Here is a 57671-nt window from a genome sequence, read left to right as displayed (position 1 = left end):
ACTTTTTGAAATGCGAAGGTATTCATGTAAAGATGAATGTGAATCATTTGTACTAAAGCGGAAATTCTTCGTTCCACCTTCTGCATTAAATCCTAAAGTGATAGCAATTGCTTCGAGTAATGTTGATTTACCCGTTCCATTTTCTCCAATAATGAATGTTACATTTGGGTGGAAAGCTAGTGAGTGTAATGTTCGGATAGCCGGTAAACAGTAAGGATATGCGGAAAAACTAGGGATACTTTCTTTTTTTAATGTGACATTTTTTAAAAAAGGTACGTCAATCAATATATAAACCTCAATTCATAACGGATTTTGATTCTAAAAAAGTAGCAAATACCATTGTTAATGGCACATGAGTCCTTCTTATTTTCTGAATATTTTATGTGGATTATATCATTTAAACTATCATATTCCAATGTGAAAATAAATATTGCATGTAGATTATTCATGTCGTTATGATAGTATGTAATCTATTGTAATTATAAAAAGGAGTTAAAACATGCCGTTTACATTTGCGCATCCAGCAGCAGTCCTTCCTTTTGTGAAAAAACAGTCCAAATATATTTCAGTAACGGCTCTTACATTAGGGAGTATGGCGCCTGATTTTGAATATTTTTTACACTTTAGACCGTATGGTGTTATTGGGCATACATGGCTTGGGTTCTTGTATTTAAATTTATCACTTGTATTTCTGCTCGCATATATGTATCATTACATTTTAAAAAAGCCACTTATAACACATTTACCTAAACCGTTTGCTGGTTACTACATATATGCAGTAAATGAGAGGTGGAGGCTTCATACATGGAAGGGTTTCTTTGTATTTTGCTACTCTGCTTTATTTGGTATGTTCACGCATGTCGTTTGGGATGCGTTTACTCACAATACGGGCTACTTCGTTAAGAAAATACCATTTTTACAAAGAGAATTACATAGTATTCCAGTGTATAAATATATGCAACACGGGAGTACATGTATTGGTTTATTATTATTATTATTGTACGTACTATGGAAGTATAAAGATGAAACAGGGAAAGATATTATGATAGCTTCAGAAAAAAGGAAGTATTGGATTTCGGCAATCATTGTGGCAGTTCTTATATTTGTCGTTCACGCGTTCGCAGATCCCTATTTTCATATTTTCCAAATAGGAGGTATAATAGTATCTGGACTGACAAGTTCATTTTGTGGACTTCTCATTGTTTCTATAGTTTACAAAGTAAGGGACTAATTTAAATTAATGAATGATAGTGTTAGGAGAAATTATATGATGAAAGCATGGAAAAGTATTTTTGTTTTATGTAGTTTTCTTCTTATGTTAAGTGGTTGCTTCCATCAAGAAGAAAAGAAAGTTGAACCAAAGAAGAAAGAGTCTATTCCTGAAACAAAAGAATATGGCGGGCGTGAGCTGAAAAAAGTAGGACAAAAAGTGAAAGAAACAGGTTGGGGTACTTTTAAGTTAGAACAGATTCATTCTGTGAATCAAACATTTGAAGTAGCACCAATGAAAATTCACGTACAAGATGTGAAAGTAATCTCTTTATCACAGATGAGTAAAGATGCAAAAGATACATTAAAAGTATATACGGCATTAACTCCTGAAGAAGTAAAGCGTAGATTAGGAGATAAAGTAAGTCAAGAAGATGCAGAGTTATATGCATCGCTAAGTGGAACAGAGATTAGTGATACGATTCGTTACGTTGAAATTACATATAAAGTGGAAAATAGCGGGAATAAAAATATCCAATTTTTCTCTATGAATGATGTTGCGATTAATGATAAGCAACATTTTAAAGTAGCAACTCAAAACTTTTTATATGATGAAGATACGCTCGTTGGTACAAAGAATGTATCTAGAGAAGACTATAAGCCAGGTGAAACAAGAGATGGTATTATCGGGTTAATACTTGATGATGGAAAAGAAAAGGTAAAGAATATTAAGTTTACAACAGATAATGTAGTCGCAGCAGATACAGAAACGCAAGATGTTGTAACAGAGCCACAAACTTTTAACATCTCACTTTCTGAGTAATTTGTTTTTAAATATATGTAAGAAAAAACAGTCAGCACTGAAAATATTATGCTGACTGTTTTTTCTGTTCTTTTATGTATGAATCTACACTTTGAAAAGGCACCTTAATTTTAAACGCATCTTTTTGTTCATTAAATTGCTTTTCATTATAGGGACCAAAACGTTTATTATGCTTTACGTCAATAATCCAATAATGCTCACTTTTTTTATTTGTAATTGCTGCGTCAGGATTATTCGGATCTGACTTTTCCTCAGTTTGTTTTGCAATAATGTATTTATCATCCCAGGCTATGTCTGTAATTTTTGCAGGAATGTATTGTGTGGCATATACAGCATCTTGCGTGGGGAAAAGTTCAAATGCATTTCCAGAAGTACGTATGAGTTCGTATTCATCGTTAATCGTATATGTTATATGATTTGTATTTCCAGCACAACCGGCTAATAGGAATGCGACGAATAGGATTATCCATTTTTTCAATATGGGAACCTCCTTTACAATGCTGTTGTAACACATTGTACAAGAAAAGTAAGAGAAACGCTAGTTTACAATGTTTTTTAGAAGTGGTACGATGAGACGGGTAAAGAAGGATATGAAGGAGTCGACATAAAAATGAAGTTAAAGATGCATCGTCCAGCGCTTGTAATGAATCGCATAGGTGCTTCCCTAATTGACATGTTTTTAATTTCGGTTATGTATGGTGCAGTAGTAGCTATTATGACTGGAAATTATAGTGCTATTTTTAATCGCTTTAATATTAGTTTTGGCGATTATAGATATGATCTTGCAGTAGTTTTTATATTAATGGCAATATATTTTATTTTGGTACCCTTTATTTGGAACGGTATAACACTTGGTAAGAAGGTAACAAGAATAAAATTAATTTCATTGAAGAGTGAAAAGTTAACATTACAAACATTAACGATACGGTTTTTTGTATTGTTATTACCGAACATATTACTACTTGGAATTCCAATATTATGTAACGTATATATGATGTTATTCCGCAAAGATAATTGTGGTTTTCAGGATTTAATTACAAAAACGAAAGTGATAAGTCTCGTATAATAAAGAAAGACCTTTTTTATATAAAAAGGTCTTTCTTTATTATACAAATATATTTTAATGGATATATAATAAGGAACAAGTTAATCTATGTCATTTTTGGTTTCAATAGATTGAAAATTAAGAAAATGTTATAATAATTAAAATCATATATTTATATAATAAGGGGGAAATTGAAATGACTGGAGGTAGCGTAATCTTTTGGGGGATTTTAATTTTCATCGGTTTAGTGTTCGATCAGCGTAATAGTAAGAAAAAAGAAGGAGTAAAAAAGTAATCGCTTACAAATAAATAAGCAACTTTTCTTGCTTGCAGACTAATCTCATAAAAGAGTATACTGAATGACGGTAAGACTTATAGAAGGGGTAATGAAAATGAAGCTTGCAGGAAAAGTTGCCATCGTAACTGGCGGTGGCATCGGTATTGGACGTAATACAGCTCTTTTGTTGGCTAAACAAGGCGCAAAAGTAATTGTGACGGACATCGATCAAGAAAGTGGACAAGCAACAGTGGAGGAAATTACGAATCTAGGCGGAGAAGCACTTTTTGTATCCTATGATATGGAAAAACAAGGAGATTGGCAACGCGTTATCAGTGTTACTTTGAATGCATTCAGTCGCGTTGATATGCTTTTTCAAAATGCTGGTTTATATAAAATAGATTCTATTTTTTCACGCCAACAAGAGAACGATTCCAATGTACTTTGTATTAATGACGTATGGATAGAGATAAAACAATTAACGTCATCTTTTATGAAACAGCAAGAAGAAGTGGTGCTGAGTGACTTACCGATTTTCGGTATTATTGGCACGAAAGGACAATCATTTCATACAGTAGAAGCCCTCGTATAATAATGAAAACCGCCCTCAATATATGTGGACGGTTTTTTTGTATGTTATATTGTTGAAAATTATTTTTTAACGAATACGTTGTTCGGTTTGGCTATCAAAGAAATGTGCTTTATTCATATCAAATGCTAGTTTAATTTGGTCACCAGGTGAAAATGTATGTCTTGCATCAACACGTGCTGCAAAATCTTGATCTCCCAGTTTCATATATAAAATAGATTCAGCACCTAACAATTCAGCGACTTCGATTTTTGTTGTAAAGGTAGTAGATTGTGAAGCTTCTAAAAATAATAGTTCATCATGAATGTCTTCAGGACGAATACCTAAAACAATGTCTTTATTTACATAGCCTTGTTCACGTAACATCTTCATTTTGCCTTCAGTTACTTTAATTTTTATTGCATTATCTATAACGAAATCGGTTTCAGTTAATTTACCACGGAAGAAATTCATCGCTGGAGAGCCGATAAATCCACCAACAAAAATGTTTTCAGGTGTTTCATATACTTCTTTTGGAGTACCGATTTGTTGAATTTTTCCGTCTTTCATAACAACAAGACGAGAAGCCATTGTCATCGCTTCAGTTTGATCATGCGTTACATAAATTGTTGTCGTTCCAAGGCGGTGGTGTAACTTAGAAATTTCTGAGCGCATTGCAACACGTAATTTAGCGTCTAAGTTAGATAAAGGCTCATCCATTAAGAACACTTTCGCGTCTCGGACGATTGCTCTCCCTAACGCAACACGTTGACGTTGTCCACCGGATAATGCTTTCGGTTTTCTATCTAAATATTGTTCCAGTCCTAAAATTTTTGCTGCATCCTTCACACGACGATCGATTTCATCTTTTGGTATTTTTCTAAGTTTTAATCCAAATGCCATATTATCATACACACTCATATGTGGATATAAAGCGTAGTTTTGGAAGACCATTGCGATATCGCGATCTTTTGGAGGGACATCATTCATTAGCTTACCATCAATTGAAAACTCTCCTTTTGAAATATCTTCAAGTCCAGCAACCATTCGTAATGTTGTAGATTTTCCGCATCCAGAAGGACCGACAAATACGATGAACTCTTTATCTTGAATGTGCAAATTGAAGTCGGTTACAGCTGTTACGTTATTATCATATATTTTATAAATGTTTTCTAATTTCAGTTCTGCCATGGTATTTCCCCCTAGAAAAAATTATGCAAACGTTTTCTTTGAGTTCATTATAAACGAATAGATTCAAAAAATAAACAAAAAAATAAAACGTTTTCATATGTGAGAGGAATATTAGTAATTTTCGTATATTTGCCTAGAAAAATAATAATAAAAGTTGTAAGCGCTATTTTAAATTAAGATAGAATCTGTTATCATTCATTAATGAAAACGTTTGCGCCTTAAAAAGAGAAAATTGAATTATGAATGAAATGGGGTAGCATAATGGAAAAACAGTGGTGGAAAGAAAGTGTAGTATATCAAATTTATCCTCGTAGCTTTATGGATAGTAACGGTGATGGGATTGGGGATCTTCGTGGTATTATTTCAAAGTTAGATTACTTAAAAGAATTAGGGATTGATGTAATTTGGTTATCACCAGTCTATGAATCTCCAAATGACGATAATGGTTATGATATAAGTGATTATTGTAAAATTATGAATGAGTTCGGAACAATGGAAGATTGGGATGAACTATTACATGAAATGCATGAACGGAATATGAAACTTATGATGGACTTAGTTGTTAATCATACTTCTGATGAACATAATTGGTTTATTGAATCACGTAAATCAAAAGATAATAAATATAGAGATTACTATATATGGCGCCCTGGAAAAGAAGGAAAAGAGCCGAATAACTGGGGAGCAGCGTTTAGCGGATCTGCATGGCAGTATGATGAAATGACAGATGAATATTATTTACATCTGTTTTCTAAAAAACAGCCAGATTTAAATTGGGATAATGAAAAGGTAAGACAAGATGTTTATGAAATGATGAAGTTTTGGTTAGAAAAAGGAATTGATGGCTTCCGTATGGATGTTATTAATTTTATTTCTAAAGAAGAGGGATTACCGACTGTTGAAACAGAGGAAGAGGGATATGTTTCAGGTCATAAGCATTTTATGAACGGCCCAAACATTCATAAATATTTACATGAAATGAATGAAGAAGTATTGTCTCATTATGATATTATGACGGTTGGTGAAATGCCTGGTGTAACAACGGAAGAAGCAAAATTGTATACTGGGGAAGAACGTAAAGAACTGCAGATGGTATTCCAATTTGAACATATGGATTTAGATTCAGGAGAAGGCGGAAAATGGGATGTAAAACCATGTTCACTCCTTACTTTAAAAGAGAATTTAACGAAATGGCAAAAAGCATTAGAGCATACGGGATGGAATAGTCTGTATTGGAATAACCATGATCAACCTCGCGTTGTATCTCGTTTTGGTAATGATGAAATGTATCGCATTGAATCTGCGAAAATGTTAGCGACGGTGCTTCATATGATGAAAGGAACACCCTATATTTATCAAGGAGAAGAAATCGGAATGACGAACGTTCGATTTGAATCGATTGATGAATATCGAGATATTGAAACATTAAATATGTATAAGGAAAAAGTTATAGAGCGCGGTGAAGATATAGAGAAAGTGATGCAGTCTATTTATATAAAAGGACGAGATAATGCTAGAACACCGATGCAGTGGGACGATCAGAATCATGCAGGATTCACAACAGGTAAGCCTTGGATTACGGTAAACCCTAATTACAAAGAAATTAATGTGAAACAAGCGATCCAAAATAAAGATTCAATTTTTTATTACTATAAAAAATTAATTGAGTTACGTAAAAATAATGAGATTATTGTGTATGGATCATATGATTTAATATTGGAGAATAATCCATCTATTTTTGCATACGTAAGAACATATGGAGAAGAAAAACTTGTTGTTATTGCAAACTTTACTGCGGAAGAATGTGTGTTGGAATTACCTGAGGACATTAGTTATAGTGAGGCAGAGTTATTCATACACAATTACGACGACGTAGTGAGTGGATCGATAGAAAACATGACGTTACGTCCGTATGAAGCGATGGTATTCAAATTGAAATAAGAAAAATCCTTATACCACTTCGGTATAAGGATTTTTTGATTACCATTTTAATATGGAGAATCCATATGGAGGAAGTGTAACTTGTAATACACTTGCTTCCGCTGAAAATTCTTCATTTGTATAAATGTTAATGATTTTCTTTCCAGTAATATGGAGAGGGAGTGAAGCTGTAATGTCACTGTTAGTCGGATTTAAAACGAAAAAGATCGTTTCATCTTCATACGTTTTCGTATAAGAAATATAATTATATTCATCATTTGCTTCAATGAATTGGAAAGTACCATGTCCTCCAAATGCTTTATATTGCTTTCGTAATGAAATTAATGTTTGTACATGTGTAAATAATAGATGATCTTGTTCTTTCGTATCCCAAACCATACATTTGCGACAATCTGGATCCATACCGCCATCCATACCAATTTCGTCTCCGTAATAAATGCAAGGAGAGCCGATGAAAGAAAGGTGGAATACATAAAGTAACTTTAACTTATTTTTATCTCCGTTACAGGTTGTCAATATTCTTGGTGTATCATGGCTATCTAATAAATGAAACGCTGCTTCATTTACATTCATAGAGTAGGAATGTAGAGATTCTGTGATTTGTTTCATAAATTCATTTGCTTTAATGGAATCGTTAGCAAAGTAAGACAGTAGCGCATTTGTAACGGGATAGCTCATTACAGCATCAAATTGATCTCCTTGTAGCCATGGAAGTGCATCATGCCAAATTTCACCTAAAATATATACTTCAGAATTTAATGCTTTTATCTCACTTCGGAATTCTCTCCAAAAGCTATGGTCGACTTCATTTGCTACATCAAGGCGCCAACCGTCTATGTTGAATTCTCTTACCCAATAACGCCCTACTTCAAGTAAGTATTCTTTTACATCTGGGTGTGCTGTATTTAATTTAGGCATATACGGTGTAAACGCGAAAGTATCATAATTTGGAACTGGATCAGTTTTAATTGGGAACTCATGAATATGGAACCACTCTTTATATGCTGATTGCTCACCCTTTTCTAGTACGTCTTGAAATTTATCGAAAAAGTATCCGCTGTGATTAAATACGGCATCGAGCATTACTTTTATACCGTGTGTATGACATGCCTGAACGAGTTCTTTAAAAGTTTCTTTTGTGCCAAATTGTGGATCGATTTCCATATAGTCAATTGTGTCATACTTATGGTTTGAATGTGCTTTGAAAATAGGTGTGAAATATATTCCCGAAATTCCAAGCTTAACAAGATAATCAAGGTTTTGAATAATACCAGCAAAATCTCCCCCGAAGAAATTATTTGGAGTAGGCTCAGCGCTGCCCCAAGGAAGGGTGTTTTCTGGATTTAGTGCACGATCTCCATTCGCGAACCGTTCTGGGAAAATTTGATACCAGACAGTATCTTTAATCCAGGAAGGCGCTTTGAATACATCATGTGCGTGAATAAATGGGAAACAGAAAAAGTTACCAACGTCATCATTTGGAATGCTAGAAAAAAATCCTCGCTCTGTATAAATAAGCGTTTCTGTCTCCGTGTTTAATTCGAAACCATAACGTAAGCGCTTAAATTTTGGTTCAATGGAAATGGACCAGAAATCAAACAATGCAGTAGAACCAGTTTTTTTCATCGGTGTACGTGATGTAATCCATTTCCCGTCTTTCCAATCATAAGGATCACCATAAACAAGAGTGGCGCTTTGAATATCGTCTCTTTTCATACGTATTCGGATATGAATTGTTTTTTCATCGTAAGCGTATGCGTAATTATCTTTTGGCCTATGATAAATGGCTTCTTTAAGCATATAGAAAATCCCCCCTTTAATATCTCCATGCATATTGTTCCCTTACGTATAATAATAAAGCATATGTTGCAAACGATTGCTTTTTGCATAGATTTAATATTGCTTATAAGAGTAGTATTCATTTCATATAAAGTCAATGTATAAAGAGTGTAGTAATAATATTTTAAAATTAATATTTGCAAAATGAATAAAAGAATGTATAATGATAGACAAATAGCGCAAACGTTTTCATAGATTGAGATATTGTTTGCGCTTCTATTAAACTATTAAATGCAAACGTTTTCAATTAGTAAGGTACATATACAATTCAGGGAGGTTTTTGGGATGAAGAAAGCATTATCATTATTAACGGTTTCAGCATTATCAATTGGTATGTTATCTGCATGTGGACCGAAAGATTCAGGGAAAAAAGAAGAAAGTAAGGCAAAGAAAGATTACGATCTTCTTGTTTGGGAAGATGATAAAAAAGGTGTTGGTTTAGAACCAGCAGTGAAAAGCTTTGAGGAAAAATATAAAGTAAAAGTAAAAGTTGTTGAAATGCAAATGACCGATCAAGTGAAGAAATTACGCCTTGATGGACCAGCGGGGACGGGACCAGATGTTGTAACATTGCCACATGATCAAATCGGAAACGCAGTAACAGAAGGTTTACTTTCTGAAGTGAAAGCTGATGATGCTGTAAAGAGTAAATTTACTGATTCATCAATAGAAGCACAGACATATAACGGAAAATTATATGGTTTACCAAAAGCAATTGAGACACCAGTCTTTATTTATAATAAAAAATTGATGCCAAAAGCACCAGAAACAATGGACGAGCTGTTTAATTTCTCAAAAGAATTTACGAAAGATGGCAAGTACGGATTTTTAGCATTAGGAGATAACTTCTACTTTGCTAATGCATTCATGGCAGGTATGGGTGGTTATGTGTTTGGCGAAAAAGATGGAAAGCCAAATGCAAGTGATGTTGGATTAAATAATAGCGGAGCAGTACAAGGTGCTGAATATCTTCAAAAATGGTATAAAGAAAAGCTATTCCCGAAAGGTATTATCGGTGAATCTGGTGGACCTGCTGCTGATGGACTGTTTAACGAAGGAAAAGCAGCGTCTATCATGAATGGCCCATGGGCGTTCCAAGCAATGGAAAAGAACGGAATTGATTATGGCGTTGCTCCAATGCCAAAATTACCGAATGGTCAACCAATGAAAACATTTGTTGGAGTTAAAGGATGGCATGTAACAAGTTTCTCTAAACAGAATGATTTAGCTACAAAGTTCACTGAATGGGTAACGAATGAAGAGAACGCAAAAATTCGATTTGAGAAAACAAAAGAAATTCCTCCAGTAAAAGCAGTAATGGAAGATCCAATTATTAAAGATAACGAAGCTGCAAAAGCAGTTGCAACACAATCTGAAAATGGAATTCCAATGCCGAACATTCCAGAAATGCAAGAAGTATGGAAACCTGCTGGAGATGCGCTTCAATTAGTCGTTACGGATAAAGAGGCACCAAAAGCAGCACTTGATAATGCAGTGAAGCAAATTAAAGGTAATATTGAGGCAAATCACAGTAAGAAAAAATAAGGTGAAATTCGTGCCTCTCATATGAGGGGTACGAATTCTCTCCCAGAAAAAAGGGGGAAGGAACATGCAAACATCTATGGAACCAGCAAACGCTTTAAACGGTTCAAAGCATAGGAAAATGGCAACCATGTTATCTATCATTCCAGGCGTGGGCCAAATGTATAATAAGCAATTTGTAAAAGGTCTTATTTTTCTTGTATTAACAGGTTCATTTATTGTAGCATTTGCTGATTTATTAAATATGGGATTATGGGGAATTGTAACGCTTGGTACAGAAGTTCCACGTGATCATTCTGTCTTTCTATTAGTAGAAGGAATTTTGGCACTCATCGTCATCGTGTTTGGGCTCGGAATATATGCATTTAATTTATATGATGCATACCAAAACGGAAAGAAACGTGATATAGGAATACCATTAAACTCTGTAAAAGAGCAATACCGTAATTTACTAGATCAAGGTTTTCCATATTTAATGGTTTCACCAGGTTTTCTATTACTTATCTTTGTAGTTGTATTTCCAATCATCTTCGTAATTTTAATTGGATTTACGAACTATGATTTATATCATTCTCCTCCAGCTAAATTAGTAGATTGGGTAGGATTTAAAAACTTTATTGATATCTTTACATTACCGATGTGGAGAGAGACTTTTTTAAGTGTATTTTCTTGGACTGTCATTTGGACATTTGTTGCAACGACATTACAAGTTGCGCTTGGTATTTTCTTAGCGATTATCGTAAATCAGCCTGGTATTAAAGGGAAGGCAATTATTCGAACAATCTTCATTTTACCATGGGCAGTTCCAGCATTCGTATCTATTCTTGTTTTCTCTGGTATGTTTAATGAAACATTTGGGGCAATTAACAATCAAGTATTGGCTGTATTTGGAATCGAAAAGATTGCTTGGATGACAGATCCATTTTGGGCGAAGATTGCTTTAATTATGATTCAAACGTGGCTTGGATTCCCGTTCGTCTTTGCGATGACGACCGGTATACTGCAATCGATTCCAGGAGAATTATATGAAGCAGCTACAGTAGATGGAGCTACAGCTTGGCAACAGTTTCGTAAAATTACATTGCCACTTGTTCTATATGCAACAGCACCAATATTAATTACGCAATATACGTTTAACTTTAATAACTTTAGTATCATCTATCTATTTAACGGCGGAGGTCCTGCTGTAGCTGGACAAGACGCAGGGGGAACAGATATTTTAATTTCATGGATTTATAAGTTAACGATGACTTCGGCACAGTACGGAAAAGCAGCAGCTCTTACAATGATCTTATCGTTAATCGTTATTACAGTTGCGTTATGGCAATTTAAGAGAACAAAATCATTCCAAGAAGAGGATATGATGTAAATGAATATTAAAAGACAAAAGATGTTACGTCTCTCATTAAGTTATTTCGTTATTTTCGTAATGTGTGCCATCATTTTCTATCCATTATTATGGATTATTGGCTCATCGTTTAATCCGGGTGATAGTTTATCCGGGTCAAGTATTATTCCGCAAAATGCAACATTAGATCATTATCGTAAGTTATTAGATTTAGAGAATAGTAATTATTTACTATGGTATAAAAACACATTAAAAGTAAGTGTTTTAACGATGATTTTCTCAGTGTTAGCAATTAGTTTTACTGCTTATGCATTTTCGAGATATCGTTTTGTTGGAAGAAAAAATGGTTTATTAACATTTTTAATTTTGCAAATGATTCCAAACTTTGCAGCGTTAATCGCTCTGTACGTATTAGCACAGTTAACAGGATTAATTGATACGCACCTTGCATTAATTTTAATTTATGTGGGCGGGGCAATTCCAATGAATACATGGCTTATGAAAGGGTATTTTGATACGATTCCGAAAGAATTGGATGAGTCAGCTCGTATGGATGGAGCAGGACATTTCCGTATTTTTTGGCAAATCATTATGCCACTTGCAAAGCCGATCGTAGCAGTTGTAGCGTTATTTACTTTCATCGGTCCATTTACAGATTTCATTTTAGCGAGTATTATTTTGCGCACGCCAGAAAATTATACGTTAGCAGTTGGATTATATGAAATGGTAGCGAAGAAATTTGGTAATGAATTTACAACGTTTGCAGCGGGATCAGTATTGATTGCAATCCCAATTTCAATTTTATTCCTATCATTACAAAAATACTTTATCTCTGGTTTAACTGCTGGAGGTACGAAAGGATGAAAAATGGGACATTACGTCCCATTTTTCTTTTCATTTCCCTATAAAAAATTATAGGGAGATGAAAAGAGATTTGACATCATATATGAAAAGAAGTGAAATAAATAGTATATTATAGTATAGGAAAAAAGAGCTATATCCCTTACAATACATGGAGAGGGAGAATATGATAGTTTTTGCAAGATAGAATCAATGAAAGTTTATGACTTCTCCTATTACTTGCAACGGGTGCAAGATTAAAAATATATATAAAATGGCAGAGAAGTGAAAGGAGGGGGATTTTTATGACAGTTACAATTAAAGATGTGGCGAAGAAGGCGAATGTAGCACCATCTACCGTTTCTCGTGTAATTGCTGATAATCCAAGTATAAGTGAAAAAACAAAGCGTCGTGTGCGGAAAGTAATGAGTGAACTAGGGTATCATCCCAATTTAAACGCAAGAAACCTAGCTAATCAAACAACAAAAACACTTGGCCTTGTTATGCCAAGTTCTGCAAGTAAAGCTTTTCAAAATCCGTTTTTCCCAGAAGTTATAAGAGGGATTAGTTCATTTGCACATGTGGAAGGGTATGCGCTTTATATGTCGACAGGTGAAACGGAAGATGAAATTTTTAATGGTGTTGTAAAGATGGTGCAGGGACGCCAAATTGGTGGCATTATTCTTTTATACTCAAGAGAGAATGATCGGATTATTCAATATTTGCATAAACAAAATTTCCCGTTTGTTTTAATTGGGAAACCATATGATCGAAAAGATGAAATTACATATGTAGATAATGACAATTATACAGCTGCAAGAGAAGTAGCAGAATATTTGATTTCATTAGGTCATAAACAAATCGCGTTCATTGGCGGTGGATCAGATTTACTTGTAACGAGGGATCGTTTGGCTGGTATGAGTGATGCTTTAAAATTAGCAGACATTGTATTACCAAAAGAGTATATTTTACATTTTGATTTTTCAAGAGAAAGTGGTCAACAAGCCGTGGAGGAATTAATGGGGCTGAAGCAACCACCAACAGCAATTATGGCAACGGATGATTTGATTGGACTTGGTGTGCTAAGTGCACTTTCTAAAAAAGGATTTGTTGTACCGAAGGATGTTTCAATTGTAAGCTTTAATAATGCTTTATTATCAGAAATTTCGAGTCCGCCACTTTCAACAGTGGATGTGAATATATATCAGCTAGGATATGAAGCTGCAAAAGCTTTAGTTGATAAAGTAGAGAACGCAGAGTCTACTGCAAAGTGTATCATTATTCCGCATAAATTACTGAAGCGTCAAACTTGTGATCATTATGCAACAAAAAGCTAAGAGTTTAACTCTTAGCTTTTTGTTGTAGAAAGGCTTCTAAACGGTCACAGCCTTCTTTTAAAGTTTCGATACTATACGCATAGGATAAGCGAAGGTAGCCTTCACCATATTCAGAGAATGCTGTTCCAGGAACGACGGCAAGTCCAGCTTCTTTGACAAGATCAAGTGCAAAATCAAAGGATGAAGTTGTTAAATGGCCAACATAGGGGAATAAGTAAAATGCACCTGTTGGCTTTTCGACTGTTAAGCCCATTTGAATGAGTCTATTATATACGTAATCGCGGCGTTTTTTGTATTGATGACGCATCATTTTTGGTGCATCTTTAGCAGCTGTTAATGCTTCAATTGCAGCGTACTGAGCGATTGAAGTAGCGCATGTTACGTTGTATTGATGGACTTTTAATATATGTCCTGCTAAATAGCTTGGTGCGAATAATAGACCGATACGCCAGCCAGTCATAGAATGAGATTTTGATAAACCGTTAATGACGATAGTCTTTTCACGCATTTCTGGGAAATGAGCGATAGATGTATGCTTTTGTTCATATACAAGTTCACTATAAATTTCATCAGAAAGGACAAAAATGTTTTTATCTTTTAAAACATCTACAATATCTTGTAGTTCTTCTTTTGATAAAGTTACACCAGTTGGATTAGAAGGATACGGCAGTACAACGCATCTTGTTTTTTCTGTAATGGCATTTTCTAGTGCTTCAGCGGTTAAACGGAAGCCGGTTTCACGAACATCGATAAAAATAGGTGTTGCGCCGCATAATCGAATAATCGGCTCGTATCCTGGATAAATAGGGGCAGGTAAAATGACTTCTGTTCCTGGCTCTAAAATCGTTCGAAATGCAACATCAATTGCTTCGCTGGCACCGATTGTAACGATGGTTTCGTTTTCAGGTGAATAATGTAAATCATAGTTATCTTTTACAAAGTTACAAGCTGCCTTGCGTAATTCTAGTAAACCAGCGTTATGTGTATAGCTTGTATAATTTTCTGTAATAGCCCGTTTTGCCGCTTCTTTCACGAGAGAAGGTGTAGGAAAATCAGGTTGTCCAATTGTTAAAGAGATAAGATTATCATAGTTTTGAATCATGTTAGAGAATTGACGGATTCCAGAAATTTGGATGTCCTTCACTCTAGGGTTAATGAATTGTTCCATTGTATCTCCCTTTCTTCCGTTTGAAAATTAAGTTCATTTTAACATATTTTCTATAATTTCGCTTGCGTATATGTTGTGTGGAAAGGGAGGGATAATAGAAAAAAAGCCGCTGTCAGCGACTTTTAATATCCGTACTCCCAATCTATTTCATCTTCATTCCAAAGTACAGAGGATACTTTGCCAAGGTGAACAACTGATTCATTCACAGCACATGTGCAATTTTCATCTCCTGTTTTATGCTGCAACTCTTCATATACTGATTTTTCAACATTCTCTAGAACGACCAAATTTTCTTCTTTTAAAACAAGCGTAGTACCCGCCATATTTATCTTCCTCCTACTAAAATAATGATCACTTATTTGTAAACATAGATAGTATGGATTATATGCTGTATTTTGCTATAGTTGTCCGTCTCATGAAGTATTTTTTATTTTCTTTGTAATCCGTATTCATTGTATACTGCCCGGCAGAAATTTGGTACAGGGTTTACATTCATTTCGAAAATCTGTAACAATTATTATGCGTTGTTAACAAAGAATTAACAAATATGTTAAGAAAAATCAAAATATTACAACAAATACGTCTGTAAAATGATATAATCATATCAAAATACATATAGGGGATGAGAGGCTATGGAGCTTATCCGTGATTTAATGATCCAAATTGCCATCATAATTTTGCCACTATTTTTATATGAAGCGATACGTTTAAATCGTTACCAAGAAATGCCTCCGAAGCCGAACCGCTACTTTATTATGTTTTTATCTAGCATTACACTCGTTCTCTCCATGACATACTCTATTTGTTTTGGCGATGTTTGTGGGTATAACTTTCACCCAATCCCGATTGTTAGTGGTTTTCTATATGGTGGGATTGTTGGTTTAATCCCGGCCGTTATTTTTGTTGCATATGAATGGACGCTAAAGGGAATAAACTTTCTTCCAGTCATAGAAGTAATATTTTTATTGATAGTTCCATTATTTTTATCAAAGAAATGGTCGTTGTTTTCAAGGGAAAAGAAGCTAATTTTGGCATTTATGATTTCATCATTGTACGTACTTGTTTCTTTGGTGATCGGTATGATTAACGTTCTGTTAGAAACAGGGTTCACACCGTATGTTTCCCACCTATATAGCGGATATATATTTGCTTCGCTTATTATGGTTATGACAATGGTATTTCAGGTGTACTTAACAGAATATTTAAATGAAAATGCAATATTGCGTACGGAGATGCAAAAGTCAGAAAAGCTTAATATTGTAAGTGAGTTAGCAGCAAGTGTTGCACATGAGGTTCGAAACCCGCTCACCGTTGTTCGTGGTTTTATTCAATTGCTAGAAAGTACAGAAGATGTGAAGAATAAGGATTATATGCGTCTCGTATTAGCTGAATTGGACCGGGCAGAACAAATTATTTCAGATTATTTGAATTTAGCAAGGCCACAAATTGAGAAGAAAGAACATATTTGCTTATCAGCTCAATTAATAGAAATGACAACTCTTATGTCATCATTTGCAGCGATGCAAGGTGTATATTTACAAGTTGAGATTTCTGAAAGTCTTTATACGATTGGCGATAAGACAAAATTGAAGCAAGCTATTATGAATGTTGTTAAAAATGGTATTGAAGCAATACAAGGAAATAAAGGGTATTTAAAAGTAACAGCTATGCAAAAAGATGAAACGATTGTAATAAGAGTTAAAGATAGTGGCGTTGGAATGACGAAAGAACAATTAGCAAGGCTAGGACAACCGTATTATTCTTTAAAAGAAAAAGGGACAGGATTAGGGCTTATGGTAACATTTAGTATTTTACAAGCACATAATGGTACACTGGAATATAAAAGCGAAAGTGGAAAAGGGACTGAAGCGATTATTATATTGCCAGCTGTAAGAAATAAGGAATAAAAGTTACCGATGAAAGGTAACTTTTTATTTTATATAGGAAAAATATATTATATTATTCATTTGTTTTTTCTTGTTTTGTTCGGCTAAATAAACTTCTAAAAGATTGGAAAAAGCCTTGTTCTTTTGAAGCTGCGACTAATCTTTTTGTTTCTTGAATTTCGCGAATTACTTGCATAAGTTGTGCATCACGATTGCTGTCTTTATTATAAATTTGATTTACGAGTTTATTCATTTTTTCTTCTTGCTTAGATTCTCGTTTATACATATGATTCATTAATAAGTCCATCTTTTCTTTTTGCAAGGCATCTGTTTGAGCGGCATGATCTACTAACTCTTGTAGCATTTTTTCTTGAGAGCCTTCTTTTACATAAACTTGTTGCATCAATTCATCTAGCTTTTCATCTTTTAAACGATTTTGGGTAATAAGGGTAGAATTTTGATGAATAATTGCTTCATTTAATTGAGCCAGCATTTCAAGTTTTAACATGAACTCCTCGAAGTTACGCCCATCTTCTTTTTCTTTCGGTTGTATTTCTTGCTGGTCTTGTATAACTGGTACAGGTGGGGCCTCTTTTTCTTTTAAAATAATGGGTATCGTTTCCGAAATATCTTCTTGCAATGTAGCAGCTCTGTCATGTATAGATTTCAATAGTTTTAAATCATCCAGTTTATAAATACGAGCATCAGCTGTTTTGGAAATCATATAACCATGTTCCTCTAACAGTTGACTATATTTGCGAACTATATGTTTTGGGATGCCTGTTTTATTCGTGACATCTTTCGTTTTATAGGTAGCTTCCATAATATTTCCTCCCCAAAAAGTATCGTATATATCATTTCAATCTTTTATGAGGACTTCCTTTGAAAAAGAATGTCGGAAGGTTATTAGTTTTCTACAGCATTAGCGAAAAGATGAAGAAAAATGAGAGTTTTTGGCGGAATGGCGAAGAAGAGCCAAAATAATGTCTGAAAACATATACAGGAGAAGTTTGTTATAATAACTGAGGAAAAGAAACTGGTAGAATTATGGAGGTATACATGAAGCAATTAAAAGGTATTATCATTTCAATTATTGCAATTCTTTCTATTGTAGTAGCGGTGTATGAAGTACTTGTTCCAGAGGAAACAAGTATCAAAAAAACAAATGCGTATGATCAAGTTCTAGAATTTCCGAAAGAGCGATATCCAGAGACAGGAAAACATATTACGGATGCGATAAAAGAAGGGCATTCAGAAGTTTGTACAATTGACCGTGGTGGCGCTGCGGATAGAAGAAAATTATCATTAGCTCCATATCCATCAAAAAAAGGATATGATCGTGATGAATGGCCAATGGCGATGTGTAAAGAGGGCGGAAAAGGAGCACATATTGAATATATAAGTCCAGCAGATAACCGCGGAGCAGGCTCTTGGGTAGGAAATAAGTTAGATAAATACCCAGATGGTACGCGTGTGAAATTTGACGTGAAGTAGTAGTTGCATATTTCATAATGAAGGAGAAGGGAACTATGGAGTTAACAATTTCGTATTCGCAATTAATGTTGATGAACTATGACGGGGATCAGCCTTACGTTGACTGGACGAATGAAGATTTTGAAAGAGGTTATGCGAAGGCGGATGGAACTGTTATTTTTGAAGCACTTTCTGATTATACTTGTGAAGTAAAAGTGACCTGCGGGAAACATATTGAGAAAGAAGAAGTGATTAGAACCGTTACAGTTCCGTTTACAGTTGAAAATGAATGTATCGTTGTAACAAGTATTCTTTCAAATAAATTTCAAATCCCTATTCCAAATGGTGAGTATACGGTTGTATTACAAGCAACGCCACTTGAAGAACCAACGGATGATGAATTATATAAAATACAATATGAATTCTTTTTTGAAAGTAAAGAATAAAAAATGGGTTATCCTCAACAAGGATAACCCATTTTTGTTATGCGTTTGTTTTTAGAAGGGAACGAGCATCTTTCGCTGCTTGCACCATGTGTTCTAAAGCCGGAATAACTTCTTCTGTTCTTCGTGTTTTTAACCCACAATCAGGATTAATCCAGAAATATTTAGGATCGCATACTTGTAGAGATTGTTCTACGATCTTATACATTTCATCTTTACTCGGTACACGCGGGCTATGAATATCATATACACCTAGACCGATGCCTTTTTCATATGTTGTATGTTTTAATGTATCAATAAATTCACCGTGACTTCTTGATGTTTCGATAGAAATCACATCTGCATCTAATGCGCGAATCGCATCAACAATATCTTCGAAGTTACTGTAACACATATGAGTATGAATTTGTGTTTCATTTGCTACAGAAGAAGTTGCTAAAAGGAATGATTGTACTGCCCATGTAATATAAGCATCCCAATCTTTTTCTTTTAACGGCATTCCTTCGCGAAGTGCTGGTTCATCGACTTGGATCACTCGAATCCCCGAAGATTCAAGTAGTTCAATTTCGTGACGAAGAGCTAATGCAATTTGATACGAAACTTCTTTTCTTGGAATATCGTTTCGAACGAAGGACCAATTTAAAATCGTAACAGGTCCAGTTAACATTCCTTTTACAACTTTCTCTGTTAAGCTTTGGGCATAAACAGTTTCCTTAATAGTCATTCCGTTAATAAAGGCTACATCACCATAAATAACAGGTGGTTTTACGCAGCGGGAACCGTATGATTGTACCCAACCGTTTTTAGTGAATGAGAACCCAGCAAGGCGCTCACCAAAATATTCGACCATGTCAGTTCTTTCAAATTCACCATGCACAAGGACATCAAGACCAATTTCTTCTTGATAACGAATCCATTTTTCTGTCTCTTTTTCAATAAATTGTTCATATTGTTCATTTGAAATAACACCGTTACGCCATTCTTTTCGCGTTTGACGAACTTCAGTTGTTTGCGGGAAGCTACCGATAGTTGTTGTTGGTAACAATGGTAACTTTAGGGCAACTTGTTGCAATTCGTATCGTTTTTCAAATGGAAGAGGACGTGAAAAATCTTCTTCTTTTAGTGCTGTTCGTGCTGCTTTAACATCTTCTCGGTTACGTGCAGCAGATGACCGAATTGTGTGATGTACATTTCGGTATGTTTCTAGCTCCTTACTAATGCTTTCTGTACCTTGAGTCAGAGCGGAATGAATAAGAACTAACTCTTCTAATTTTTGATTTGCAAATGCTAACGCGTCAAATAGCTCAGTCGATAAGTGAGTTTCTTCTGTTTTATCGATTGGTGTATGCAATAAGCTACAAGAAGGCTGAACGATGAAATCTTTCGTTTGGACTTGTTTTTGTAACGTTGTAAATAACGTAAGAACTTCATCAAGGTCAGCTCTCCAAATGTTACGGCCATCTATACAACCGACAGCTAAAGTTTTATCAGCTGGGAATCCATATTTTGAAATAGCGTGTAGGTTACCTTCTTTACCATGAACGAAATCTAATCCAATACCAGATACAGGGAATGTAATGATTTCTTCATAGTTTTGTTCTACACTATCAAAATATGTTTGTAAAAGAAGAGTCGCATTTGGAACTTCTTTACGAATAGCTTCATAAATTTCTTTTGCTTGTTGGATTTCTTCTTTCGTTAAAGAAGCGAAAATCGGTTCATCAACTTGAATGACTTGTGCACCAGCTGCATGTAGTTCTGAAAGCAGTTGTACGTATGGTGCAACTAATTGTTTTAAAATAGTCGCGAATTGTTCTTGTGTGTAACCTTTAGCTAATTTCAAGAAAGTATATGGTCCTAAAATAACAGGCTTTCCATCTACTCCTAATTCTTGTTTTGCCTCTTCATATAAGCGAAGTGGACGATTATCTTTTAAAGAGATTTGTAATCCCTCTTCATATTCAGGAACGATATAGTGATAGTTTGTGTTAAACCATTTTGTCATTTCGGAAGCTACGTGATCTTTAGAGCCACGGGCCATTGCGAAATATACATCAAGGTAAGAGGTAAACTCAGAAAAACGTGATGGGATAAATCCTAGCATATAAGCAGTATCCAAAACGTGATCATAATATGTAAAGTCGCCAATTGGAATGAGTTCAATCCCTTTTTCTTGTTGTACTTTGACGTGTTGAAGGCGAATCTCTTTCATCTTTGTTAAAAATTGTTCTTCATCAATTTTATTAGACCAAAAAGCTTCCAATGTTTTTTTCCACTCTCGTTGTAGTCCAATGCGTGGATAACCTAAATTACTTGTTTGAATTGCCATTTTAAATTCCTCCCTAATTGAAAGTAAGCATTTCCGTTTACTAGGAAATACCTATAACAAAAAGCACAAAGGCATAGAAAATAAGCCTTCCTTTTTGTTTTAACACCTCATCATCATCCGTGAATCTATCAGTGTTGTTAAAACAGGCAGGTCTCCTGACTTATGCTTCATATAATTTCTTTTACCTTCCCGTTTTCACAGTGGCATAGAAAAGAAATCTCAGCATTTACAGTGGCGGGACCGTGTTGGAGTTTCACCAAGCTTCCCTTTTAAACACGAAACGAAATGTTCGTGTACCTATTTTCCTTTTGAAAGGAAGTTAACAAGCGATATGATATTGAAACAAATTCTAACACAATTTTTGGAATTTTGTCTACTGTTTTAAAATAAGAAAATTCTAAAGTTTTTTATTTTTACTATTCAGATTATTATTGTTTTTTAGAGTGAAGAAAAGTAAGGGGAATTGAAAGGAAGTGCGATTAAACTTACAAAGAAGTAGATACTTGTACAAAGATAAGATGCTAGTTATGCAATTTAATAATAAATTCAATTTATATCGAAAATAAAACAAGCATAGCTCCGTCCTAAATTAGAACGGGGCTATGCTTGTTTTAAAATTTAACATGAAATAACTTTATCGTTTTTTACAACCTCTTCTTTATAATTTTACCCTTCATCTATATCAATTTCTGAAAGTCGCCCTGCAACTGCATCTGTAAGGAGGGTGTTTAACCATTGTAATTCAACTGTAATATGTTCAATAACGCTTTGTAAAATGTATAGTTGTGCACGTGGAATTTGTCCTTTGCTACAATCATAAATAGTTTGCATTTTATGTAAATATTGAATGGTATCATTTTTCTTTTTTTCTAAAATGGGAATTAACTCTTGATCATCACCAAAATGAGCGAAAGAGAGTGCCGAATAAATTGGTTTATATATTTGATTTTTTGCCTCGAATTGTTTTAATAGTAACGTGTGAAATAACCGTTTACCTTCGTCTGTTATATGAAAAATTGTTTTATCTGGTCTATTTGTATCTCGAACAATAGTTGTAACACGAATTGCCCCTTGTTTTTCTAATTGCTCAAAGGCATAGTAAAGTGATCCTTTTGCATATTTAATGTAACAGTCCATTTGTCGCTCTTTCATTATGTGCTGCACTTCATATGGATGTTTATCTCCTTCGAGTAGCAAGCCGAGAATGACTAATTTCATGCTCATGCTGTCTCAACTCCTATATATAAAAACTTTATACATATTATAAACGGCATATCCGTTTTCATAAAGGGATATGCCGTTTCTTTTCTATATATTAGCTCACTTGCTTTTGTTTTTGGTGCGTTTTGGGTCCTGTAAAAAGACGCTCATTTCCCATAAGTAAAATACAAATAATACTTAGTACAGCCGGGATTAGTGCCCAGAAGAATGTGCTAGCAATAGATGTAGCAAGAGCCTCTTTAATGCCAGTCAATATTTCAGCTGGTATTTTATCGGTAGCACCTGGTGATAATAAGAAACTTGTGTCTCCACCCTTTGGAGCTAGTTTTGCTAGTTCAGGAGGGAAGAGAGTGTTTAGTTTATCTGTAAAAATGTGATTTTGAATGGTACCGAAAATTGTTACACCAAGTGTCATACCGAGTGAACGGAAGAATGAATTTGTTGATGTAGCAGAACCACGGTCTCTCATTTCTAATTTATGAATCGAAGACATACTTAAAACTGAGAACGAGAAACCAACACCAAGTCCAGCGAGAACCATAAATAGTGTTACGAGTAGGCGAGGTGTGTCCATTGTTAAAGTGCTTAGTAAATAAATACCAAGAACGAAGAAAACTCCAGATACCATCATAATGTTACGATAACTTGTTCGAGAAGCTAACTGTCCACCTGTTTGACTTCCAATTACGGAGCCAACCATCATAGGTGTTAAAATTAATCCAGCATTTGAGGCTGAACCACCGAGAACACCTTGAACGAAGATTGGGATATAAACTGTACAGATAATAAAAGCGGCACCATAGAAAAAGGCAACACCTTGGCTAGCTGCGAATAAAGGTTTTTTAAATAGATGGAAAGAAATGATAGGCTCGGTTGCTTTTCGTTCTACGAAGAAGAAAATAATAAGCATAATAACAACTGTTGTAAATAAACCAATAATTACAGTGGAATTCCATGCGTATTCTTTACCACCAAGTTCTAAGGCGAACATTAAGCAAACGATACTAATAACAAGTGTAATAGCGCCAGCCCAATCAATTTTTTGTTTTCTAAATTCTAGAGACTCACTGTAGTATTTCGTAATGAAGAAGAAGGAGATAAGTCCTAATGGAATATTAATATAGAAGACCCAGTGCCAACTTATATAGTCTGTAATATAAGCACCTAATAAAGGACCGAATACACTAGATGTACCGAAAACAGCACCGAATAGCCCTGTCATTTTCCCACGTTTTTCTGGTGGAAATATATCGTACATAATTGTGAAGGCAATAGGCATAAGAGCACCGCCGCCAATCCCTTGAATTGCTCTATAAATACTTAGTTGCTCAATACTAGATGCTGTTCCGCAAAGTGCAGAACCGAACAAGAAAAGAATAAGGCCACCAATATAAAAGCGTTTCCGTCCGTACATATCAGAAAGTTTTCCGAATATAGGCATCCCTGCCATTGTTGCTACCATATATGCAGACGTGACCCAAACGAACTTGTCAAATCCTCCTAAGTCTCCAACGATAGTTGCCATTGCTGTTGCAACAATTGTATTATCCATTGCCGCCATTAAAATACCAAGTAGTAAACCAGCAACAACAAATTTTGTCTTGTTGGAGTCTTTTTTTGATAATTGAGATTCCAAATATAACCCTCCTTTAAAAATAAGTAAACTATATTAAGTTTTGAGTGCAGCGCATAAAAATATAAAGTATAGTTCTTTCAAATCAATTTACACAAGTGCACAAGCCATAAAGAATATTATAGTCAAATTTGACTAAAAGGCAAACTTTTTCTTCCGTCAAAATATTCTGTTGTATGTGCAGCGAAAGAGTGAGTAATACTTAATATTGGTATAAAGTCAAGGAAGGAAATTGTAAAAAAATATTTCAGCAAGAATACCTTCAGTTAACAGAGGAAAAATGGTTTTTTCTTTATATTGTCGAATAGGATAAAAGGAAGAGTAATAACTATATTTCGTTTGTAACAAGTTGTGTAGAGAGGCAGAATAAAGTCGTATGAATGAGGCATCTGAAATGGGGTGAATATTATTATGAAAATATGGAAACGAATTTCGGATCAAGGAAGGCGTTCAATACCACTACAACCTGTATTATGGATTGATGGATCCAAAAAAGAAAACGAATGTCCGAATGTAGCAGTTACATTACAAATCCGTAGTATGTATAAAGAAAAATTTTCATATGAACTGACCTATGATGTAAACGACATACTTATTATACGAATTGAAGTTGAAAATAAAGGACTGGAAATGATTTCACGAGTTGTAGTAAGTCATATGATTCGAGATTATTTTGCATATATCCCAAATTCACTGAAGGCTGATAAGGGAATGAGTGAATTTTTGTTCCAGCTTGTAAGGTGGCGAATCGATAATTTATTACCAAATGAGAAGGTAGAATTAATTTGTAAAATAAAAGCAAATAAAGATAAAGCACTCAAAAACGCATTGTTTCAGGCTACATATACATTTCAATCTAATGGAATATCATATGGTCCACTGCAAACAAATGAAGTTGTTGTGCGACAATGAAAAAAAGGAACCTATATGAAAGGTTCCTTTTTTTAGTGAAGGTTGTGCTTTTTGAGTACTTTTTTTTGCTCGATTCCTTTTTTACCTACATAATTATTTGTATAACCAAAATATAGAATGAACAGAAAGGAAGCAACATTTACAATAGCGTCTATTTGATCGTTGGTAATAAAGTTCACTCCGAAAGAATTAAACAGTAATTTTAACGATAACAGAAAACCGGCTAGTAAACGTATAATATCTAATAGATTTTCTTTTTGTAGCATATAGATCACCACCTTTCTAAAACGATATATAGTATATATATGAAATGGAATAGAAATGGTAGACAAGCTTAAGCGTAAATGTACACTCAATATGTACATTTTTTATTTTGTAGAAAAACATAATTGTTATAGAAACATATATTGGTATAGAAGGGAGGAGAAGTATGAAACATAAAGGGAAAATTAGTGGACTATTACTTGGGAATACAGTGGCAGTTACAGAATGGATTGCGCTTCAGGATGTAATTACAAAACTGGATTCGCGATCATTTTATACCGTCTTTATTATTTATATATTGCAAATGATACTCAGCTATTATTTTGGACATTGGTATGATAAAAGAGCGAGCGGGCGTACGGATACGGATACGGAAATGGGGGGAATGGCAAGTAATGATTTTGTAGTTGATTTCTTTGAGAAAGTAGCTGCTCTATCAGAACGGGATTCTCATAATATTACAGTGTACATTCTTTCTGTGAAAGAATGGAAAGGACTAAAAGAAACAGTGCAAGAAAAAAAAATGGAGGTGTTAGTACAAAAATTGGAGAATACAATTGTAAAGACAATTCGTAAAGGGGATGTCGTTACTAAGTGGGATGAAAATAAGTATGTAATTGTGGCAATTGATAACGGACATGAAAAGTCGACAATAACAAACCGATTAATGAAAAATATTGAAAGTGAAATAGAAAATGGCTTGTTTAGTATGAATCTAGTATTTGGAGCTGCTAGTTATCCAATAGAAGGAAAAACTTTTGAAGAATTGTTAAGAAAAGCACAGAATCAGTTGTACCAGTATAGGGATTTGTAAGGAAATGAATGAAACTTCGATTTGAAGAAATGTGATATAAAGAAGTTTTGAATGTAACATTTTTTTGACTTTTATTACAAAAAGAACTTTTATTGTAATAAAAGTCTTTAAAAATATATGGAATAAGCATATAATTATGTTGGATGTGTCAATGCATTTTGCACAATGTGTTTCATTTTTAAAGTGTAGAGGAAAGCATACTCTACACTTTTCCTTTTTAGGGAATGAAAAGAATAATTGTAAGTTGTTGCAAGATGACATTTATACTGTGTAAAATGAACAAAGAGATTATTTGATAGAAAGCGGAAAGGGAATGATAGAATGATAGACGTGACAGAACAACGACCATCTTTTATGAGGTGAATTATTACTGTTGTTCTCCAAATTATTATGGCTGTGATGAATTCCGTTGTACTTTTATGTAATACATAGTATAAACAGGTTTTAAAAAGTTTCAATTAAAAGGTAGAAATGAAGCTGCTATTTAGTTTGAAAATGTAATTTTGAGTAATACAATTTGTACAATCATTATAAATAATATGAATGATTTTCGTAAAAAAGGTGCGAGTGTGGAGTTAATAAAAGGATAAATAATTTCATAGCTTTTTACACGATGATCGTATATAAGTAGGAGGAAAAAGATGTTGAAGTATAGTAAATTAGCAATTGTAACTGCATTATCAATGACTTTACTAGCGGGGTGTTTCGGGCCAAAACCAGAAGAGGAATTATATGTTGCATTTGAAAATGCTGCAAAGCAAGAAAAAACAATGTTTGAAGATGCAAAGAAACTTGAAACTTTAGAAAAAGAGGGACAAGAATTATATAACCAGATTGTTCAAGAAGGAAAAGATAATAATCAAACTGTTAAGGAAAAACTGAACCAAGTAGTGAAAAATACAGATGAAAGAGAAAAAGTGCTTAAAAAAGAAAAAGAATCTTTAAATAAGGCACAAGAAGAAGTGAAGTCAGCAGATAAATATGTGAAAAAAATTGAAGATAAGAAATTAAAAGATCAAGCGGATAAAGTGAAAAGCACATATGAGAAACGACATGATTCATTTAACAAGATGTATGATAGCTATAGTAAATCGTTAAAACAAGAAAAAGAATTATATACAATGTTACAAGATAAAGGTACAAAATTAAAAGATATTAGTGAAAAAGTAAAAGTAGTAAATCAGTCGTATAAAGATATTGAATCAGAAAAAGATAAGTTTAATGAATTTACCAAAAACTACAACACAGAAAAAATAGCTTTTTATAAACAAGCAAATATTAAAATTAAAGAAGAGAAAAAATAAAACAGTTTGGCCAATAATGGCCAAACTGTTTTATTTTTTTGTATAAGTACGACTATACCATGGGACAGGTTCACTTAATTTTTTTTCTTGTTTCAGTGCTTCAGGACCAATATAATCTTGAAGCGTCTTTTTTGCTACTGTTAAAGATAAGGTTGTTTTCGGATTTCGATAGGAGGATTCAAGATGACCAAGGTGTGGTAGGATTCGAAAATCTTCTTTGGTAGGAGGAATATGGAAAAAATAATCACCTAAACGTATAAGAACATCAGATTGTTGTTGGCTAAAACGTGGATTTCTAGAAAAATGTAATCCTTCTTTAATAGCTTTTTTCTCGGCAATTAAACGTTCTAGAGCCGTCTTTTTTAACCAGTATAAATACTTCGGATTAGTTGCAGCTTTAGCATGACGATTCACAACGAAAATAGATTGAGCTAGTCGATTAATAGAATGTTGGTTTTGTAATTGAGATTGTGGTTGTGAAGGTTTCATATTGAATCTCCTTTCAATTTTTCATTATTATACCATAAATAAAAGCGATTTTTATTATATGCAAAAAGTGATTGTATATATTTTCAATATTAAAGCAATATTGTTACAAAAAACAACTATTTTGTATAATAGTAATAGAATGTGTTTTAGAAATTTGATAATGAAAGAGTGAGAAGTTTGAAAGAAATATTAAAACAGCAATATGCCATTATAGATATTGGATCTAATACAATGCGTTTAGTTATTTATGAAAAGCAAAACGGAGGTTTTTATAAGGAAATTGAAAATACGAAAGTGGTTGCTCGGTTAAGGAACTACTTAGTCGATGGTATGTTGATTGAAGAAGGAATAGAGGTATTGTTACAGACATTATTTCAATTTCAAGAAAGTACACGATTCCACAAGTTGCATCATGTACTTTGTGTTGCAACAGCAACAATTAGGCAGGCTGAGAATCAAGAGGAAATTCAAAAACTTGTTGAAGGACAAACAGACTTTACTCTTAGAGTGTTATCAGAATATGAAGAAGCACGTTATGGCTATTTAGCAGTTATGAATTCAACTTCGTTCTCTGAAGGAATTACAGTAGATATTGGAGGAGGAAGTACGGAAGTTACATACTTTCGAAATAGAGAGATTTTAGAGTATCATAGCTTTCCTTTTGGAGCACTTTCTTTAAAGCAACAATTTATTAAAGAGAATATACCTACTGAAGAAGAGTTGGAAAAGATTCAAACGTACTTAGAATATCAATTTCGAACATTACCATGGTTAATTGACAAAAAATTGCCTCTTATTGCAATTGGTGGTAGTGCGAGGAACTTAGTGAAAATTCATCAAAATTTAATTTGTTATCCTATAGCAGGGGTACATCTATACAAGATGAAAGAAGAAGATATTAAAAATGTGAAAGAAGAATTGGAAGCATTGTCTTTCATAGAGCTTCAAAAATTGGAAGGGTTGGCAAAAGATCGAGCAGATACAATTATTCCAGCAGTCGAAGTATTTCATAAGCTTGTTAACGTTATAGAGGCACCGGCATTTGTATTAAGTAGAAAAGGATTAAGAGAAGGTGTTTTCTACGAAGAGTTGACAAAAGATTTGGGGATTTCATATTATCCGAACGTAGTCGAAGAAAGTTTGCATTTATTATCACATGAATACGAAATGGACATGGAATTTGTTATTCAACTTATTAAACATGGGAGGTTGATTTGTCAACAGCTTGAAGGAGCAGGTCTTATTTCTATGTCAGAAAAAGACTGGGAAGTATTCCAGCAAGCAGCGAAAGTATTTAATATAGGAAAATATATAGATGATGAAGCGAGCCGCTTACATACGTTTTATTTATTAGCGAATAAAACAATTGATGGTATGATGCATAAAGATCGAGTTAGATTAGCGCTTATTGCGTCTTATAAATCAAAAATGTTATTCAAACAACATTTGTCCCTGTTTGAAGGATGGTTTGATAAAAACGAACAAAAAAAAATTCGCTTACTAGGGGCTGTTTTACAATTTTCAGCAGCTCTAAATATAAGAAAAAGATCGCTTGTTGAATCGATATCTATAACAGAAAGTAAAGAAGGATTAACATTTAAAATTGTGTGTGAGCAATCGGCATTAGCGGAAAAAGTGCAAGCTGAAAAGCAAAAAAAGCAGCTGGAAAGAGTATTGAAAACGACTATTAACTTATCTTTCGAATCAAAACATTAAGTTGTACGGACGTATTTACAAAAAATTAACACTTTGGAATATTGTAATTTGCTAAAATAAAAGTGACTAAATTATAGTAAAAAAGTTTCAAGGGAAGTGTGAAGAGGATGGAAATGTTGAAGGGGAATATAGTAAATTTAAATGATACAGCTTATTACAACAATAGAGAACTAAGTTGGTTAGCATTTAATGAACGTGTACTACAAGAAGCACAGGATGAAACGAATCCGCTCTTGGAAAGATTAAAGTTTATTAGCATTTTCAGCTCCAATTTAGATGAATTCTTTATGGTACGCGTAGCAGGATTGAAGGATCAAGTGAGTGCTGGGTTTAACCAACCAGAGAATAAGGCTGGCTTAACACCAAAAAAGCAATTAAATAAAATTGCGATAAAGGCGCATGAATTAATGACTGTACAATATGATACGGTTAAAAATTATGTATTGCCAGCGCTGGAGCTAGAGGGAATTGAGCGTTTAACATTCCATGATTTGACGAAAGAACAGAGAGAATTTATAGAAGAGTATTTTGATGAACAAATTTTCCCGGTCCTAACACCTGTAGCTATCGATGCATATCGTCCATTTCCAATGTTACTAAATAAAAGTTTGAATTTAGCTACACTTTTATATGATGAGAAACAAGTGGAGGAAGAAAATCGTACGAAATTAGGAATTGTACAAGTTCCTTCATTACTTGAACGTTTCATATTTTTACCGAGTGAAGGGCAAAAGCATAAATTTATTTTATTAGAAGATGTAATTAGTGGTTTTACTCATAAATTATTTACAGGATATAAAGTATCATCTGTTACTCGTTTCCGTATTACACGCAATGCGGATTTAACAATTCATGAAGAAGGTGCGAGGGATTTATTAAAGGTAATTGAAAAAGAATTAAAAAAACGTAAGTGGGGAGCTGCTGTACGTTTAGAAGTTGGCAAAGAGCATATTGATGAAAGAGTATTAGCATTATTATATGAAGTGTTGGAAGTAAAGGATGAAGATGTATATATAATGGATGGACCGTTAGATTTAACATGTCTATTTTCTTTATATAAAAAACTGGCTCCTTTATATGAACATTTAGTATATCCGGCTCTTATTCCGCAACGTCCTCAAGACTTAGGGGATACGGAAGATGTATTTGAAAAAGCAATTGAGCATGATATTTTATTACACCATCCGTTTGAATCGTTTCAGCCAGTAGTTGATTTCGTACGTGATGCTGCAGACGATCCGAATGTACTTGCAATCAAACAAACCCTATATCGAGTAAGTGGGGATTCACCGATTATTCAGGCGCTCAAGATAGCGGCTGAAAAAGGAAAGCAAGTGACGGTATTAGTTGAGTTAAAGGCAAGATTTGATGAAGAAAATAATGTACATTGGGCTAAAGAATTAGAAAAGGCAGGCTGTCACGTTATTTACGGTGTAAGTCATTTGAAAACACATAGTAAAATTACGCTAGTTGTAAGAAGAAAAAACGGAAAAATTGAAAGGTTCGTACATCTTGGGACTGGAAATTATAATGACGCAACAGCAAAGTTATATACTGATTTCGGTTATATTACATCACGAAAAGACTTTGGGGTGGATGCAACAAATTTCTTTAATTATTTAAGTGGTTATACAACAAAACCACATTTTCACCATTTATCGGTTGCGCCATTTGATATAAGAGAGCAATTTATCGATTTAATAGATGAAGAAATTCGTTATCATAGACAATATGGAAATGGATATATTATCGCCAAGATGAATTCATTAACAGATAAACCGTTAATAAAAAAAATGTATGAAGCATCACAAGCTGGAGTAAAGGTAGAGCTCATCGTTCGAGGAACATGTTGTTTAAGGCCTGGTATTCCAAATGTAAGTGAAAATATTCGTGTCGTTAGTGTTGTTGGGAGATATTTAGAACATAGCCGCATTTATTATTTCCACCATAATGGAGAAGAGAAAATATACTTATCTTCAGCTGACTGGATGACACGAAATATGGAGAAGCGAGTAGAAATATCTTTCCCGATATTAGATATTGAAATGAAGGCGAGAATTAAGGCGATTTTACAGCTTACTTTAGCTGATAATGTGAAAACGCGTGAACAAAATAAAGACGGTGACTATTATTATGTTATTAATAGTGGGGCAGAAGAGATTGATAGCCAAGTGAAGTTATTTAAGATGGCGTATCAAAACACAGATGCTGAATAATGAGAACAAAGTAAAAAACCTCTTTTTTAAGAGGTTCTTTACTTTGTTCTCTACTTATTATAAAGGATGCGTAGAGAGAATACTTTTTATTATAAGTGTGTTAATGGATTATGAATCGGTTAAGAAAGGAAATAACATTAGTAGAATTGTTGCGGTACATTAATAATAGAATGGTTGTTGACAAGGTCCACCATAACAAGGATAAGGTGCTGGTGGTGGGAAAGGTGGTGGATAATACGGTCTAGGACCGAAAGCTAATGCTCCGCCGAGTAGTCCGCCAGCAATACCAGCTAGAAATGGGACGCCAAAAAATGGAAAAAAACGTGAGTCGCCTACTGGACCAATAGGTGCTGAACGGACTGGGATTGGTTGATAATATGGATACATGAACAAACCTCCTTTATTGGACTCACTTTTATCATATGGTAAATGAAACATGGATGAGCGCGTACAAGAAAGGTTATGTAAGAAAATAGGCGAATTATTACGAATGTTGGAGTGTGAAAATCGTAATTTCAGGTTTTGACATAAATCGGAATGGGACACGTGTTCTGCCAAGGCCTCGATTGACATATAGGGCTAAATCTTGAATCGTATAGAACCCTTCTACATAGTTTTTAGCAAGTGATGGGGTAATAATTGCGCCTAAAAAGGGAATTTGTACTTGTCCACCGTGGCTATGACCAGAAAGCTGTAAGTTAACTGGATATTGAGCAATTTGGAGTGCGATATCTGGCTCGTGAACAAGAACAATGTTATAAGTGTTTTGCTTCGCGTGATGTAGTGTCTCCTTTATTCTTGGTCTGCCTAGTAGTATATCATCAAGACCGAAAATTGAAATTTCACTATTATCTATTAGACGAATTTTCTTTTCGCTATTTAGTAACAGTTCAAATCCAGATTCGTGCATAATGTGTTCGTAGTACTCTGTTCCATATCCACCGTGATCATGGTTACCATAAATAGCAAATTTACCGAAGGGTGCTTGTATATTTTTTAAAATAGGTGCAACGAAAGGAGTGTCAGTATATGTTTGATAATTATCAATGAGATCACCGGTAAAAAGGACGATATCGGGTTTTACAGCATTAATTTTAGAAACGATTTGAGATAAATGGTGAAGAGAGAAATAGTACCCGAGATGTAAATCGCTAAATTGAAGAATCTTCATACCATGAAAGCTTTTTGGTATGAGTTTTGATTGTAGTGTATGTTCTGTAATAGAAAGTAAATGAGGCTCAATATATTTAGCATAATAGTATCCGATACTAGTGGTTATAAATGAATATAAACAAGTGCGTATACCAGTTTTTAAAAAATTTCTTCTTGTAATTTTCTTCATAAAAATATGAGTACACCTATTTAACTTATGTTGCATTTATAGGTTACTCAAATCTCCTTTCAGTTTATTTGAAATATATTTTAAATAATACAAAAGTAGTATATATTACGAAAAAAAGCGAATGAATAGAAACCTCTTTACGTTAAAATATCAGAAAAGTTTAAAAATATAAAGATTTCTATTAAATAAAATGATAAAATGAATGTGTATTCATTTTTTGGAGGGGATGTATGTGAAAGAAAAGGTAGTTATTATAACAGGTGGATCGAGCGGAATGGGAAAAGGAATGGCGACTCGTTTTGCAAAAGAAGGGGCACGAGTTGTTATTACAGGACGTACAAAGGAAAAGCTTGAGGAAACAAAGTTGGAAATTGAACAATTTCCAGGGCAAATATTACCTGTGCAAATGGATGTAAGAAATCCGGACGATATTCAGAAAATGATTGAACAGATTGATGAGAAGTTTGGTCGAATTGATGTTTTAATAAACAATGCAGCTGGAAACTTTATTTGTCCAGCTGAAGATTTATCTGTGAATGGCTGGAATTCGGTCATTAATATTGTGTTAAACGGTACATTTTATTGCAGTCATGCTGTCGGGAAATACTGGATTGAAAAAGGTATAAAAGGAAATATCATTAACATGGTAGCAACATATGCATGGGATGCAGGTCCAGGGGTTATTCATTCGGCCGCAGCGAAGGCTGGAGTATTAGCAATGACGAAGACACTCGCTGTTGAGTGGGGCCGTAAATATGGAATACGAGTTAACGCTATCGCGCCAGGACCAATTGAACGTACGGGCGGTGCTGATAAATTATGGATTTCAGAAGAAATGGCTAAGCGTACGATACAAAGTGTTCCGCTTGGAAGACTGGGCACGCCAGAAGAAATTGCAGGTCTAGCTTATTATTTATGTTCAGATGAAGCTGCGTACATAAATGGAACTTGCATGACAATGGATGGAGGACAACATTTACATCAATATCCATTTTAAAAGGGATAAGAAAATGAATGTTTGATTCATTTTTCGACGGTTAAATGTGACGGAATTGTGACATGTGAAAGAAAAGTGTTTACAAGAGGTCATATATACGGTATATTTAAGACCTCTTTTTTCTTCATAGTAGAATTGCTAATTCCCCTTAGCATTTTACCCCTCTAATCCCTTCAGGAAAACTGAAGGGATTTTTTATTATTTTTCCGTAAATATCATGTTATAATTTTTGAAAAGTAAAAGGAGGGAAGCACGTTGATAGATGCATTAGATGTAATGAGTAACTTGGATAAAGTCCTTCCTTATTATCAAGCTATTTTTAGTGCTGATGAGCATACTGTAATTGGATATGAAGTCGTAGGACGCATTCAGACAGAAGAGGGCATACAAAGTTTAGCTTCTTTCTTTCACGATGATTCTATTCCAAGTGAGTTTCAACTAGAAGCGGATAACATCATAGTAGAAAAAGCTTTAAATCGTTATTTAGAAAGTGATCAAAAACTATTATTATTTATACATCGGAATGCTAACGTATTAATGAACGATGATGATGAAAGTTTACTTCAACTTTTATTGATGTATGAAGAGCAAGGTTTAAATTTGAAACACATTGTTTTAGAGATTACAGAACATGAATGTAAAGAAGATATAGAGCAATTTAATCATTTGCTTATGTATTATCGTACATATGGTATTCAAATTTCGATTAATAAAGTCGGAACAGGTACAAGTAATTTAGAACGTATTAGCGTGTTAGCACCGGATATTTTAAAAGTAGATTTAACAAACTTAAGGCAAACTGCACTTTTACAATCTTATCAAGATATTTTATATTCTTTATCATTACTTGCTAGAAGAATTGGTGCAACATTGTTATATGAAGAAATAGATGCTTTTTACCAACTACAATACGCTTGGAAAAACGGTGGTAGATACTATCAAGGGAATTATTTGAAAGAATGCTTACCTGATTTTATTGAAACGAACGTTTTGAAAGAAAGACTTGGTAATGAGTGTCATCAATTTATTCAACATGAGAAGAAGAAGTTACAAAAAATTTATAATTTAACAGAAATGTTACGTGATCGAATTGGTGATGTTTTAGCCAAACAGAAAAAGAATGAAGATATAAATGATTGGTTATTACAATTTAGCCAAAGTGTATCACAATGTAGTTTTCGCATATTTATTTGTAACGAAGATGGTTTTCAACAATCAGGAAACGTTATGAAAAAAGATGGGGAATGGATTGTGATGCCTGAGTATTATATGAAGAACTGGAGTTGGCGCCCGTATTTTCTAGAAAACATTATGAAAATGCGTTTTGAGAATAAGGCAAGACTCTCAGATTTATATGCTGATATTGAAACTGGTGAGATGGTACGAACATTTTCTTTCCCGATTGATGATGAAAACTTTTTATTTATAGATTTATCGTATGAATATTTATATGAAGAAGATGTTTTATTTTAATGCACGAAGAGATTCGTGCATTTTTTGTTTGTTTTTATCATAAATTGGTAATAGTGAAAATGGTGCCAAAAATGCTGTCTATCGTTGTAAAGATTTTACGAACGAAATCAGCCCTTTCTTTGCATAATCATTGTTACAATGAATACTACAAAGACAAGTTTTCTTAAAAGGAAGGTGAAAAAATGAGGAAATATGGAATATGGTTAGTTCTATTTGTATGCGTTGCCTTTCTAGTTGGCTATAGTGTTACAACTGTTTTAGGAAAAGAGGAAGTGAAAGTCGATCGGAAAGAAGTATATACAACGATACAAAAGGGCTATGAAACCCAATTTTCACTTCGTGGGAAGCATTTGCCAATGAATAAAATGATAGAAACGTTATCACCGTATTTTACAGAGAATTTCCTTCAAGTATTTACAGATGAAAATAGTAGAAGTGATAAACAAAGTGGTGAATATTTACTTCCAGCAAAAGAAGCACCGTTTTCTTTTAATTCAGAAACGAAAATGTCATATGATGAAGAACATAAAATTTTATATGTATATGAGCGGGCGAAAAATGGACAATATCAAATTGTAACCTTGCAAAGAGATCAAGGGAAATGGAAATTGGCCGGATATCATGAAAGCCAAGAACTTTTAACGGAAATAAAAAGGTTACAACAATTATAAAGTGAAACTTTAATTAGTAGGGGACATATCTCGCTGATTATTAGCCCGCTACAATTGAATGTTTACTTCAAAAAAATAGCGGGGTAGGAATAGGAATAGGTTTTTACCTATTCCTATTCTATGTTGAGAAGTTGTTGTAATTTTTCAATTTGAAAACCAGCAACAACTTCCCCGTCAATTACAACCGTTGGAGTTGAATAAGAATCATAGTCATATAAAAGGCGATTGCGTGCAGCGGCGTCTTTTTTTACGTCAAATTCTTCATATACAACGTTATTATGCTTTAAAAATTCTTTCACAATGACACATGGCGGACAGTCAGGTTGTGTGTAAACCTCAATTTTTTTCATTGTAATTCCTCCTTTTTACTGTTTTTTATTATATTCTTCCAGTATAAAAATCGCAATAAAGAAGGGGAAAGATGTTCTTTCTGTTTTTTCCTTCGTATTTCGACAAATTTTTAGTTGAGTTTCTGGCCAATAACCTTTATCCTAGAGTGTGGAACATTTTTTCTGTTATGACGGATAGAATGAGTATAGCTGTAAAACCTATTGGTAGGAAGATCAGAGAAAGGAGAGATTTCATGTCTCTACTCCAAGGAATTTTAACTCGACTTGTTAGTCTACAAGAACAAGCTCAAAGCGGTGAAGTAGCACAACGCTATTTTGAAGTGAACGGTGAGCGCAAATGTAGCGTGAAATTTTTCGATAAAAGTGAAATGTATGAGTTAGAAGTGTATCAACAAGGTGAAAAACCTCAAGTGTATCAATTCGATAATATCGACATGGTTGCAATTGAGATTTACGATATCATTTCTTGATACATATAAAAAAGGTGTTGCCATATGGCAACACCTTTTTTAGTTCGATTACTTTTTTGCATATATGTATAGGGATTTTTCATTTTTCCTACAATGGTAATAAAGTGAAATTGTAATCAGTGGAGATTCTTCTTTCTATACTGATTAGTCTACCACCAATTGTGGGGGATAAACATAATGAGGAGGTGTGTTGTATGGAGCGTTTACCGGTTGTTATTTGTCCTAATTGTCACAATGCTGCTGAGATTATTCATGTATTAACGGCTCAATCGAATCAAAATGTAATTTATACGTGCCAATTTTGCCAGTATGTAATTCGGAATATTGAAACGAATAAAGGGTAGGAAGTTATAATTTTTGTTTTTGTCCCATACAATGAGAATACGAAAAGTCTGTCTAATTGAAAGGACGTGACTATGTGGCCGGGGAACATAAATTTTATAATGTTTCAGAGAGACATTTAAATTTTGATATGGTCTTTACCCGTATTTGTAATTTCATTGAAAAGGATCCACGAAATTTATATCGCTTATCCATTGGGACAGACTCACAAGCACATCAAAAGGATACGAGGTTTATTACGGCAATTCATATTCATCGCGTTGGAAAAGGAGCATGGGGATGTTTACACCATCAATCAGTAAAAGATAAGCCAGCAACCTTACGTGAGAAGATATATTTAGAAACGCAGTTTAGTCAAGAAATCGCATGCTTATTTACTCCAAATCATATACAAATAATATGGGATTTATTGCATCCATACGCTCAAGATGGGGCTGGATTTATAATGGAAATTCACTTAGATATCGGAAATGATGGTTTAACAAAAGAGTTTATTCTAGATATGACAGCGAAAATTCAAGCGATGGGATTAACTGCAAAAATTAAGCCAGATGCTTATGCGGCGTTTAGTTATGCGAATCGATATACGAAATAAAAACAATTTTTATATATCTCTCACCAAAAACTGAATATTACATCTATTAAATAGGCTGAAAATTTTATATAATAAGAGTAACGATGCGAGTATAAGGAGAGGGGTATATGAAAAGGGAATTTGTTTTAACGGAAGAAGAGGAAAGTTTGTTATTGGATATTTTATTTCAGCAAAATTATGCGAGTGAAATTTTAGCTGTGGAACTTACAGATATTGAGAATGGTTTAAAAAAGACAGATGTGATGCAATATAAAAAAATCACAAGGTTATTTTACAGACTAAAAAATAAAGGGTATTAAGCGCTACCGGAATGGTAGTCTTTTTTTTGTGTTATATGCTAAAATAGCTGTGTAATTTTGTTTTTTACTGAAATAATGTAAGGACAAAATAATAATGTGAAAACGCTGTCATAAAATGTGAATAGAGCCGGTGATTATAAGCAGGAAAAAGGGAAAATGGGGGATGTAATATGATTAGTATTCCAAAAGACGAGTTTCAACAAATTTTTGTGAAAGATTTAATGATTTCATCAGAAAAAGTAGCGCACGTCCAAATAGGGAATGGCTTAGAGCATGCTTTACTCGTACTTGTGAAATCTGGATATTCGGCGATACCTGTTTTGGACCCGATGTACAAATTACACGGGTTAATTAGTACTGCTATGATTTTAGATGGTATGCTAGGCTTAGAACGTATTGAGTTTGAAAGACTTGATGAAATGAAGGTAGAACAGGTGATGAAGGAAGATATTCCGGTTCTTAAGTTAGAAGATTCATTTGCAAAAGCATTAGAAATGACAATTGATCATCCTTTTATTTGCGCTGTCAATGAAGAAGGTTATTTTGAGGGGATTTTAACACGTCGAGCGATTTTAAAATTGTTGAATAAAAAAGTAAGGCAACATAATCGATAATGTGGGAAAAGTGGCTTCATAGAAACGGAGAAGTCACTTTTTTTCGTGCATATCAGTTGTGTATGTATTATATTTAAAAAGATAAAAAATATATGAGTATGTAGTTAAATTAAGGATGAAAAGCTTATTGAGATAAGGTGTATGGAAGCTGAGGAAAGAGGGAGAAAGTTGCAAATTGATGATTTTCAAATGATGGTTGTGTTAGCACAGGAATCAAATATGAGAAAAGCGGCGGAACGTTTATTTGTTTCACAACCTGCGCTTAGTCAACGATTACAATCTATGGAGAAACAATGGGGAATGAAGTTTTTTATTCGCTCGCAAAAAGGATTGACAATTACACCTGAAGGGGAAAAAGTCGCAAATTACGCAAAAGAAATGCTACAAAGGGAAGAAAATATTAAAAGTGAGTTAGCTGTTTTTAGAACAGAAACTCACGGAACGTTAAAAATAGCTGTTGCATCAGTTATTGGTCAATATTGGCTTCCTCCTGTTTTGAAGAAGTTTGTGAATAAATATCCTTCTGTGAAAATATCACTATTTACTGGCTGGAGTAGTGAAGTACAAAAGCAATTTTATGAAGGAGACGTTCATGTTGCTATATTAAGGGGAACACAAGAATATAAAGGGCAGAAGCAACAATTATTTGAAGATGAACTTTATTTAGTGGATAAAGAAATAAAAGATATTTCGATGTTAAAAGAAACAAATAGACCGTTTATTCAATTTAAAAGTGATTCGACTTATTATGGACAAATACAAAATTGGTGGTACGGTTTATTTTCTAATCCACCTAAGAGAACAATTGTCGTTGATCAAATTGAGACTTGTAAACAACTCGTTTTAAATGGTATAGGTTATGCTCTATTACCTTCTACTGTTTTAAAAGAAGTACAGGAAAACATGTATAAAACACCTGTGCAATTAACGAGAGAAACATGGTTATTGACGAGTGAATCGGCTAGACAATTGAAGCAAGTACAAGCATTTTTAGAAATTATAGAAGAAATTCAAATGGAAAAATAGGATTATTATCTTGCTACTCGCTCTATCGTTTGGTAGAGTAACATTATAAATGGATTTAGGAGGCAACAAGAATGAAAATGATGGACGCTAACGAAATTATTTCGTTTATTCAAAAAAGTGAAAAGAAAACTCCTGTAAAGGTATACATAAAAGGGGATTTAAAAGAAGTAACATTCCCTGAAACGGTACAAGCATTTGTAAATAAAAAGTCTGGTGTATTATTTGGAGAATGGTCTGAAATTAAGACAATTCTTGATGAAAATAGCAAGCACATCGTTGATTACGTTGTTGAAAATGACCGTCGTAATTCTGCAATTCCAATGCTTGATTTAAAAGGTATTAAAGCTCGTATTGAGCCAGGCGCGATTATTCGTGATCACGTTGAAATCGGTGACAATGCTGTTATTATGATGAATGCAACAATTAATATCGGTGCTGTAATTGGTGAAGGTTCTATGATCGACATGAACGCAGTACTTGGTGGACGTGCAACTGTTGGTAAGAACTGTCACGTAGGTGCAGGTGCAGTACTTGCAGGTGTTATTGAGCCACCTTCAGCAAAACCAGTTATCGTTGAAGATGATGTTGTAATTGGTGCTAACGTAGTTGTGTTAGAGGGAGTTACAGTAGGCAAAGGTGCAGTTGTAGCAGCAGGAGCTGTTGTAACAGAAGATGTACCTCCATATACAGTTGTTGCAGGTACTCCAGCACGTGTAATTAAAGAAATTGATGAGAAGACAAAAGCAAAAACTGAAATTAAACAAGAGCTTCGTCAATTAAACCCAGAGAAATAAAAACAAAAAAGCGTAAGAGCATAAACAGGCTCTTACGCTTTTTATAGATAGAGGTGCAAAAATGGCAGTAAGCAAATTCATTCAAATTCGTAGAGATTTACACAAAATACCAGAAATTGGATTTAAAGAGTGGAAAACACAGCAGTATATTTTAGATTACATTGGAACGCTTTCGAATGAACATGTGGAAGTGAAAGTATGGGAAACGGGTGTCATTGTTAAAGTAAATGGAAAAAATCCAGAAAAAATTATAGGTTATCGCGCAGATATAGATGGTTTACCAATTACAGAAGAAACTGGATATGAATTTGCTTCTATTCATGAAGGAATGATGCATGCATGTGGACACGATGTACATACGACAATCGGTTTAGGCCTTCTAACAGCAGCTGTAACAGAAAGAATAGATGATGACCTTGTGTTTCTATTCCAACCAGCTGAAGAAGGTCCAGGAGGGGCTCTTCCTATGTTAGAGAGCGAAGAGTTAAAAGAATGGAAGCCAAATATAATTCTCGGTCTTCATATTGCACCTGAATACCCTGTAGGAACAATCGCCACTAAAGAGGGGCTATTATTTGCAAATACATCAGAGTTATATGTCGATTTAAAAGGGAAAGGTGGACATGCAGCTTACCCTCATACTGCAAATGATATGATTGTCGCAGCAAGTCATCTTGTTACACAACTCCAATCCGTTATTAGTCGTAATGTGAATCCTCTTGATAGTGCAGTAATTACAATCGGAAAAATAACAGGTGGTACAGTTCAAAATATCATAGCAGAAAAGTCTCGATTAGAAGGAACAATCCGAACGTTATCAGTGGAATCAATGAGTCGTGTGAAAAGTAGGATCGAGGCAATTGTTGCGGGGATAGAAGCTTCCTTCCAATGTGAAGCGGCTATTGACTACGGAGCGATGTATCATCAAGTATATAACCATGAAGCATTAACGAGAGAGTTTATGCAGTTCGTAAGTGAACAAACTGATATGAATGTCATTACATGTACAGAGGCGATGACAGGTGAAGATTTTGGTTATATGCTTCAAGAGATTCCTGGATTTATGTTTTGGCTTGGAGTAAATTCAGAATACGGTTTACACCATGCAAAATTAAAACCAGATGAAGAGGCTATTGAGAAAGCTATTGTATTTTTAGATCAATATGTGAAGTGGAAGGGAACTAGAGAGTGAACTGGCCCGCCAACTGTGAAACCATTTAAAGTGGGGGCTTGTTAGTTCAAGGACGAAAACATCTTTCACATTTCTTTTGGATGCAGATCGACATGCAAATGGATAAAATAATGAGCAGTGGTTTTGAGCCGCTGCTCATTATTCATTATCGCTTACTGAGAGGATGATTAGTTAACTAGCTTATATATGTTTACATTTTGTGTAGAAAGTGTGTAAAATCAAGGTGAAACATAGAAAAAAGGGTGGGGAATTACGTGCAAATTAGCAGTGCAATGTTGTGTTTCGTCTTATATGCGTATGTGATTATTGCGGCAATTTATTTTGGGATAAGTTTTTATGCCTACCGTTTAGTCGATAATCATGAATATGACGAAACATATAAATGGGTGAAGAGATATTTATCACCTGTATTAGAAATTATGAATGGGTTTGTGCTCTTTTTATTTATTGGATTAATTGCTTTCTCAACGAGTTTAGTAGGGAATAAAACAACATTATTTGTACTAGGTATCATTATTTTTATGTTGTTAGGTATACGGATTGGTAACACTGTGTTTTGGAATGAAAGAAAAGTAGATGGTTGGACTGGAATGTTAATCCCATGTATGTTAGCGGCTATCGTGACAAACATAGAGCATGAGTATTATGAATTACATTTTTGGCTCATTATCGTTTTAACAATTCTTTCGGTCTTGTACATAAGTACAGTAGTACTAACATACATTGCGCATGAAAAAGGTGATGTTAAAGGAACTCGCTTCTTTAGAGGGCGCGCATTATTTTGGAGTGTGCCAACGATGGCGGTTATAGGAATAATTGCGATATTAGTAAATGGGTATCAATTTACGAATTGGCAACTGTTTTTAGAAAGTTGGTGGATTTTCATCCTTTCGTTTATCGCTTTTTTAGGTGCAACGCATTATTTATTCCATCAACATCATTACATATTGGCATTACTATTTGCATTTACACAACTATTATTTGCATTCTTCGGACAAGAAACGTTATTATTCGTTTTTGAAACGTTTAGTTCATTTGGAAACATATTTGTATTTGGTATGTTAATATTCAGCATCGCATTTTATTTACAACAGTATTTTTATATGCAAAAACAAAAATAAGAATGATATACAGGTTTTTGTAGCAAATCTAAAGTATGTTACAATAAAAATACATAGTATTCGATGTTATTGGAGGAATTCCTGTGGGTGAAAAAGAGAAAGAATTTGCTGTCATTGGGCTTGGGCGTTTTGGTGGGAGTATTTGCCGGGAACTCGCTCAATTAGGTATGGAAGTAATGGCAATTGACTCAGATGAGGATAAAATTAATGAGTTTGCAAATATAGCTTCACATGCAGTAATTGCAGATTCGACAGATGAGATGGTATTGAAAAGTCTTGGTATTCGTAATTTTGATCATGTAGTCGTTGCGATTGGAGACAATTTAAATTCAAGTATTTTAACAACATTAATTCTGAAAGAGTTAGGTGTAAAAAATATTACTGTAAAAGCTCAAAATGATTACCATGAAAAAGTATTAAGTAAAATTGGAGCGGATCACATTGTGCACCCAGAGCGTGATATGGGAAAAAGGATTGCTAATAATATAGCATCAAGTAATGTATTAGACTATCTTGAGCTTTCGGATGAGCATAGTATTGTAGAGATTATTGCAAATAAAAAAATTGATGGACATTCTTTAATTGAATTAGATATTCGTGCGAAATTCGGATTGAATATTGTAGCGATTAAACGTGGTAAAGAAGTGATTGTATCTCCTCGAGCTACGGAAAATATTCAAGCGGGAGATATATTAATTGTAATTGGTCATGACGATGAAGTAGATCGTTTTAAACACTTTTTGAGATAAGAGAAAAGGACAATACCATGATGGTATTGTCCTTTTTCTTATATCTCCATAATGATTGGTAAAATCATTGGACGACGTTTCGTTTTCTCATATAGGAATGGTGCCAATGTGTCTGTAATCTCATTTTTAATTTCAGACCATTGTGTTGTTTTACGTTCCATTACTTTTTCTAAATGAGTTGTAATTAATGTTTGAGCATCATTAATTAAATCACTACTTTCGCGCATATAAACGAAACCACGTGAGATAATATCAGGTCCTGCTGCAACTTTAAATTCTTTCATATCAATGCTTACAACTACAATAACAAGTCCTTCTTCAGAAAGGATGCGACGATCGCGTAATACAATATTACCGATATCTCCAATACCATTTCCATCAATATAGACAGATCCAGATGGTATTTTACCAGCTACGCTTGCTTCATCTGAACGTAAGGCAAGAACATCGCCATTATCCATGATGAAACAGTTTTCTTCTGGAATACCACAATCATTAGCTAACTTCATATGCATACGTTGCATACGATATTCACCGTGAATTGGCATGAAATACTTTGGTTTAATTAGACGAAGCATTAGTTTTTGTTCTTCTTGTCCGCCGTGTCCACTCGTATGAATGTTTGACAGTTTTCCGTGGATTACATCAGCACCAGCACGATACAACATGTTAATTGTACGACTTACGCTAATTGTATTACCAGGGATTGGTGAAGAAGAGAAAACAACTGTGTCGCCAGGGATGATTTGAATTTGACGATGCGTACCATTAGCAATACGTGAAAGTGCTGCCATTGGCTCCCCTTGACTACCTGTACATAAAATAACAACTTTATTAGCCGGTAGGCGATTTAGTTGAGATGCATCTATGAATGTATCTTTCGGACAGCGAATATAACCTAGGTTTTGTCCAATTTCAATCGCTGCTTCCATACTACGACCAAATACAGCCACTTTACGATTGTTTTCAACAGCCGCTTCAACAACTTGTTGTAAACGATGGATATTTGATGCAAAGGTTGCGAAGATAATACGACCTTCTACTTTGCGGAAAATATCTTGAATACTGTCACCAACGCGGCGCTCAGACATTGTGAAGTTTGGAACTTCACTGTTTGTACTGTCAGATAAGAGGCAAAGTACACCGTCTTTTCCGATTTCAGCCATTTTTGTTAAGTCCGCAGGTTCACCAACTGGTGTGAAGTCAAATTTGAAATCTCCAGTATGAACCACTTGTCCTTGAGGTGTCTTCACAACAACTCCGTATGAATCTGGGATACTGTGAGTTGTACGGAAGAATGAAACTGATGTCTTTTTGAATTTAATAACATCATCTTCTTGAATTTCATAAAGTTTTGCTTTACGAAGTAATCCGTGCTCTTCTAGTTTGTTTTTGATTAGTGCAATTGCTAATTTACCGCCATAAATCGGAATGTTCACTTGACGTAATAAGTAAGGAATTCCACCGATATGATCTTCGTGACCATGTGTAATGAATAATCCTTTAATTTTATCTTCGTTTCGCACAAAATAAGTGTAATCTGGTATTACATAATCGATTCCGAGGAGTTCGTCTTCTGGAAATTTAATTCCAGCGTCAATTATAATAATTTCATCTTGAAATTGAACAGCATATGTATTTTTACCGATTTCACCAAGACCACCTAAAGCAAAAACGGCTGCTTGATCATTCTTTAGAAATTTCATATGACTATACGATTTCCGCTAATGTTAAATCAGCGTTTTCTTTTTCATATTCAAGATGATTGCCAGTAACAGACTGAACGAACTCGATATTATATGCGAACTTATTTAATTTCTTACGAACATCCTTTTCAGACGTAGCCTCTAAATATAAAACTTTTGTATTTTCACGTACTGGAACCTCAGTCAATTTTTCTTGATAAAATACTTTAAAAATCATTTGGAAAACCTCTCCTTGTCTATGTTTTGCATTATCTGTTACTTATTATAAAGCAAACAGTCACGATTTTCATGTTTTTTCGAATGAGAATGAAGAAAAAGCCCGAAATGGGCACAATTTAAGCGATCGTCTTTTTACGGACTAGATCTTTTAAATAACGCTTGAGCTTTTTCTTCAGCTTCTTCAGCATGATTACTCCTTCCTTTCCTTATTTTAAACATGCATATTACTAGTGAAAACGCCGTCTCTGCTATAAGAAAGAGGACAAAAGTGAATGTTGAATCTTGTCCTTTCTCATACAGGGAAAGTTATTCTATAGTAACGATTAGTAGCCGTTAGTTATAGGTATAGTATGAGAAAGAATAGAAAAGAAAATTCATACGAACAAGTATCCACATTTTTTACTAATATATATATGCAGGTTTCATAAATAAGGTCAGAAAGTGAACGCTTTCTTCACAGATGTTTAATATGTTATACTTTTTTTTAGAATTTGAAAAGCGATAATCAAAATAGGAATATAGAGTAACAGAAAGGATTTTGACAAATGAATGATAAAATTGTCTTTTTTGATATTGATGGGACATTATTAGATCATGATAAAAAGATTCCGCAATCTACAAGAGATGCAGTAAGACAGTTGCAAGAAAAAGGTGTGCATGTAGCAATTGCGACAGGACGAGCGCCATTTATGTTTGAAGATATTCGTGAGGAACTTAATATTCACAATTATGTTAGCTTTAATGGACAGTACGTTGTATTTGAAGACGAGGTAGTATTTAATAATCCATTACATCCAGCTGCCTTACATAAGTTTACTCAGTTTGCAAATCAAGAAGGATACCCACTTGTATATCTTGATCATCAAGAAATGAGAGCATCAGTTGAATATCATGATTATGTGAAAGAAGGTTTTGGAAGCTTGAATTTTGAGCATCCGGCATATGAACCTAATTTTTATGAGAAGCGTAATATTTATCAAACACTTCTTTTCTGTGAAGTGAATGAAGAGGAAAAGTTTATAAATCAATACCCAGATTTCCATTTTATTCGCTGGCATGCGTATTCCATGGATATTATTCCAAATGGTGGTTCTAAGGCAAAAGGGATTGAGAAATTTATTGAAAAATTAGGATTTAACCGTGAACAAGTGTATGCATTTGGAGACGGTTTAAATGATTTAGAAATGATTGAAGCAGTTGGGACAGGTATTGTGATGGGGAATGGTCATGAAGACTTGAAAAAACTTGCAAATCATGTGACAAAGGATGTTAGTGAAGACGGCATATATCATGGCTTAAAATGGGCTGGATTGCTATAAGTAAATATGGAACCCATTCCATATAAAAAAGGCGGAAGATTAACTTCCGCCTTTTTTATTATCGCTCTAGAGGTTTTGAATCGTCAGGAGCAGCAAATGGATTTTCTTTATTAATGTGGTCATAGAACATAACACCATTTAAATGGTCAATCTCATGCTGAAATACGATTGCTGGTAAACCTTTTAAACGTAATTTTATTTCTTCGCCGTTAATAGATGTTGCTTTCACTGTAATTCTTGTGTAACGAGGGACATAACCAGGTACTTCGCGGTCTACTGATAGACAACCTTCACCACTTTGTAAATATGTACGTTCAACAGAATGACTAATGATTTTTGGATTGAATAATGCATGACTATATAACGTACCGTCTGTATCTGTTACATGAACAGCAATCATTTTCTTTGAAATACCTATTTGCGGAGCCGCTAATCCGATTCCAGGGCGTAAACTATATTTTTCAGCCATTTCAGGATCTTGGCTATTTATTACAAATTCAATCATTTCTTTAAGAGTATTTGTATCTTCTTCGCTCGCTGGTATTACTACCTCTTCTGCAACGTTTCGCAAAATAGGATCTCCTTCGCGAATCACATCTTTCATTGTAAGCATATGTAATCTCTCCTTTCCCTTTTAGTCTACCAAAGGAGCCGAAAAAAGTCATCGACAAGTAGGGAGAAGCGCTTTAGAAAGAGTTCTATTGTATGTAATAAAAAGAAACAGACGGCAAAGCCGTCTGTTTCTTTCCATAGTTGTTTCATTTTACATTAGCGAATGCAAGCAGCACCAACGATAATTAAAAGAATAAACAACACAACGATTAAGGCGAAGCCGCGTCCAGACCCGCCACAAGAACCGCCATAACCGTAGGAAGGATATGAACAAGTTGGATAGCAATATGAGTATCCGTACATGAGATGACCTCCTTTATCATTTCCCGCTAATACTGCGGTTACTATAATGTATGGAGGGAAGAGTAGAAATGTATGGGTAATTACCTATAAAAGGAAGAAGAGTTTGTATATTTTTGCTAAGAAGGGAGAAAAACTAAAGAGAATTAAATCGTTTACATATTATTCTAAGAGAAAAAACAAGTTAAAAAGGGAATAATATAACAGCGGGTTAATGCGTACTAATACAGATGTGAAAAATAAAAACACGTTTGTGTAGAAGAGACCTGCAGATTATTTATAAAAAAACGTATTCAAAGTAATTGACATCGTAATTAGAATAGTTGTAAACTAAAAAACGTGATCAAGATTGTATTAATATGTTTCTGAAAAAACATTAGTACAGATTGTTAGGTACACAAAATTATTCTCAACCGACAAATAAATTTGTTGGTTTACATTGTTGCGTTTTCAGTCTAGCCAATAGATAGTGAAAGCGTTTCAGAATATGGTTCAAGAGAGGAAGAGGTGAACGGAATGGGTACTAAAACAAAAAAGACCCTATTTAATGTTGATGAGCAAATGAAAGCTATCGCAGCTCAATTTGAAACATTACAAATTTTAAATGAAAAAGGCGAAGTTGTGAATGAAGCAGCTATGCCTGAATTATCTGATGATCAATTAAAAGAATTAATGCGTCGTATGGTGTATACTCGCGTATTAGATCAACGTTCTATTTCTTTAAACCGTCAAGGACGTTTAGGTTTCTACGCACCAACAGCTGGACAAGAGGCTTCTCAATTAGCAAGTCATTTCGCACTTGAAGCAGAAGATTTCATCTTACCAGGATATCGTGATGTGCCACAATTAGTATGGCACGGCTTACCATTATACCAAGCATTCTTATTCTCTCGTGGACATTTCATGGGTAACCAAATGCCTGAGAACGTAAATGCACTTGCTCCACAAATTATCATCGGTGCGCAAATCATCCAAACTGCTGGTGTTGCGTTAGGTATGAAACTACGTGGTAAAAAATCTGTTGCAATTACTTACACTGGTGACGGTGGTGCTTCACAAGGTGACTTCTACGAAGGTATGAACTTTGCGGGTGCATTCAAAGCTCCAGCAATCTTCGTTGTTCAAAACAACCGTTATGCAATCTCTACTCCAGTAGAAAAGCAATCTGCAGCTAAAACTGTAGCTCAAAAAGCAGTAGCAGCAGGTATTTACGGAATTCAAGTAGACGGTATGGATCCATTAGCTGTATACGCAGCAACTGCTTTTGCTCGTGAGCGCGCAGTAAATGGCGAAGGCCCTACTTTAATCGAGACTTTAACATTCCGTTACGGTCCACATACAATGGCTGGTGATGACCCAACTCGTTACCGTACAAAAGATATCGAGAACGAATGGGAACAAAAAGATCCAATCGTACGCTTCCGTGCATTCTTAGAAAACAAAGGCCTATGGTCTCAAGAAGTTGAAGAGAAAGTAATCGAAGAAGCAAAAGAAGATATCAAACAAGCAATTGCTAAGGCTGACCAAGCTCCAAAACAAAAAGTTACTGATTTAATGGAAATCATGTACGAAAAAATGCCTTACAACTTAGCTGAACAATATGAAATTTACAAAGAAAAGGAGTCGAAGTAAGCCATGGCTCAAATGACAATGATTCAAGCAATCACTGATGCTTTACGCGTTGAAATGAAAAATGACCCTAACGTACTTGTGTTTGGTGAAGACGTTGGTGTAAACGGCGGTGTATTCCGTGCTACTGAAGGTTTACAAGCTGAATTCGGTGAAGACCGTGTAATGGATACTCCACTTGCAGAGTCTGGTATTGGTGGACTTGCAGTTGGACTTGCACTTGAAGGATTCCGTCCAGTTCCAGAAATCCAATTCTTCGGTTTCGTATATGAAGTAATGGATTCAATTTCTGGTCAATTAGCTCGTATGCGTTACCGTTCTGGTGGACGTTGGACTGCTCCTGTAACAGTTCGTTCTCCATTCGGTGGCGGTGTTCATACTCCTGAACTACATGCTGATAGCTTAGAAGGATTAGTGGCTCAACAACCTGGTCTAAAAGTTGTTATTCCATCTACTCCATACGATGCAAAAGGTCTTTTAATCTCTGCGATTCGTGACAACGATCCAGTTATCTACTTAGAGCATATGAAATTGTACCGTTCATTCCGTCAGGATGTACCAGAAGGCGAATACACAATTGATTTAGGTAAAGCTGATATCAAACGTGAAGGTACAGATGTATCTGTTATCGCTTACGGTGCTATGGTTCACGCTGCATTAAAAGCTGCTGAAGAACTTGAAAAAGAAGGTATCTCTTTAGAGGTTGTTGACTTACGTACAGTTCAACCATTAGATATCGAAACAATCATCGCTTCTGTTGAAAAAACAGGCCGCGTGGTAGTAGTTCAAGAAGCACAAAAACAAGCTGGTATTGCAGCTAACGTTGTAGCGGAAATTAATGACCGTGCAATCTTAAACTTAGAAGCTCCAGTTGTACGTGTAGCAGCTGCTGATACAGTATTCCCATTCTCTCAAGCTGAGAGCGTATGGTTACCAAACCACAAAGATATTGTTGAAGCTGTTAACAAAGTAATGAACTTCTAATTTTTAGTTATTCATGTGCAAAAGAAATCAGCACATGCTGATTTCTTTTGCCATATTCCATAATAAAGAAATGAATCAGGGGGCTGAATTCCGTGGCATTTGAATTTAAACTACCAGATATCGGTGAAGGTATCCACGAAGGTGAAATCGTAAAATGGTTTATTAAACCAGGCGACGAAGTAAACGAAGATGACGTACTTCTTGAAGTACAAAATGATAAAGCAGTAGTAGAAATCCCTTCTCCTGTTAAAGGTAAAGTACTTGAAGTACTTGTAGAAGAAGGTACGGTTGCAGTAGTTGGAGATACATTAATTAAATTTGATGCTCCAGGATACGAAAACCTTAAATTTAAAGGTGACGATCATGACGAAGCTCCTAAAGCTGAAGAAGCGAAAGAAGAAGCTCCTAAAGCTGAAGCTACTCAAGCAGCAACTGCAGAAGTAGTAAATGAGCGCGTAATCGCTATGCCATCTGTTCGTAAATATGCTCGTGAAAACGGCGTAGACATTCATAAAGTAGCTGGTTCTGGTAAGAACGGTCGTATCGTAAAAGCTGACATCGATGCATTTGCAAATGGTGGACAAGCAGTAGCAGCAACTGAGGCTCCAGCAGCAGCAGAGGCTACTCCAGCAGCAGCGAAAGAAGAAGCACCAAAAGCACAACCAATCCCAGCTGGTGAATATCCAGAAACTCGTGAGAAAATGAGTGGTATCCGTAAAGCGATTGCAAAAGCAATGGTTAACTCTAAGCACACAGCTCCTCACGTAACATTAATGGATGAAGTTGATGTAACTGAGCTTGTTGCTCACCGTAAGAAGTTCAAAGCTGTTGCAGCTGACAAAGGTATTAAATTAACTTACCTTCCATACGTTGTTAAAGCTTTAACATCTGCATTACGTGAATTCCCAATGTTGAATACTGCTTTAGACGATGCTTCTCAAGAAATCGTTCATAAACATTACTTCAACATCGGTATCGCAGCTGATACAGACAAAGGTCTATTAGTACCAGTTGTTAAAGATACAGATCGTAAATCAATCTTCACTATTTCTAACGAGATCAATGATCTTGCTGGTAAAGCACGTGAAGGTCGCTTAGCTCCGGCTGAAATGAAAGGTGCTTCTTGCACAATTACAAACATTGGTTCTGCAGGTGGACAATGGTTCACTCCAGTTATCAACCACCCAGAAGTAGCAATCCTTGGTATCGGCCGTATCGCTGAAAAACCAGTTGTGAAAAACGGTGAGATCGTTGCAGCTCCAGTATTAGCATTATCTCTAAGCTTTGACCATCGTTTAATTGACGGCGCAACTGCTCAAAAAGCATTAAACCAAATTAAACGTCTATTGAATGACCCACAATTATTAGTAATGGAGGCGTAATAACAATGGTAGTAGGAGATTTCCCAATTGAATTAGATACAGTCGTTGTTGGTGCAGGTCCTGGTGGATACGTTGCGGCAATTCGTGCAGCACAATTAGGTCAAAAGGTAGCAATTATTGAAAAAGCTAACCTTGGTGGCGTATGCTTAAACGTTGGATGTATTCCTTCAAAAGCGTTAATCAATGCAGGTCATCGTTATGAGAATGCAATGCATTCTGATGACATGGGTATCACTGCAGAGAACGTAAAAGTTGACTTTACAAAAGTTCAAGAATGGAAAAACGGCGTAGTTAAGAAATTAACTGGCGGTGTTGAAGGCCTTCTTAAAGGTAACAAAGTTGAAATCATTCGCGGTGAAGCTTACTTCGTAGATGCTAACACATTACGCGTAATGACTGAAGATGCAGCTCAAACTTACACGTTTAAAAATGCTGTTCTTGCAACTGGTTCTACACCAATCGAAATTCCTGGATTCAAATACTCTAAACGTGTTATCAACTCTACAGGTGCTTTAAGCTTACCTGAAATTCCTAAAAAACTTGTTGTAATCGGCGGCGGTTACATCGGTATGGAATTAGGTACTGCATATGCTAACTTCGGTACAGAAGTTACTGTAGTAGAAGCTGGCGACGAAATCTTAGCTGGTTTCGAAAAAGCTATGAGCTCTGTTGTTAAACGTGCTCTACAGAAAAAAGGTAACGTTAATATCCATACAAAAGCTATGGCTAAAGGCGTTGAAGAAACAGAAACTGGCGTAAAAGTTAGCTTTGAAGTTAAAGGTGAAATCCAAACTGTAGAAGCAGACTACGTATTAGTAACTGTAGGTCGTCGTCCAAACACTCAAGAAATCGGTCTTGAGCAAGTTGGAGTTAAGATGACTGACCGCGGCATCATCGAAATCGATGAGCAATGTCGTACAAACGTACCAAATATCTATGCAATCGGTGATATCGTTCCTGGACCACCATTAGCTCACAAAGCTTCTTACGAAGGTAAAGTAGCTGTTGAAGCAATTAGTGGCCATGCATCAGCAATCGATTACATCGGAATTCCTGCAGTATGCTTCACAGATCCAGAATTAGCATCTGTTGGTTACACTAAGAAACAAGCTGAAGAAGCTGGAATGACTGTAACTGTATCTAAGTTCCCATTCGCTGCTAACGGTCGTGCGTTATCATTAAACAGCACTGACGGTTTCCTACAACTTGTAACACGTAAAGAAGATGGTCTTCTTGTAGGTGCTCAAGTTGCAGGTGCAGGCGCTTCTGATATTATTTCTGAGATTGGTTTAGCTATCGAAGCTGGAATGACAGCAGAAGATATCGCTCAAACAATCCACGCTCACCCAACATTAGGTGAAATCACAATGGAAGCAGCTGAAGTTGCTCTTGGAATGCCAATTCACATTGTAAAATAATTTAGGCAATGAAAATAGCCCATCTCTTATTTAAAGAGATGGGCTATTTTTTATTTTAATAAAAATGGCTTGCAAGGTCTTTATGTGTACTTGTCGAATGAATATATAATACTTTATTTGGACTGTTAGAACATATAGTAATCCAAAAGCCATATATATGCTTTCGTATAATATGTAATTGATTCAAACTTAATCCCATATAGTAATAAAATAGAGCATGTCAAAGGAGAAGGTTCCATGAAAATATTACATGTTATATTTTATCATTTTTTATTATGGAGTGGTTTTTCCATTGTATTATCATTGTCAAATGGTGATAAGTTGCATTATAAAGTCATTCTATTTTTTGTATTTCTTTATTTAGCATATGTGATCGCATATGTTGTATTGCAAATTAGAAAGCAGGCATTATTTCTTACGTGTTCAAATTGCATACTTTTCTTAATCATATTTTCTATTTTTTAGATTAACGTTTATAGAAATACATTGTTCTGCCATTAAATAATTGTAACTCTCCTTCTAACTTCTTCGCTAGAAAACGGCAAAATTCATTTGCTTTTCCTTTATCACCAAATGTTGCATTAGGTGGTAACGAGATCTGAATGAAAGATTGTTCTTTTTCTATACCGACACCAACATAAATGGAATCATATCGATCGTGAGTAGATTGTAGTTTTAATGTTGTTGCTGATGTATCTAAAATTTCATAAGGAAAAGCGGTATTTGTATAAGCATAATTAATTTGAACACCAGTTTTGGAAGTAACTGTTTGATAATAATGAAAAAGTTGTTTTATATCATCTATTGAAACAGATTGTTGATTGGATTTAGGTACAAGCGTAATGAAGGCATGTTGCATATAAGTTCCCCCTAACTTAGTAGAATACTTTCATTCTACATCCTACTGAATTTTTTGACAATTAAAAGGAGTATTCCTTTTTTTGTTTAATATACTAATGAAAGGTGATGGAGAAAGGTGGAAACCGATGTTTGAAAAATTGTATGATGAACATGAAAGTGTGAAGGTACGATTTTTGGGATTTATGACACATGATACTCGTTATGATTTTGGTGTTATTTATACAAATATGTTTTTTGGGAAGCCACTTATTGTTTGTATGCAAACAGGAAGGTCTACTTTACTTGGACGAGATGATGTAGAGAATGTTCAATATTTACAGGAAATTTTTAAATTAGGATCAGAAGGCGAAGCAGCGGAGTTAGCTCAGTTTTTTTCATTTCTAGTTCCCTCTACATCTTTGCATGCTGAATATGAAGAATAAATAATGTAAAACAGTCGTACGTATAAATATGGCTGTTTTTTTGTTTGAATATCGTATACTAATTTAAATTAAAAATATTTAATGTGTTATACTAAAAACCTATTGACGTAAAAAGTATAACATATTAAAATGAAGACAGAAAGTTAAGCGGTTACAAAAAGTTTTTGGGATTATAAACTTAGGGGGAAATGAAAAATGGGAACAATCGTATGTCAAGATTGTGAAGGTACAATTGCACACTTCGAGGATGAGAAAGTAACGGTACTTTACGGGAAATGTGGATCTTGCGGATGTGATCACACAGAGCATACAAAAGCCCAATAATTGATAGGAAATGGACAGCTAAAAGTTTTTAGGACCATAAACTTAGGGGGAAATGAAAAATGGGAACAATCGTATGCCAAGTATGTGAAGGAACAATCGGTCATTTTGAAGATGAAAAGACGACAGTGCTTTACGGGAAATGTGGTACAAATTGTGACTGTGCTAATAAAGATAAGGCGAAAGCTTAATTATAAATAAGTAGATTATTATTAAAACTCAGGGGGAAATAAAAATGGGAACAATCGTATGCCAAGTATGTGAAGGAACAATTGGACATTTTGAAGATGAAAAATCAACAGTACTATACGGAAAATGTGGCTCTCATTGCGACTGTGACCATAAAGAACATGCAAAAGCTTAAATAAGAAAAAGCGCCTACACTTGTAGGCGCTTTTTTAATAAATTGTAGTTGTATGACCAACTGTTGCAACGATTGCATCATCTCTAATCGGAATAAATCCTATGGATGTCTGTGGGGTTTTAGAAGAAGCGTAGTGGCTCATGAGACGGCTATCAATACGGGTAATAGTATCGGTCAAGAAAGCCGAAATGAAAGCGTAAGGAACGCGTCGTTCATTTAACGCGTATATAATTTCTTCTTTTGTTTTTACACCTACGCCATGTCCGTAAAAAAAGAAATTCCCTAAATAGATTGTGTTTTCTCCTTGCCACTCGATTGTAGCTGGATTCACTTGTGGATTTTTAAAATAAACGAGATCACCTGGGACAAGATCGCCACCCGTTTTTGTTATGAGTTTTAAATCTTGATCGTAGTCCCACGTATAAAGTAAAAGGTTTGCAAAGAGTCGGTTGAAAGTTTCTTCTTCATACAACGATAGTAAAGCTTTGTAAAAAATAATAATCATCGCAGTGGCACATTCAGTTCCATATAGTTTTCCGTTTTTGAAAATATCTTGTATTGCAATGGAAGGGGGTATGTTTGGAAGGAGCTCAAATCCTCCAAGTGACGTTCTTTTCCAATACTGAGGGTTGCAAAAGGATTGTTGAAATGTTCGAAACTGAAATCCACTTTGAAAAAGTTCTAATGCGGAAGTAATAATATTCACACGCAAGTTTAGATCGAAGCTGAGTTCATCTGATGTTCGGAAGGAATAGATTTCTTGATTTCCTGCCATTATAGATAAAATTTGCTGTTTCTCAGCTGCAAATGGCTCATATTCATTTGTGATATAAGGATGCACAATAGAACGGCCTATTACAATCATAATAGTATCCCCACCTATACGTTACATTACATCATATCGTATGAGAAAAGGGAAAAAGGGTGAAAGAAAAGCCTATCAACTGATAGGCTTGTACTCTTTAATCACACGTAATGTTTGCAATGTCATATCTTCAGGACCTTGTACAGGTAAACCCGCTTCTAAGTTTTTACGAATATACTCTAAGTTATCTTGTGTAATAATTTCCCCCGGAGTAAAGATTGGAATCCCTGGTGGATAAACCATAACGAAATCAGCTATAATACGACCGGCTGCATTTTCAAATGGGATGACTTCTGTTTCCGAATAAAAAGCATCTCGAGGAGAAAGTGCTAGCACTGGAATTTCTGGAATTTCTACTTGTATTTGAACACCTTTATCAGCTGTATTTCTAAATGTTGCTGATAAATCTTGTAATGCTGCAATAAGTGTATTCGTCTCACTTTCTGTATCTCCGAAAGTGACAAGACATAGTATGTTGTATAAATCTGAGAGTTCTACTTCAATGTTATAGTGCTCTCTAAGCCATACTTCAGCCTGATGACCTGTAATACCTAAATCTTTTACAGATACAATTATCTTTGTAGGATCATAGTTAAAAGTAGCATCTGTACCTAGCATTTCTTTCCCAGGACAGTAAAGATGCTCAATACCATTTATAGCATCACGAACTTGTTCTGCCAATTGAATTGTTTGTTCTATGAGTGCAGTTCCTTCTGTAGCAAGACGTTTTCTAGCAACATCAAGAGATGCTAATAAGATGTAAGAAGTTGATGTAGTCGTAAGCATGCTAATAATAGATTGAACATGTTTTACGTTCACAAGGCCTTCTTTCACATTAAGAATAGAACTTTGCGTTAAAGATCCTCCTAATTTGTGAACACTTGTTGCAGCCATATCTGCTCCAGCTTGCATCGCTGACATTGGCAATTCATCGTGAAAATGAATATGAACACCATGAGCTTCATCAACGAGTACAGGAATATCATAAGAATGTGCTAATTGTACAATCTGTTCTAAGTCCGCAGCAAATCCAAAGTATGTTGGGTTAATAACAAGTAAGCCTTTCGCATCTGAGTGCTCTTCAAGAGCCTTTTTGACAGATTGAATTGTAATTCCATGTGAAATACCGAGTTTTGGATCGATCTCAGGATGCATAAAAATCGGTTTTGCACCTGAGAAGATAATCGCTGACATTACTGATTTATGCACGTTTCGTGGTACTAGGATTTTGTCACCAGGACCGCAAACGCTCATTACCATTGTCATAATTGCGCCGCTTGTACCTTGAATGGAAAAAAAAGTATGGTCTGCACCGAATGCAGCGGCTGCTAAATCTTGTGCTTCTTTAATCATACCTTTTGGATGATGTAAATCATCGAGCGGCGCAATATTAATTAAATCAATTG

Annotated in this window: 63 protein-coding genes and 1 riboswitch (2 of these 64 running past the window's edge); of the genes, 41 read left to right on the top strand and 22 right to left on the bottom strand. The window is 34.8% G+C overall.

All coding sequences use genetic code 11. From position 1 onward, the window contains the following. A protein-coding gene (locus tag Q9B79_RS09175; protein ID WP_306183610.1) for an AAA family ATPase crosses the window boundary here: on the bottom strand, positions 1-285 show its 5' portion. 441 nt of this gene lie to the left of the window's left edge; only the first 285 of its 726 coding nucleotides appear in the window; its start codon is at positions 283-285; its stop codon lies off the left edge, out of view. A 214-nt stretch (positions 286-499) separates the two neighbouring features. Here Q9B79_RS09175 and Q9B79_RS09170 point away from each other — a divergent pair, with 214 nt between their 5' ends. Continuing rightward, positions 500-1231: a DUF4184 family protein gene (locus Q9B79_RS09170; RefSeq protein WP_306183608.1), complete on the top strand. Its 732-nt coding sequence runs from the start codon at positions 500-502 to the stop codon at positions 1229-1231. Positions 1232-1267: 36 nt separating this feature from the next. After that, positions 1268-2032, top strand: coding sequence for a hypothetical protein (locus Q9B79_RS09165; RefSeq protein ID WP_306183606.1), 765 nt, complete (start codon positions 1268-1270; stop codon positions 2030-2032). 46 nt (positions 2033-2078) lie between these two features. Here the strand turns inward: Q9B79_RS09165 and Q9B79_RS09160 are convergent, their stop codons facing one another. Further along, on the bottom strand, positions 2079-2510 hold the full coding sequence (locus tag Q9B79_RS09160; protein WP_306183604.1) for a DUF3997 domain-containing protein: 432 nt from the start codon (positions 2508-2510) through the stop codon (positions 2079-2081). Between the two features lie 132 nt (positions 2511-2642). On the opposite strand from Q9B79_RS09160, the gene Q9B79_RS09155 reads away from it, so the two are divergent. From Q9B79_RS09155 to Q9B79_RS09145, 3 genes are all read left to right on the top strand, one after another. Beyond that, a complete protein-coding gene (locus Q9B79_RS09155; protein ID WP_306183602.1) occupies positions 2643-3098 on the top strand; it encodes an RDD family protein in 456 nt (151 codons plus the stop codon). Positions 3099-3273: 175 nt separating this feature from the next. Further along, the gene (locus Q9B79_RS09150; RefSeq protein WP_000145657.1) at positions 3274-3372 is read left to right on the top strand and encodes a hypothetical protein; all 99 of its coding nucleotides are present in this window, start codon (positions 3274-3276) and stop codon (positions 3370-3372) included. Positions 3373-3436: 64 nt separating this feature from the next. Beyond that, positions 3437-3946: an SDR family NAD(P)-dependent oxidoreductase gene (locus Q9B79_RS09145; protein WP_029438077.1), complete on the top strand. Its 510-nt coding sequence runs from the start codon at positions 3437-3439 to the stop codon at positions 3944-3946. A gap of 66 nt (positions 3947-4012) precedes the next feature. On the opposite strand, the gene Q9B79_RS09140 is transcribed toward Q9B79_RS09145, so the two are convergent. Beyond that, positions 4013-5113: an ABC transporter ATP-binding protein gene (locus Q9B79_RS09140; RefSeq protein ID WP_306183599.1), complete on the bottom strand. Its 1101-nt coding sequence runs from the start codon at positions 5111-5113 to the stop codon at positions 4013-4015. A gap of 261 nt (positions 5114-5374) precedes the next feature. On the opposite strand from Q9B79_RS09140, the gene malL reads away from it, so the two are divergent. Beyond that, complete coding sequence (gene malL / locus Q9B79_RS09135) at positions 5375-7054, top strand: oligo-1,6-glucosidase (RefSeq protein WP_306183597.1); 1680 nt, start codon at positions 5375-5377, stop codon at positions 7052-7054. Between the two features lie 39 nt (positions 7055-7093). Here the strand turns inward: malL and Q9B79_RS09130 are convergent, their stop codons facing one another. After that, positions 7094-8854 (bottom strand): alpha-glycosidase, encoded by a 1761-nt coding sequence (locus tag Q9B79_RS09130; RefSeq protein WP_306183595.1) that lies wholly within the window; start codon positions 8852-8854, stop codon positions 7094-7096. Positions 8855-9178: 324 nt separating this feature from the next. On the opposite strand from Q9B79_RS09130, the gene Q9B79_RS09125 reads away from it, so the two are divergent. The 4 genes from Q9B79_RS09125 to malR all read left to right on the top strand — a co-directional run bounded on the left by Q9B79_RS09125 (position 9179) and on the right by malR (position 13960). After that, positions 9179-10438, top strand: a complete 1260-nt coding sequence (locus Q9B79_RS09125) for an extracellular solute-binding protein (protein WP_000709918.1) — start codon at positions 9179-9181, stop codon at positions 10436-10438. A 64-nt stretch (positions 10439-10502) separates the two neighbouring features. Next, positions 10503-11804, top strand: a complete 1302-nt coding sequence (gene malC / locus Q9B79_RS09120) for a maltosaccharide ABC transporter permease MalC (RefSeq protein WP_306183593.1) — start codon at positions 10503-10505, stop codon at positions 11802-11804. Next, the gene (gene malD / locus Q9B79_RS09115) at positions 11805-12647 is read left to right on the top strand and encodes a maltosaccharide ABC transporter permease MalD (RefSeq protein WP_001022595.1); all 843 of its coding nucleotides are present in this window, start codon (positions 11805-11807) and stop codon (positions 12645-12647) included. A gap of 281 nt (positions 12648-12928) precedes the next feature. Further along, positions 12929-13960 carry a maltose operon transcriptional repressor MalR gene (gene malR, locus Q9B79_RS09110; protein ID WP_306183591.1) on the top strand — a complete coding sequence of 344 codons (1032 nt, stop codon included), beginning with the start codon at positions 12929-12931 and terminating at the stop codon, positions 13958-13960. Between the two features lie 4 nt (positions 13961-13964). Here malR and Q9B79_RS09105 read toward each other — a convergent pair whose 3' ends face one another. Together Q9B79_RS09105 and Q9B79_RS09100 are read right to left on the bottom strand one after the other, a co-directional pair. After that, on the bottom strand, positions 13965-15128 hold the full coding sequence (locus Q9B79_RS09105; RefSeq protein WP_306183589.1) for an aminotransferase A: 1164 nt from the start codon (positions 15126-15128) through the stop codon (positions 13965-13967). 122 nt (positions 15129-15250) lie between these two features. Further along, entirely contained in the window at positions 15251-15451 is a 201-nt protein-coding gene (locus Q9B79_RS09100; protein WP_000929281.1) for a hypothetical protein, read from the bottom strand. Between the two features lie 309 nt (positions 15452-15760). Here Q9B79_RS09100 and kinB point away from each other — a divergent pair, with 309 nt between their 5' ends. Further along, positions 15761-17035 (top strand): sporulation sensor histidine kinase KinB, encoded by a 1275-nt coding sequence (gene kinB / locus Q9B79_RS09095; protein WP_098521602.1) that lies wholly within the window; start codon positions 15761-15763, stop codon positions 17033-17035. Positions 17036-17087: 52 nt separating this feature from the next. On the opposite strand, the gene Q9B79_RS09090 is transcribed toward kinB, so the two are convergent. Next, complete coding sequence (locus Q9B79_RS09090; protein WP_306183585.1) at positions 17088-17837, bottom strand: DUF3967 domain-containing protein; 750 nt, start codon at positions 17835-17837, stop codon at positions 17088-17090. 236 nt (positions 17838-18073) lie between these two features. Here Q9B79_RS09090 and nucA point away from each other — a divergent pair, with 236 nt between their 5' ends. Further along, on the top strand, positions 18074-18508 hold the full coding sequence (gene nucA, locus Q9B79_RS09085) for a DNA-entry nuclease (protein ID WP_000811502.1): 435 nt from the start codon (positions 18074-18076) through the stop codon (positions 18506-18508). 35 nt (positions 18509-18543) lie between these two features. Beyond that, on the top strand, positions 18544-18933 hold the full coding sequence (gene comJ, locus Q9B79_RS09080; RefSeq protein ID WP_074606329.1) for a competence protein ComJ: 390 nt from the start codon (positions 18544-18546) through the stop codon (positions 18931-18933). Positions 18934-18970: 37 nt separating this feature from the next. Here comJ and metE read toward each other — a convergent pair whose 3' ends face one another. The 3 genes from metE to Q9B79_RS09065 all read right to left on the bottom strand — a co-directional run bounded on the left by metE (position 18971) and on the right by Q9B79_RS09065 (position 24116). After that, entirely contained in the window at positions 18971-21259 is a 2289-nt protein-coding gene (gene metE / locus Q9B79_RS09075; RefSeq protein WP_306183581.1) for a 5-methyltetrahydropteroyltriglutamate--homocysteine S-methyltransferase, read from the bottom strand. 128 nt (positions 21260-21387) lie between these two features. Further along, positions 21388-21575, bottom strand: a riboswitch (cobalamin riboswitch). 350 nt (positions 21576-21925) lie between these two features. Continuing rightward, the gene (locus Q9B79_RS09070) at positions 21926-22483 is read right to left on the bottom strand and encodes a PadR family transcriptional regulator (RefSeq protein ID WP_306183579.1); all 558 of its coding nucleotides are present in this window, start codon (positions 22481-22483) and stop codon (positions 21926-21928) included. Between the two features lie 91 nt (positions 22484-22574). Next, the gene (locus Q9B79_RS09065) at positions 22575-24116 is read right to left on the bottom strand and encodes an MDR family MFS transporter (protein WP_306183577.1); all 1542 of its coding nucleotides are present in this window, start codon (positions 24114-24116) and stop codon (positions 22575-22577) included. Between the two features lie 408 nt (positions 24117-24524). On the opposite strand from Q9B79_RS09065, the gene Q9B79_RS09060 reads away from it, so the two are divergent. Beyond that, complete coding sequence (locus Q9B79_RS09060) at positions 24525-25025, top strand: hypothetical protein (protein WP_306183575.1); 501 nt, start codon at positions 24525-24527, stop codon at positions 25023-25025. Between the two features lie 32 nt (positions 25026-25057). Here the strand turns inward: Q9B79_RS09060 and Q9B79_RS09055 are convergent, their stop codons facing one another. Continuing rightward, a complete protein-coding gene (locus Q9B79_RS09055) occupies positions 25058-25291 on the bottom strand; it encodes a phage holin (RefSeq protein ID WP_306183573.1) in 234 nt (77 codons plus the stop codon). A 164-nt stretch (positions 25292-25455) separates the two neighbouring features. On the opposite strand from Q9B79_RS09055, the gene Q9B79_RS09050 reads away from it, so the two are divergent. Both Q9B79_RS09050 and Q9B79_RS09045 read left to right on the top strand, forming a co-directional pair. After that, positions 25456-26103: a diguanylate cyclase domain-containing protein gene (locus Q9B79_RS09050; RefSeq protein WP_306183570.1), complete on the top strand. Its 648-nt coding sequence runs from the start codon at positions 25456-25458 to the stop codon at positions 26101-26103. A gap of 641 nt (positions 26104-26744) precedes the next feature. Further along, complete coding sequence (locus Q9B79_RS09045; protein WP_306183568.1) at positions 26745-27407, top strand: YkyA family protein; 663 nt, start codon at positions 26745-26747, stop codon at positions 27405-27407. 30 nt (positions 27408-27437) lie between these two features. Here Q9B79_RS09045 and Q9B79_RS09040 read toward each other — a convergent pair whose 3' ends face one another. Further along, entirely contained in the window at positions 27438-27896 is a 459-nt protein-coding gene (locus Q9B79_RS09040) for a YkyB family protein (RefSeq protein ID WP_000804864.1), read from the bottom strand. Positions 27897-28064: 168 nt separating this feature from the next. Between Q9B79_RS09040 and ppx the strand changes: the two genes are divergently transcribed. Together ppx and Q9B79_RS09030 are read left to right on the top strand one after the other, a co-directional pair. After that, on the top strand, positions 28065-29612 hold the full coding sequence (gene ppx, locus Q9B79_RS09035; protein ID WP_306183565.1) for an exopolyphosphatase: 1548 nt from the start codon (positions 28065-28067) through the stop codon (positions 29610-29612). A 107-nt stretch (positions 29613-29719) separates the two neighbouring features. Continuing rightward, positions 29720-31828: a polyphosphate kinase gene (locus tag Q9B79_RS09030; protein ID WP_306183563.1), complete on the top strand. Its 2109-nt coding sequence runs from the start codon at positions 29720-29722 to the stop codon at positions 31826-31828. Positions 31829-31987: 159 nt separating this feature from the next. On the opposite strand, the gene Q9B79_RS09025 is transcribed toward Q9B79_RS09030, so the two are convergent. Continuing rightward, complete coding sequence (locus tag Q9B79_RS09025) at positions 31988-32215, bottom strand: hypothetical protein (protein WP_306183561.1); 228 nt, start codon at positions 32213-32215, stop codon at positions 31988-31990. Positions 32216-32312: 97 nt separating this feature from the next. Then, the gene (locus Q9B79_RS09020; protein ID WP_306183559.1) at positions 32313-33170 is read right to left on the bottom strand and encodes a metallophosphoesterase; all 858 of its coding nucleotides are present in this window, start codon (positions 33168-33170) and stop codon (positions 32313-32315) included. Between the two features lie 232 nt (positions 33171-33402). On the opposite strand from Q9B79_RS09020, the gene fadH reads away from it, so the two are divergent. The 3 genes from fadH (at position 33403) to Q9B79_RS09005 (ending at position 36311) form a co-directional block, all read left to right on the top strand. Continuing rightward, entirely contained in the window at positions 33403-34167 is a 765-nt protein-coding gene (gene fadH, locus Q9B79_RS09015; protein WP_048530742.1) for a 2,4-dienoyl-CoA reductase, read from the top strand. 255 nt (positions 34168-34422) lie between these two features. Further along, positions 34423-35640, top strand: coding sequence for an EAL domain-containing protein (locus Q9B79_RS09010; RefSeq protein WP_000564300.1), 1218 nt, complete (start codon positions 34423-34425; stop codon positions 35638-35640). A 182-nt stretch (positions 35641-35822) separates the two neighbouring features. Then, positions 35823-36311, top strand: a complete 489-nt coding sequence (locus Q9B79_RS09005; RefSeq protein WP_306183556.1) for a DUF3993 domain-containing protein — start codon at positions 35823-35825, stop codon at positions 36309-36311. A 113-nt stretch (positions 36312-36424) separates the two neighbouring features. On the opposite strand, the gene Q9B79_RS09000 is transcribed toward Q9B79_RS09005, so the two are convergent. Then, positions 36425-36661, bottom strand: coding sequence for a glutaredoxin family protein (locus tag Q9B79_RS09000; RefSeq protein ID WP_000717880.1), 237 nt, complete (start codon positions 36659-36661; stop codon positions 36425-36427). 233 nt (positions 36662-36894) lie between these two features. On the opposite strand from Q9B79_RS09000, the gene Q9B79_RS08995 reads away from it, so the two are divergent. The 10 genes from Q9B79_RS08995 (at position 36895) to Q9B79_RS08950 (ending at position 43863) form a co-directional block, all read left to right on the top strand. After that, positions 36895-37131, top strand: a complete 237-nt coding sequence (locus Q9B79_RS08995; protein WP_098667535.1) for a YkuJ family protein — start codon at positions 36895-36897, stop codon at positions 37129-37131. A 194-nt stretch (positions 37132-37325) separates the two neighbouring features. Then, positions 37326-37475, top strand: a complete 150-nt coding sequence (locus tag Q9B79_RS08990) for a hypothetical protein (protein WP_306183552.1) — start codon at positions 37326-37328, stop codon at positions 37473-37475. Positions 37476-37549: 74 nt separating this feature from the next. Further along, entirely contained in the window at positions 37550-38068 is a 519-nt protein-coding gene (locus Q9B79_RS08985; protein WP_097851856.1) for a ribonuclease H-like YkuK family protein, read from the top strand. Between the two features lie 107 nt (positions 38069-38175). Next, complete coding sequence (abbA, locus tag Q9B79_RS08980; protein WP_000817794.1) at positions 38176-38367, top strand: antirepressor AbbA; 192 nt, start codon at positions 38176-38178, stop codon at positions 38365-38367. Between the two features lie 170 nt (positions 38368-38537). Further along, complete coding sequence (cbpB, locus tag Q9B79_RS08975; protein ID WP_048530727.1) at positions 38538-38981, top strand: cyclic-di-AMP-binding protein CbpB; 444 nt, start codon at positions 38538-38540, stop codon at positions 38979-38981. A gap of 141 nt (positions 38982-39122) precedes the next feature. Then, positions 39123-40007, top strand: a complete 885-nt coding sequence (locus Q9B79_RS08970) for a transcriptional regulator CcpC (RefSeq protein ID WP_306183549.1) — start codon at positions 39123-39125, stop codon at positions 40005-40007. Positions 40008-40078: 71 nt separating this feature from the next. After that, positions 40079-40801 carry a 2,3,4,5-tetrahydropyridine-2,6-dicarboxylate N-acetyltransferase gene (gene dapD / locus Q9B79_RS08965; RefSeq protein WP_016086511.1) on the top strand — a complete coding sequence of 241 codons (723 nt, stop codon included), beginning with the start codon at positions 40079-40081 and terminating at the stop codon, positions 40799-40801. 61 nt (positions 40802-40862) lie between these two features. After that, positions 40863-41993 (top strand): N-acetyldiaminopimelate deacetylase, encoded by a 1131-nt coding sequence (locus Q9B79_RS08960; RefSeq protein WP_306183546.1) that lies wholly within the window; start codon positions 40863-40865, stop codon positions 41991-41993. Positions 41994-42247: 254 nt separating this feature from the next. Beyond that, complete coding sequence (locus Q9B79_RS08955; RefSeq protein ID WP_306183544.1) at positions 42248-43114, top strand: cytochrome C oxidase assembly protein; 867 nt, start codon at positions 42248-42250, stop codon at positions 43112-43114. 83 nt (positions 43115-43197) lie between these two features. Continuing rightward, on the top strand, positions 43198-43863 hold the full coding sequence (locus Q9B79_RS08950; protein ID WP_000504032.1) for a potassium channel family protein: 666 nt from the start codon (positions 43198-43200) through the stop codon (positions 43861-43863). Between the two features lie 38 nt (positions 43864-43901). Here the strand turns inward: Q9B79_RS08950 and rnjA are convergent, their stop codons facing one another. Continuing rightward, positions 43902-45569 (bottom strand): ribonuclease J1, encoded by a 1668-nt coding sequence (gene rnjA, locus Q9B79_RS08945; protein WP_000670368.1) that lies wholly within the window; start codon positions 45567-45569, stop codon positions 43902-43904. 4 nt (positions 45570-45573) lie between these two features. Further along, the gene (locus tag Q9B79_RS08940) at positions 45574-45786 is read right to left on the bottom strand and encodes a DNA-dependent RNA polymerase subunit epsilon (RefSeq protein ID WP_098667483.1); all 213 of its coding nucleotides are present in this window, start codon (positions 45784-45786) and stop codon (positions 45574-45576) included. Between the two features lie 547 nt (positions 45787-46333). Here Q9B79_RS08940 and Q9B79_RS08935 point away from each other — a divergent pair. Then, positions 46334-47107: a Cof-type HAD-IIB family hydrolase gene (locus Q9B79_RS08935; protein ID WP_306183536.1), complete on the top strand. Its 774-nt coding sequence runs from the start codon at positions 46334-46336 to the stop codon at positions 47105-47107. 58 nt (positions 47108-47165) lie between these two features. Here Q9B79_RS08935 and def read toward each other — a convergent pair whose 3' ends face one another. Both def and Q9B79_RS08925 read right to left on the bottom strand, forming a co-directional pair. Next, positions 47166-47720: a peptide deformylase gene (def, locus tag Q9B79_RS08930; RefSeq protein ID WP_306183534.1), complete on the bottom strand. Its 555-nt coding sequence runs from the start codon at positions 47718-47720 to the stop codon at positions 47166-47168. A gap of 155 nt (positions 47721-47875) precedes the next feature. Continuing rightward, positions 47876-48022 (bottom strand): YjcZ family sporulation protein, encoded by a 147-nt coding sequence (locus Q9B79_RS08925; protein WP_000274562.1) that lies wholly within the window; start codon positions 48020-48022, stop codon positions 47876-47878. Positions 48023-48535: 513 nt separating this feature from the next. On the opposite strand from Q9B79_RS08925, the gene pdhA reads away from it, so the two are divergent. From pdhA to Q9B79_RS08900, 5 genes are all read left to right on the top strand, one after another. Next, complete coding sequence (pdhA, locus tag Q9B79_RS08920; protein ID WP_000536893.1) at positions 48536-49651, top strand: pyruvate dehydrogenase E1 component subunit alpha; 1116 nt, start codon at positions 48536-48538, stop codon at positions 49649-49651. A gap of 3 nt (positions 49652-49654) precedes the next feature. After that, entirely contained in the window at positions 49655-50632 is a 978-nt protein-coding gene (gene pdhB / locus Q9B79_RS08915; RefSeq protein WP_000068166.1) for a pyruvate dehydrogenase complex E1 component subunit beta, read from the top strand. Between the two features lie 92 nt (positions 50633-50724). Continuing rightward, positions 50725-52014, top strand: coding sequence for a pyruvate dehydrogenase complex dihydrolipoyllysine-residue acetyltransferase (gene pdhC, locus Q9B79_RS08910; protein WP_306183528.1), 1290 nt, complete (start codon positions 50725-50727; stop codon positions 52012-52014). A 5-nt stretch (positions 52015-52019) separates the two neighbouring features. Beyond that, entirely contained in the window at positions 52020-53432 is a 1413-nt protein-coding gene (gene lpdA, locus Q9B79_RS08905) for a dihydrolipoyl dehydrogenase (RefSeq protein WP_000260104.1), read from the top strand. 237 nt (positions 53433-53669) lie between these two features. Then, a complete protein-coding gene (locus tag Q9B79_RS08900; RefSeq protein ID WP_306183525.1) occupies positions 53670-53897 on the top strand; it encodes a hypothetical protein in 228 nt (75 codons plus the stop codon). A 1-nt stretch (position 53898) separates the two neighbouring features. Here the strand turns inward: Q9B79_RS08900 and Q9B79_RS08895 are convergent, their stop codons facing one another. Further along, a complete protein-coding gene (locus Q9B79_RS08895) occupies positions 53899-54291 on the bottom strand; it encodes a DUF1885 family protein (protein WP_098103102.1) in 393 nt (130 codons plus the stop codon). Positions 54292-54418: 127 nt separating this feature from the next. Here Q9B79_RS08895 and Q9B79_RS08890 point away from each other — a divergent pair, with 127 nt between their 5' ends. The 4 genes from Q9B79_RS08890 to Q9B79_RS08875 all read left to right on the top strand — a co-directional run bounded on the left by Q9B79_RS08890 (position 54419) and on the right by Q9B79_RS08875 (position 55400). Continuing rightward, positions 54419-54715, top strand: coding sequence for a DUF3055 domain-containing protein (locus Q9B79_RS08890; RefSeq protein ID WP_144614716.1), 297 nt, complete (start codon positions 54419-54421; stop codon positions 54713-54715). 195 nt (positions 54716-54910) lie between these two features. Next, positions 54911-55039 carry a GapA-binding peptide SR1P gene (locus Q9B79_RS08885; protein ID WP_000536778.1) on the top strand — a complete coding sequence of 43 codons (129 nt, stop codon included), beginning with the start codon at positions 54911-54913 and terminating at the stop codon, positions 55037-55039. Positions 55040-55098: 59 nt separating this feature from the next. Beyond that, positions 55099-55227: a GapA-binding peptide SR1P gene (locus Q9B79_RS08880; protein WP_000536800.1), complete on the top strand. Its 129-nt coding sequence runs from the start codon at positions 55099-55101 to the stop codon at positions 55225-55227. 44 nt (positions 55228-55271) lie between these two features. After that, complete coding sequence (locus Q9B79_RS08875; protein ID WP_078383821.1) at positions 55272-55400, top strand: GapA-binding peptide SR1P; 129 nt, start codon at positions 55272-55274, stop codon at positions 55398-55400. A gap of 34 nt (positions 55401-55434) precedes the next feature. Here the strand turns inward: Q9B79_RS08875 and Q9B79_RS08870 are convergent, their stop codons facing one another. Together Q9B79_RS08870 and speA are read right to left on the bottom strand one after the other, a co-directional pair. Then, on the bottom strand, positions 55435-56265 hold the full coding sequence (locus Q9B79_RS08870; protein WP_306183519.1) for a protein-glutamine gamma-glutamyltransferase: 831 nt from the start codon (positions 56263-56265) through the stop codon (positions 55435-55437). 75 nt (positions 56266-56340) lie between these two features. After that, positions 56341-57671 carry the 3' portion of an arginine decarboxylase gene (gene speA, locus Q9B79_RS08865; RefSeq protein ID WP_306183517.1) on the bottom strand. Its footprint extends 142 nt past the window's final position, so 1331 of the gene's 1473 nt are visible here — the last part of the coding sequence; its start codon lies beyond the right edge, outside the window; it ends in the stop codon at positions 56341-56343.

Source organism: Bacillus sp. MHSD_36 (genome assembly GCF_030757775.1).
GTDB lineage: Bacteria > Bacillota > Bacilli > Bacillales > Bacillaceae_G > Bacillus_A.
The sequence above is the reverse complement of the archived record's forward strand: the minus strand, read 5'-3'. Positions and strand labels throughout refer to the sequence as shown.

What these genes read in the sequence shown, in the direction of transcription:
- Q9B79_RS09105 (WP_306183589.1), bottom strand. Translation starts at nt 15,128, where the DNA reads ATGGAACAATTCATTAACCCTAGAGTGAAGGACATCCAAATTTCTGGA.
- Q9B79_RS09020 (WP_306183559.1), bottom strand. Translation starts at nt 33,170, where the DNA reads ATGAAGAAAATTACAAGAAGAAATTTTTTAAAAACTGGTATACGCACT.
- nucA (WP_000811502.1), top strand. Translation starts at nt 18,074, where the DNA reads ATGAAGCAATTAAAAGGTATTATCATTTCAATTATTGCAATTCTTTCT.
- Q9B79_RS09070 (WP_306183579.1), bottom strand. Translation starts at nt 22,483, where the DNA reads ATGAGCATGAAATTAGTCATTCTCGGCTTGCTACTCGAAGGAGATAAA.
- Q9B79_RS09170 (WP_306183608.1), top strand. Translation starts at nt 500, where the DNA reads ATGCCGTTTACATTTGCGCATCCAGCAGCAGTCCTTCCTTTTGTGAAA.
- metE (WP_306183581.1), bottom strand. Translation starts at nt 21,259, where the DNA reads ATGGCAATTCAAACAAGTAATTTAGGTTATCCACGCATTGGACTACAA.
- Q9B79_RS08995 (WP_098667535.1), top strand. Translation starts at nt 36,895, where the DNA reads ATGTCTCTACTCCAAGGAATTTTAACTCGACTTGTTAGTCTACAAGAA.
- Q9B79_RS08895 (WP_098103102.1), bottom strand. Translation starts at nt 54,291, where the DNA reads ATGCAACATGCCTTCATTACGCTTGTACCTAAATCCAATCAACAATCT.
- Q9B79_RS09125 (WP_000709918.1), top strand. Translation starts at nt 9,179, where the DNA reads ATGAAGAAAGCATTATCATTATTAACGGTTTCAGCATTATCAATTGGT.
- rnjA (WP_000670368.1), bottom strand. Translation starts at nt 45,569, where the DNA reads ATGAAATTTCTAAAGAATGATCAAGCAGCCGTTTTTGCTTTAGGTGGT.
- Q9B79_RS09155 (WP_306183602.1), top strand. Translation starts at nt 2,643, where the DNA reads ATGAAGTTAAAGATGCATCGTCCAGCGCTTGTAATGAATCGCATAGGT.
- Q9B79_RS09130 (WP_306183595.1), bottom strand. Translation starts at nt 8,854, where the DNA reads ATGCTTAAAGAAGCCATTTATCATAGGCCAAAAGATAATTACGCATAC.
- Q9B79_RS08960 (WP_306183546.1), top strand. Translation starts at nt 40,863, where the DNA reads ATGGCAGTAAGCAAATTCATTCAAATTCGTAGAGATTTACACAAAATA.
- Q9B79_RS08970 (WP_306183549.1), top strand. Translation starts at nt 39,123, where the DNA reads ATGGAAGCTGAGGAAAGAGGGAGAAAGTTGCAAATTGATGATTTTCAA.
- Q9B79_RS08935 (WP_306183536.1), top strand. Translation starts at nt 46,334, where the DNA reads ATGAATGATAAAATTGTCTTTTTTGATATTGATGGGACATTATTAGAT.
- Q9B79_RS09140 (WP_306183599.1), bottom strand. Translation starts at nt 5,113, where the DNA reads ATGGCAGAACTGAAATTAGAAAACATTTATAAAATATATGATAATAAC.
- pdhB (WP_000068166.1), top strand. Translation starts at nt 49,655, where the DNA reads ATGGCTCAAATGACAATGATTCAAGCAATCACTGATGCTTTACGCGTT.
- malL (WP_306183597.1), top strand. Translation starts at nt 5,375, where the DNA reads ATGGAAAAACAGTGGTGGAAAGAAAGTGTAGTATATCAAATTTATCCT.
- Q9B79_RS09150 (WP_000145657.1), top strand. Translation starts at nt 3,274, where the DNA reads ATGACTGGAGGTAGCGTAATCTTTTGGGGGATTTTAATTTTCATCGGT.
- Q9B79_RS08925 (WP_000274562.1), bottom strand. Translation starts at nt 48,022, where the DNA reads ATGTACGGATACTCATATTGCTATCCAACTTGTTCATATCCTTCCTAC.
- Q9B79_RS09165 (WP_306183606.1), top strand. Translation starts at nt 1,268, where the DNA reads ATGATGAAAGCATGGAAAAGTATTTTTGTTTTATGTAGTTTTCTTCTT.
- Q9B79_RS09000 (WP_000717880.1), bottom strand. Translation starts at nt 36,661, where the DNA reads ATGAAAAAAATTGAGGTTTACACACAACCTGACTGTCCGCCATGTGTC.
- Q9B79_RS09040 (WP_000804864.1), bottom strand. Translation starts at nt 27,896, where the DNA reads ATGAAACCTTCACAACCACAATCTCAATTACAAAACCAACATTCTATT.
- comJ (WP_074606329.1), top strand. Translation starts at nt 18,544, where the DNA reads ATGGAGTTAACAATTTCGTATTCGCAATTAATGTTGATGAACTATGAC.
- malR (WP_306183591.1), top strand. Translation starts at nt 12,929, where the DNA reads ATGACAGTTACAATTAAAGATGTGGCGAAGAAGGCGAATGTAGCACCA.
- malD (WP_001022595.1), top strand. Translation starts at nt 11,805, where the DNA reads ATGAATATTAAAAGACAAAAGATGTTACGTCTCTCATTAAGTTATTTC.
- Q9B79_RS09045 (WP_306183568.1), top strand. Translation starts at nt 26,745, where the DNA reads ATGTTGAAGTATAGTAAATTAGCAATTGTAACTGCATTATCAATGACT.
- Q9B79_RS08940 (WP_098667483.1), bottom strand. Translation starts at nt 45,786, where the DNA reads ATGATTTTTAAAGTATTTTATCAAGAAAAATTGACTGAGGTTCCAGTA.
- malC (WP_306183593.1), top strand. Translation starts at nt 10,503, where the DNA reads ATGCAAACATCTATGGAACCAGCAAACGCTTTAAACGGTTCAAAGCAT.
- Q9B79_RS08870 (WP_306183519.1), bottom strand. Translation starts at nt 56,265, where the DNA reads ATGATTGTAATAGGCCGTTCTATTGTGCATCCTTATATCACAAATGAA.
- Q9B79_RS09060 (WP_306183575.1), top strand. Translation starts at nt 24,525, where the DNA reads ATGAAAATATGGAAACGAATTTCGGATCAAGGAAGGCGTTCAATACCA.
- Q9B79_RS09055 (WP_306183573.1), bottom strand. Translation starts at nt 25,291, where the DNA reads ATGCTACAAAAAGAAAATCTATTAGATATTATACGTTTACTAGCCGGT.
- Q9B79_RS08875 (WP_078383821.1), top strand. Translation starts at nt 55,272, where the DNA reads ATGGGAACAATCGTATGCCAAGTATGTGAAGGAACAATTGGACATTTT.
- Q9B79_RS08900 (WP_306183525.1), top strand. Translation starts at nt 53,670, where the DNA reads ATGAAAATATTACATGTTATATTTTATCATTTTTTATTATGGAGTGGT.
- Q9B79_RS09050 (WP_306183570.1), top strand. Translation starts at nt 25,456, where the DNA reads ATGAAACATAAAGGGAAAATTAGTGGACTATTACTTGGGAATACAGTG.
- Q9B79_RS09005 (WP_306183556.1), top strand. Translation starts at nt 35,823, where the DNA reads ATGAGGAAATATGGAATATGGTTAGTTCTATTTGTATGCGTTGCCTTT.
- Q9B79_RS09030 (WP_306183563.1), top strand. Translation starts at nt 29,720, where the DNA reads ATGGAAATGTTGAAGGGGAATATAGTAAATTTAAATGATACAGCTTAT.
- abbA (WP_000817794.1), top strand. Translation starts at nt 38,176, where the DNA reads ATGAAAAGGGAATTTGTTTTAACGGAAGAAGAGGAAAGTTTGTTATTG.
- lpdA (WP_000260104.1), top strand. Translation starts at nt 52,020, where the DNA reads ATGGTAGTAGGAGATTTCCCAATTGAATTAGATACAGTCGTTGTTGGT.
- Q9B79_RS09025 (WP_306183561.1), bottom strand. Translation starts at nt 32,215, where the DNA reads ATGTATCCATATTATCAACCAATCCCAGTCCGTTCAGCACCTATTGGT.
- Q9B79_RS08890 (WP_144614716.1), top strand. Translation starts at nt 54,419, where the DNA reads ATGTTTGAAAAATTGTATGATGAACATGAAAGTGTGAAGGTACGATTT.
- dapD (WP_016086511.1), top strand. Translation starts at nt 40,079, where the DNA reads ATGAAAATGATGGACGCTAACGAAATTATTTCGTTTATTCAAAAAAGT.
- pdhA (WP_000536893.1), top strand. Translation starts at nt 48,536, where the DNA reads ATGGGTACTAAAACAAAAAAGACCCTATTTAATGTTGATGAGCAAATG.
- Q9B79_RS08880 (WP_000536800.1), top strand. Translation starts at nt 55,099, where the DNA reads ATGGGAACAATCGTATGCCAAGTATGTGAAGGAACAATCGGTCATTTT.
- Q9B79_RS08885 (WP_000536778.1), top strand. Translation starts at nt 54,911, where the DNA reads ATGGGAACAATCGTATGTCAAGATTGTGAAGGTACAATTGCACACTTC.
- Q9B79_RS09145 (WP_029438077.1), top strand. Translation starts at nt 3,437, where the DNA reads ATGACGGTAAGACTTATAGAAGGGGTAATGAAAATGAAGCTTGCAGGA.
- Q9B79_RS08990 (WP_306183552.1), top strand. Translation starts at nt 37,326, where the DNA reads ATGGAGCGTTTACCGGTTGTTATTTGTCCTAATTGTCACAATGCTGCT.
- def (WP_306183534.1), bottom strand. Translation starts at nt 47,720, where the DNA reads ATGCTTACAATGAAAGATGTGATTCGCGAAGGAGATCCTATTTTGCGA.
- Q9B79_RS09100 (WP_000929281.1), bottom strand. Translation starts at nt 15,451, where the DNA reads ATGGCGGGTACTACGCTTGTTTTAAAAGAAGAAAATTTGGTCGTTCTA.
- cbpB (WP_048530727.1), top strand. Translation starts at nt 38,538, where the DNA reads ATGATTAGTATTCCAAAAGACGAGTTTCAACAAATTTTTGTGAAAGAT.
- Q9B79_RS09090 (WP_306183585.1), bottom strand. Translation starts at nt 17,837, where the DNA reads ATGGAAGCTACCTATAAAACGAAAGATGTCACGAATAAAACAGGCATC.
- kinB (WP_098521602.1), top strand. Translation starts at nt 15,761, where the DNA reads ATGGAGCTTATCCGTGATTTAATGATCCAAATTGCCATCATAATTTTG.